Genomic DNA, 57,671 nt, shown 5'->3' with positions numbered 1-57,671 from the left:
CACCCGGCGTCGGTCGATTCACTGCCCACTTCCGCGAATCAGGAAGACCACGTATCGATGGCGACCTTCGCCGCACGCAAGCTTGCCGACATCGCGGAGAACGTCGCGAATATCCTCGCCATCGAGCTGCTTGCCGCCGCGCAGGGTGTCGATCTGCGCGCACCGCATCGCACAAGCCCCGCGCTGCAACGTGTGATGAGCGCCGTGCGCAATGAAGTCCCCCACTACGAGCTCGACCGCTACTTCGCGCCGGACATCGCCGCGATCGCGCGTCTCGTGCAGAGCGGCACGATCGCCGCGCACAGCCCGTTCGACTTCGCGTCCGAGCGCCGTTGACATGAACGCGCCCGCTTATCAGGGAATCAAGGACTTCATCCTCGCCCGCATTCATGCGGGCGAATGGGCCGAAGGCGACCAGGTGCCGTCGGAGAATGAGCTCGCGCGCGAATTCAGCGTCGCGCGGATGACGGTGAATCGCGCGCTGCGCGAACTGACCGCCGAACAGGTCCTTACTCGCGTGCAGGGCTCAGGCACCTTCGTCGCACGGCCGAAGTACGAATCGACGTTGGTCGCCATCCGCAGCATCTCGGACGAAATCGTCGCGCGCGGTCATCGCTACCACGCGAACGTGCTGTATATCGGCGACGAAAGCGCGGATGCGCCGCTCGCCGACGAGATGCAACTGAAAGCGGGTAGCGCGATCTTTCATTCGCGCGTGCTGCACTTCGAGAACGACGAGCCGGTGCAACTCGAGGAACGCTGGGTCAATCCAGCGGTCGCGCCCGACTACGCGCTGCAGGACTTCACGAATACGACGCCGAACCAGTACCTCGTACGCGTCGCACCGTTGCAGCGTGTCGAGTACCGGATCGAAGCGCTCGCGCCCGACGACGGCTCGCGCAGTCTGCTGTCGATGGACGACGTGGAGCCGTGCCTCGTATTGCATCGGCGCACGTGGTCGCAGGGTGTGGTCGCGTCGGTCGCCAACCTCTGGCATCCCGGCAGCCGCTATCGCTTTACCGGGCATTTCTGATTTCTCGCTGCTTTTCTATTGTCGTGGCCGCGGTTTCCCACCGCTGTTGTCCGCACTCAAAAGGCTCATCACCATGAACGATCCGAAACACATCGATCCGCGTCTCGACCCATCGCGCACGATTCGCGCGCCGCGCGGCAGCGAGAAGACCTGCAAGAGCTGGCTCACTGAAGCCGCCTACCGGATGATCCAGAACAACCTCGACCCGGACGTCGCCGAGCATCCGCATGCGCTCGTCGTGTACGGTGGCATCGGCCGCGCGGCACGCAACTGGGATTGCTTCGATCAGATTCTCGCGTCGCTGAAGGAGCTGAACGACGACGAGACGCTGCTGATCCAGTCCGGCAAGCCGGTCGGCGTGTTCCGCACGCATCCCGATGCGCCGCGCGTGCTGCTCGCGAACTCGAACCTGGTGCCGCACTGGGCGACGTGGGATCACTTTCACGAGCTCGACCGCAAAGGCCTGATGATGTACGGCCAGATGACCGCGGGCAGCTGGATCTATATCGGCAGCCAGGGCATTGTGCAGGGCACGTACGAAACGTTCTTCTCGGTCGCGAACCAGCATTTCGACGGCAAGCCGCAGGGCCGCTGGATTCTAACCGGCGGCCTCGGCGGAATGGGCGGTGCGCAGCCGCTCGCCGCGACCATGGCGGGCTTTTCGATGATCGCGGTCGAATGCGATGAGACGCGCATCGATTTTCGCCTGAAAACGCGCTACGTCGACAGGAAAGCGAAGACGCTCGACGAAGCGCTTGCGATGCTCGACGCAGCGAAGGCGAGCGGCAAGCCGGTGTCTGTCGGCCTGCTCGGCAATGCGGCGGACGTATTCGCGGAACTTGTCAGACGCAATATCACGCCGGATTGCGTGACCGACCAGACGAGCGCGCACGACCCGGTGCACGGCTATTTGCCGCAAGGCTGGCAGGTCGCGGACTGGCGCGAGCGTCAAAAGACCGATCCGCAAAGCATCGTGACGCCGGCGAAGCAGTCGATGGCCAACCAGGTGCGCGCGATGCTGACGCTGCAGCAGCGCGGCGCCGCGACACTCGATTACGGCAACAACATCCGGCAGATGGCGCTCGACATGGGCGTCGACAATGCGTTCGATTTCCCCGGCTTCGTGCCCGCTTACGTGCGGCCGCTCTTCTGCGAAGGCAAAGGACCGTTCCGCTGGGTTGCGCTGTCGGGCGATCCTGAGGATATCTACAAGACCGATGCAAAGGTCAAGGAACTGATTCCCAACGATGCGCATCTGCACAACTGGCTCGATATGGCGCGCGCACGGATCGCGTTTCAGGGGCTGCCTGCGCGGATCTGCTGGGTCGGCGTGAACGACCGCTATCGCCTCGGCCAGGCATTCAACGAAATGGTCAGGAACGGCGAACTGAAAGCGCCGATCGTGATCGGCCGCGACCATCTGGACACCGGTTCGGTCGCCAGCCCGAACCGCGAAACCGAAGCGATGCTCGACGGTTCCGATGCGGTGAGCGACTGGCCGCTGCTCAACGCGATGCTGAACACCGCAGGCGGCGCGACGTGGGTGTCGCTGCATCATGGCGGCGGGGTCGGCATGGGGTATAGCCAGCACGCGGGCGTCGTGATCGTCGCGGATGGCACCGATGCCGCGCATGCCCGCCTCGGTCGCGTGCTGTTCAACGACCCGGCAAGCGGCGTGATGCGCCATGCGGATGCCGGTTATGACCTCGCGCGCAAGACCGCGGTCGAAGCAGGTCTCAAGCTGCCGATGCTGGGTCGGTGACCGCGATGCAGGGTGTGAGGTCGAAAGCCATGCGAGCCATGCTGATTCGCGGCGCAGATCTGCTGGCCACACCGTGGAAGAACGGCGGCGGTGTGACGCGCGAGATTGCCGCGTATCCGCACGGAGCGGGATTCGACGCGTTTGTCTGGCGTGTGAGTCTCGCCGACGTCGAGCAAGCCGGGCCATTCTCGCGCTTCGCAGGCATTGACCGCACGCTTGTGCTGATTGCGGGCGCCGGCATGCTGCTCGATGAAGCGCAGGGGCGCACGCACGCGTTGAAGCAACCGTTCGATATCGCGCGCTTCGCCGGCGAAACGGTGATCGATGCGCGGCTCGTCGATGGCGCGACGCGCGACTTCAACCTGATGGTCCGGCGCGGCGCGGCGACCGGCCGCCTCGACGTATGGCGCGGCGGCGAGGTACATACGGTGTCGGCGGATACCGTGCTGCTATTTTGTGCCGCCGGTTCGGTCGAAGTCCTGTCCGGCGCCGGCGCCGGCGAGTCCGTTGCGCTCGCAACGAACGACACGCTGGTTGTCGACCACGCGCATGCATGGCATTGTGAGCTGCGCGGCACAGGCGTCGTGCTCGCGGTGTCGATCGAGCGTGCGGATCGTGCGGAGCCGGCCTGAGCGAATCGCATCCTCTGAAGCGAGCTTACGATGAAGCAAACCGTCTGGCACCACCTGAAGCTTTGCGCGCATGGCGACCCGCACGACACGATCGCCGATGCCGCGATCGCCGTGCAGAACGGCCGCATCGAATGGCTCGGCGCCGCACACGAGCTCCCCGCCATGTATCACGACTGGCCGCGCGAGGACCTGGGCGGCGCATGGGTCACGCCTGGGCTGGTCGAGTGCCACACGCATCTCGTCTATGGCGGCCAGCGCGCGGACGAGTTTGCGCAGCGTCTGGCGGGCGTCAGCTACGAGGAAATCGCACGCCGTGGCGGCGGCATCGTGTCGACCGTGCGCGCGACGCGCGCGGCCGATGAAAACGCGCTGTTGCGCGCGGCGGCGGCGCGGCTCGAACCGCTGATCGCCGAGGGCGTCACCGCGATCGAAATCAAATCGGGCTACGGGCTCGATCTGGCCAACGAGCGCAAGATGCTGCGCGTCGCGCGGCAGCTCGGCGAACGCTATCCGGTATCGGTGTACACGACATTTCTCGGCGCCCATGCGTTGCCGCCCGAATACGCGGGTCGTGCCGACGACTATATCGACGAAGTGTGCACCCGCATGTTGCCGGCGCTTGCCGACGAAGGACTCGTTGACGCGGTCGATGTGTTTTGCGAACGCATCGGTTTTTCGCTTGCGCAGAGCGAACGCGTATTCGAAGCCGCGGTGCGCCGCCATCTGCCAGTGAAGATGCACGCGGAACAACTGTCGAATAGCGGCGGCGCGGCGCTGGCCGCGCGCTACCGCGCCTTGTCCGCGGACCACCTCGAATTCCTCGACGAAGCCGGTGTGGCCGCGATGAAGGAAGCGGGCACCGTCGCGGTGCTGTTGCCCGGCGCGTACTACTTCATCCGTGAGACGCAACTGCCGCCGCTCGAGTGGTTGCGTCACTACGCGGTGCCGATCGCGATCTCGACTGACAGCAATCCGGGTACCTCGCCCGCGACTTCGCTGCTGCTGATGATGAACATGGCGGCCACGCTGTTCCGGATGACCGTGCCCGAGATACTGCAAGGCGTGACGCATCATGCCGCACAGGCGCTCGGCAAAGCAGACGTGCACGGCGTGCTCGCGGCGGGCCGCGCGGCGGATTTTGCCGTGTGGTCCGTTGAATCGCTTGCCGAACTGGCCTACTGGATGGGACGGCCGTTGTGCGTGCGGGTCGTGCGGGCCGGCGAGACGGTTCATGCGAGCCGGACCTGAGCGTGCCGGAGTGGTCGAAGACCGCTGGCATTGCGACGAAAACCCGGCCTATGTGCAATACCGCGCGGCCCTCGCCACACTGCCGAAGTGACGCGCTGATACGTTGGCGCGCGGTGCGCGTGGCAATTCAACCCACCACTGAACGAAGCGCGCGCCGCGATGGCCGACTGCTGCGCGTAAGCGGAATGCTTGCCACGCCGGGAAGCGTGCCGCGGCGGCTTTCGCCGATGCGCGCGGCCGAAATCGCGTCATTGCCGACGAAGCCCGGTAGCGTGCTACCGTGATGGTCGCGCGCGAAGTCCACGCGCCGCGCCGCGCGCATCAGCGTCAGCGGTTCGCTCGTCCATCGATTCGTCCTGCATCGCCGGTCGCCCGCTGCGGCAAATCACGTGCCAAGGAACACGGCACGTATCTCGCAGTCAATCCTTGCTGAGCCCGCGCAACGCGACGCGATTGTTGCCGTTGCGCTGCATCGGCGGTGACGCCGGGTTGCGCGGCGTCACGAAACGACTAATCTTTGACGGGAACCGTCGTGCGCTGCAGCGCCGCTTTGCGCGCGCCGCGCCGGGTTGCCGCCGGGAAGGGAGATCGAAGGGAACACCCCGTGATGGAATATTCCGACGAAACGCTGCTGCCGGTCTGGCGGGCCAATCTACTGGTATTGACGCAGGAAGTCGGCGCCGCGACGCGACTGGCGCGGATGATGACATTCTCCGAGTCGTACCTGAAGCTGATGCTGACCGGCCAGCGCGATTTTAGCGAGGAGTTCGTGCGCGGCGTCGAGGCGGTGACCGGTTTGCCGGCCGGCTGGATGGACGCGCTGCACGACATACACGACGTGCCGGACAATGCCCGCGCCGCGATCGACAACGAGGCTCCGCAGGCCCGCTTTCGCGGCACCGCGCACCCGGTCCGCAAGAAGGTGGTGCTGCGGCCACCCGAGCCGATCTTTGGGCAAACCGCGCCGAAGAAGTACGACGACGAGACGAAAGATGCCGAGGCGCATCGCAAACAGGCGTATTTGCGCAAGGTGCGTGATCTTGCGGCCCAGGAGGTGCGGCGCTTCGAGCGGCACCTCACGCATCCGCCGGTCGACATTGGCGCGCTGCGCACGAAGGTCGAAGACGTGATGGGCGTGGTCGATCTTGATGAAAACGTGCACGCGGACCTCGCCGGCCGCCTCGAGCAGATTGAAAAGCATCGGCATATGCTGATCCGGCATGTCGAGAAGTTGCACGAACTGCTGGCGGGTCTCGGCGAAAACGATTGAACCGCGCATGTTCCGCGCATGTTCCACTCAGCGACCGATGCATCCGCAACGATGCGCGGCGGCCGCACCGTCGTATCGGGAAACGTCGCGTTGCGAGCCGGTTCGCGCGAAACGCACCGTAACAGTCTGCACGATGCTATGTCTCGTCGTTCGGTGGGTTTTGCGGTAAAAGAACGCATGACCGACCGCGCCCGACTCATTCCGATCATCGTTGCCTGCCCCCTTTTGCTGCAAAACCTCGACACGTCGATCATGGCAACCGCGTTGCCGTCGATCGCGCGCTCGCTTGGCGTCGAGGCGCTGCATCTGAATCTCGCGATCACGTCCTATCTGCTGAGTCTTGCGGTGTTCTTGCCGGCCAGCGGCTGGCTCGCGGACCGCTTCGGGACGCGCCGCGTGTTCTGCGCGGCGATTGTGCTGTTTTCCGTGGGCTCGGCGCTGTGCGGACTCGCGATGTCGCTGCCGCAACTCGTGCTGTTTCGCGTGATACAAGGCATGGGCGGCGCGATGATGGTGCCGGTCGGCCGGCTGATCCTGCTGCGCAGTGTGCCGCCCGCGCGGATGGTCGCCGCGATGGTCTGGTTCACCGTGCCTGGCGCCGTGGGGCGGCTTGCCGGCCCGCTGCTCGGCGGTTTCGTCGTGACCGTCGCGTCGTGGCGCTGGATCTTTCTGCTGAATGTGCCGTTCGGGATCGTCGGGGTGCTGTGCGCGCTCGCGTTCATCGAAGATACGCAGCCGCCGCATGACGCGCGCTTCGATCTGCCAGGCTTCCTGCTGCTATCGACCGGGCTGGTCGGTATGGTCGGCGGCCTCGATACCGCGGGGCGCGGACTCGTCGCGCAGCCGGTGACCTTCGCGCTGCTCGGCGTCGGCGCGCTCGCGCTCGTCGCGTACTGGCTCTACACGCGGCGGCACCCGGAACCGATCATCGACCCCAACCTGTTGCGCTATCGTGCGTACCGCACCGCGGTCGTCGGCGGCATGCCGTTGCGCATTGCGCTCGGGGCGTCACCGTTTCTGCTGCCGTTGATGCTGCAACTGGGATTCGGGCTGACGCCGCTCCAGTCCGGGTCGATCAGCGTGGCGACCGCGGTTGGATCGCTGTCGGTGCGCGCGCTGATGGGCCCGGCGATCCGCCACATTGGCTTTCGCCGGCTGCTAATCGGCGCGACGCTCGTCACGGGCTGCTTTTATGCAAGCTATGGGCTGTTCAGTCCGTCCACGCCGCACGCGCTGATCTTCGTCGTGCTGATGTTGGGTGGCCTGTTCAATTCGCTGGCGATGGTGACGCTCAATACACTCGGCTATTCCGACGTACCGAAGCTGCGCATGAGCCGCGCGACCGCGCTCGCGAGCATGGCGCAGCAACTGTCGATCAGTATCGGCGTGGCGTTTGCCGCGTCGCTGCTCACGGTGACCGCGTACCTGTACGGCGGTAGCGCTGCGCAACTCGGTGCGCGCGATTTTTCGCCGGCCTTCTTCGTAGTGGGCGCGCTTACGCTGTGTTCGCTGCTGTTCTTCGTCAAGCTGTCGCATGAAGAGGGCAACGAATTGCGGCAGCGCTGAGATTCATTCGATCAATCCCGCACGCTCAACCGCGCACACGTTCCGCGACGAACTCCGCTTCGAGCGTCCAGGTGACACCGTCCGGCGCGAGCGCGACACCGGTCCAGCGAAACGAGTCGCGGCCGATATCGGTGAAGTTCCAGCGAATCGGCGTGCCGTTCGCGTGCGTGCCGATCTGCACGATCGCGTCGCCGATGCGCCGGCCGATCAGTTCGTCGCGCTGTCCGGTGGCCGGATTCAGATAGGTGACGCGCCACGCGCGCAACGCGGGGTCCCACACGCGCAACGTCGTGCCGTACATGTCGAGTGCCGCGCTGCGCGTGCCCGTGCGGTGCTCGCGCGGCGGCATGATCCAGACGTCCTGCACCGCGCGGCCTTCGAGGACCCAGCCGAACTGAATCTCGCCTTGTAGCGGCGCGGCGCGCAGGTCGTCGCGGTAATGCAGCACCTGCATGCGCCAGCTACCGACGAGCCAGCCATAGACATCGTCCGCCTCGTCGATATCGGTGGCGCGGCCAGGTGCGCTCAACGCGCAGAGCAGCGAATCCGCCACGAGGAGAGGTGCGTGCGTGCCGTTTTCGTCCATTTGCCCATGCTCCGTCGGGTTGAAAAAGACTCGATGCGAGGGGTGGGGCGGCCGGCACTCACGCGCCGCGCCGATGTGTTACAACAACGATACGGCGTTTGAGGGGTGACATCTTGGGGAAAATTGCCGCGCAACTGGATGATGCACTGCGTGAGCGCCATGCCGCTGGCGCACACGGCGCGCTCGCGGCGCGACCGCTGGCGGCGGGCGACGGCTGGTCGGTGATGGACATGCTGTGCACGTTCGGCCCGCACGATCCTGCGTTTGGCGAACGGCACGACGATGTCTGTATCGCCGCCGTGGTGGCCGGTTCTTTCGCGTATCGCGGCGCGGCCGGGAGCACGCTGCTCACGCCCGGTGCGTTGCTGCTAGGCAACGACGGCGCCTGTTTCGAATGCGGACATCGTCATGGCGCCGGCGACCGGTGCGTGTCGTTTCACTACCAGCCTGAATATTTCGAATCGCTTGCGGCCGATGCCGGTGTAACACGCGGCACGCCGCGTTTCGCGCGCGCGAGCATTGCCCCTTTGCGCGCGTTGTCGCCGCTCATTGCCGATGCGTGCGCGGGGCTCGCGGCGGGCGTGTCGCTGGCGTGGGATGAACTGGCTGTCGAACTGGCCGTCGCGGCGCTGCGAGCGGCGGGTGAAAACCCGCGCGCGCATCAACGTGAAGGCACGCCCGGCACCGCGGCCTGGTCACGTGTGGCGCAAGCGGTGCGCCTCATCGAGCGCGCGCCGGAGGCGCCGCACACATTGCATACGCTCGCGCAAGCGTGCGGCCTCAGCGATTTCCATTTCCTGCGTACCTTCGAGCGCGTAGCCGGTGTCACGCCCTATCAATACGTGCTGCGCGCGCGTCTGCGGCACGCGGCACTGCAACTGGCCGATTACGACGGCACACGCGAGACTATCGTCAATATTGCATTCGGTTGCGGCTTCAACGATCTGTCGAATTTCAATCACGCGTTTCGCGCGGAATTCGCTATGAGCCCGCGCATCTGGCGCGCGCGGCATGCACGGACGCCGGCCGGCGCGCAGCGCGGATGAGCCGCGGCGCACCACACGCGCGCGCGCCCGGCGGACCCGCGCCGGGTTGGCGTGTGTTGAGCCGGCGCGTGCCCGGCAGGCTTGCGATCGCCGTGCTGCCACTGCTAGTCGGCGTGTGCGGTGCGCCAAGCGCATCGGCCGACGATGCGGCAATGCCCGGCGACGTGCCGCCTTCGACGGTCGAACGCGACGTGCATCTGTTTATCGTGCAGCAGGATGGTTCGGTCGAGGAGCGCGACGACACGGTGTTGCGCGCCAACACGACGAGCGGCGTCGACGATATCGCGCAACGCTACGTATGGTTCAACAAGGACATCGAGCAGGTGCAACTGCTCGTCGCGGAGACGATCGATCGTGACGGCGTCGCGCATCCGGTTGGCCCTGACGGTATTCGCGACGTACAGGAACCCCGCTCCGCCGGGGCGCCGACCTTCCAGGACGGCGTGTTGCGGACAGTGATTTTCCCGGGCGTCGAACCGGGCTCGCGCGTGCATCTGGCGTTTCGCAAGATCCGCACGATACCGTTGCAGGCGGGCACGTTCGCGTATTTCGTCGAACCCACGCGCGGTCCGATCGAGATGCAGAAGCTGATCTTCGACCTGCCCGCGGACCTGCCGCTTTATACAGATGCACGCGGCTACGTCGCCGAGCCGCCGGTGACCGAAAACGGCCGCACGCGCTACACGTTCGACTATCAGCACGGCTCGTATGCACCGGTCGAGTCCGGTGCGGTCGGCTATGCGACATGGGGCGACCGGCTGATGGTGACCACCACGCCGGACTACGCCGCGTTCGCCGCGCGTTACCGCGACGCGGCCGCCGACCCGACGACCGATGACGCGACGATCGTACGGCTTGCGCAGCAATTGACCGCGCAGACCAACGACCCACGCGAAAAGGCGCGGATTCTGTATGACTGGATGCGCTTCAATATCCGCTATGTCGCGCTCTTCCTCGGCGAGACCGCCGCGGTGCCGCACAAGGCGGTGGATGTGCTGCGCAACCGTTACGGCGATTGCAAGGACCACGTCGCGCTATTCGGCGCGCTGCTCGCGGCGGTCGGCATCGACAGCGAGCCGGTCCTGCTGAACCTCGGCCCGGTCTATACGCTACCCGATGTGCCGGGCTATGGCGCTAGCGCGATCAACCATGCGATTACATGGATTCCGTCGCTGTCGCTATTCGCGGATACGACCGCCGGCGGGACCGGCTTTGGCTATTTGCCGGCAGGCGTAATGAACCGGTCGGTGCTGCTGGTCGACGAAGGTGTGCTGTCGCGCACACCCGCTACGCAGCAACGCGCGCGCAATGCGCGGCTGCAGATCGACGTGGACGATAGCGGGATGGGCCGTTTCAGCTATCGCGTCGAAGATATCGGTGCGCCGGCCGAACTCGAGCGGAATGTTTTTCGCCGCGCGACGCGGCAGCGCTGGCAACAGATTGCCGCCGAGCGGCTACGGCAGACGGGCCTCTCCGGAATGGCGCAGATGCAGCCGGGCGAACTGACCACCACCACCGGCCCGTTCGCGACGACGATGCATGGCACGCTCGAACACGTCACATGGCCCGACGGCACGACCGCGTTGCCCGCGTTGACGAGCTTCTCGGGCGGCATCGCGACCCAGGTGCAGGCATGGCTTGCGGAGCCGCGGCGCACGCAGCCGTGGGCGTGCCTCGACGGGGACTTCGACGAAACTTCGCAAATCACGCTGCCCGATACGGTGCGCGTGACCGACCTGCCGCAGGATGCGCAGGTGCATGAACGGTTCGTCGATTTCACCTCGCGCTATGTGTTCGACCGCGATACGCGAATTGTGCAGATCACGCGGCGGCTCACCACACGCTTCGGTCATCAGATGTGCAGCCCGGAGGAATTCGCCGCGGCGCGCGCATCGCTTGTCAGGATTGAACGCGATGCGCTGTCGCAAATCGTGGTGCGCGCCGGTGCGCAAACGCAGCCGGCACGCGGCGCAATGCAGTCAGACTCGTTGTAAGGCTTGCAGTAAGACGAGGCAGCGCGGCTTCAGCCTGCGAGGGCCGTCGCCGCGCGCCCGTCCAAACGACCTATGTCCCGGTCTTCGTGACCACCGGATACCATTCGCCGTTCTTCACCTGATAGAGCGTCGATGCGCCGCTCTTCAATGCACCGGTGCTGTCGAATGAAATCGTGCCGGTCACGCCTTCGAAGTTAATGCTTTTGAGCTTCGCCCTATACGCGGACGGGTTCGCGGACCCAGCCGCCTGCATCGCCTTGATCGCGGCCCACGTCGCGTCGTAGCCGAACGGCGCGTACGACAGGATGTCCTCGCCGAACTTCGCCTTGAACTTCTGCGCGAACTCCTTGCCCTCCGGCAACTGCGCGAGCGGCCGGCCATACTCCCACGCCATCGCGCCTTCCGCCGTTTCGCCGGCGAGCTTGATGAACTCGGGGTCCTCAACGCCACCGCCGCCGAGCAACTGTGCGTTCATACCGAGCTGCTTCATCTTCTTCGCGATTGCTGCGGCCTGGGTGTCGAGGCCGCCGAAGAAAACCAGATCCGCGTTGGTCGCCTTGATCTTGGTGAGTTGTGTACTGAAGTCGACTGCGTGATTGTCCGTGTACTCGCGCGTAACGATATTGCCGCCCGCGGCCTTCACCGCCTTTTCAAACTCGTCGGCTTCGCCTTGGCCGAATGCAGTGCGATCGTCGATGATCGCGATGCGCTTCGCTTTCGTCACCTGCACCGCGTAAGTGCCCGCGTTGCCCGCATTCTGCGCATCGGTCGAGATCACCATAAAGGTGTTCGCGAAGCCACGGTTGGTGATGATCGGGTTGGTTGCCGCCGGGTCGATCATCGGAATGCCTGCCGATTCGTACACCTGAGATGCGGGGATCGTCGTGCCCGAGTTGAAATGGCCAACCACCACCGCGACGTTTGCGTCGGCCAGCTTTTGCGCGGCCTGCACGCCGACCCGCGGGTCCGCCTGATCGTCTTCGGAGACGAGCACGAAATGCGCAACCTGGTTGCCGATCTTGATCTTTTGCGCGTTCGCCTCGTCAATCGCAAGCCGCACGCCGTTTTGCAGATCTTTGCCGTAGCCCGCGTTGGCGCCGGTGAGCGGTGCGGCAAAACCGATTTTTACCGTCAGATCGTCAGCAAACGCAGCGGGTGGAGCGATCGCGAACACGGCTCCCAGCAACAGCGCAAAGGGTTTGAGTGTTTTGCACAAGCTCATGGTCTTTCCTTATGTCGGCACAGGGATGAACGGGAAGGCTGGCGCGCGCGGTATCACGCGAACGCGCTGCGGCGCGGCTGGCCGGATTGCGCGATGCAACGGGGCGCCTCGTGGCGCGGTAGTGGCTAGCTGAAGGGACCTCCTCGCACGGTGGAGATGCACGAGATTACGGATGACGCGAAACGGCCCGCAATGCAGGAAAACACGAACCGTATGTGCGGCCGGTCGCGAGCGTCCGTGCTCTACCTGGCGCGAATATAGAAAGCCAATTTGCGGCCGTCTTGGCAGATCGCTGCATGCGCGGTGCGGATTTCGGCACAGCCGCCGGGCTTTGAAGCGGGCAGCGAGTAACCGGAGAAAACGAAGGAAAGCGGGCGATGGCTGGCCGCGTAACCGGACAAACGCGTCGATCGGCTCGCGGGTCGACCTGTCCATGACGAGGTCACGCGCGACGACCACGGGCCGGGCCGCCCAACCGGCCGCGCAATGGGATTCCCGGCTCCGGAAATGCGTTTGAAAGGGTTGCATGTTCGCTCGTCGAAGCAAAACGTAGGGATGCTCAATGCTGCTCAACAGGCGGTTGAGCCAGCGAGTCTGACCCGCCCCGGAAGCGGCACGCGGAGGTATTCCGGAAGCAACACGCAGTTTGATTGGAACACGCGTTTGTTGTGGGATCGCGCGCTACCGCGCTGTCTGGCGCGTAAGGCCAGGGTGCGGTGGAATAAGCGTCCACGGAGCCTGTTCTCTGGTAATGGCGGCGAGTACGCACGGCTTTCAGGCCGTATTTTTATCGACAACATTATTACGACATGCTGAACGATCCTATTCGCCTCGTGCTGACCGACGAATCGGACAGCAAGGACATCTGGCGCCACGGAAGCGCGAGCGCGTTCCGGTTGAACTGTGAGTTCAGTCCGGGCGCGCCGGCGGGCGGCAGCGTGGATGCGTGGAATCTCGGCCGGCTCGACATACTGGACGGGCGTTTTGCGCACCTGTCGTTGGCCCCGCTTGCCGATCGCGGTGACACCTGGCTCTATCTGAAGCTTGTCACGCAGGGGGCGATGCATATCGAACAGGGCAGACAGGCGCGCCGCATTGGGCCCGGCGAGATCGTGCTGGTGGAATCCAGCCGACCCTACCGCCAGTCTTTCGATGAACCGACCGGTCTGATCGCGTTGCGGTTTCCGGCAAGCGCGCTAAAAGAGCGGGGCTTACGGCACGATCTGCGCAATTTCATCACGCCGGATATGTCGACCGCCGATGCGCGCGCGATTGGCGACCTCGTGGCATCGATCGCCGCGCAGCGCGGCGCGACCAGCGCGAACATGCGGTGCCGCCAGGGCGATCAATTGCTCGATCTGATCGACCTGTTGATCGACGATCCGGCCGCACTGATGCGCGCGCGCAGCGGCGATGCGACGTTGTTCCGCGCGAAGCGCTTTATCGCGCAAAATCTGCGCAGTCCGGATCTGACGGTTTCGCTGATCGCGTCGGCGGTTTGCGTGTCGGACACGCATCTGAGCCGGCTATTCAGGGCCGAAGGGGAATCGGTGATGCGCTACGTGTGGGAGAGCCGTCTCGTGCTCGCCGCGGATATCCTCAAGCGTAACGACAAGGGCCGCGTGCAGATCAGCGATATCGCGTATCGCTGTGGATTTTCGACGGCTTCGCACTTCAGTCGCGCGTTCAGGGAACGCTACGGCGTCTCGCCACGTGAGGCGCTGGCCGCTGACGGCTGTGAAGCCGCCACCTGGTTCGGCGCGGCCGGCACGCACATCTAGGCGCGTTGACGCGCTCAAGCGGCGCCGCAAGCGTGACGCCGGCCTGCGTGGGGTCGAAGGTTGCCGCTGCAACGAAGTGCACGTGCGGACGTGCGCCCGCGCGGGCGATGGCGGACCGGCGTGACATCTTCGTCGCCGGTCCGTGCAGCCGGGCGGCAGCACGGGTACGCGATGCAACGCGCCGCGCTTCGCCCGGTCGCCGATTGCCGTCAGCCTTCGGACATCAGGAGGTCAGACGGTCCAGATCAATGCAACGCTCAGAACGGCAGCCGCGGCAGCGGCAACGCGTGCACGCCGAAGCCGACCGCATCGAACCGCTCGGCGCCGCCGCTCGGCGTATCGACAATAAACGGCTTGCCGATCTGGTCAGCGCGCACCATCTCGGTCGAGCCGCCGCCGTCGAGGTTGATCGCGTCGGTCGCGCCGATCGCCTTCATCAGCTGTGCGGACTGCTCATTGGTCGTGCCGGTCGAGTAGCCCGGCAGACGGCCATCGATCACGACCATGTAGAGGAAGCGTCCGCCCTCCGACAAGCCGACCACCGTGCGCGGGTTCGGGTTCAGCGGGTCGCCTTCGTTCGGGCTTTGCGCGCTCACGTCCTGGCCGTTTTTCAGCAGGATCGCTGAGCCGGCCACCGCGGTTTGAATCAGCCTCAGTTCCGGCTGCGAAATGTCCGGCGCCTCGGCGATAAACGCGCGATTCTGTCGTGTCACTGCCAGCACGGCTTCGCTTTGCGTCGGATCGTTCGTCAGCGGGCTGACCACGTTGCCGTTCGACACCAGCAGGCCGATCACCGTTTTGGGTTCTGGTTGCGGGTTGCAGCAAGGCGCGAAGAAGTTGCCGTTGATCGCGGCGCGTACGCCGGTGCGCGCGGCAAACTGCGAGATCGTTTCGGCCGTCGTGTTCAGCGGGCCGCTGTGTTGCGTCGTCTCCAGCGAGATGCCGGGGGCGAACAGGTCGATCCTCATCACGTACGCGCGGCTGATGGTCGGCGCGCCGCCGGCGGTCGCCGGATTTGACGGCACGGTGGCCGTTTCGGTATCGACGCCCAGATAAACCGGCGAGTAGCCGCTTTGCGTGATCTCGGTGGTCGGGTTGGGAATCTGCGATGCGGCTACCGCTGTCTGCGCTTGCGCGCCGAGCGATGCGAGGCCGAACAGCGCGGCCGCGACGAGGGTCTTGAGACGGAAAGATGCAGGGGGGTGGAAACGTGCCATGTCGATTGGCTCCCAGGACTGGGTTAAGGAACGGTTACGGGCTTCTGTCCGGGAGTTGACGATAGGTACGTTGAATGAATGCGGCGTGATATTTGGCCGACGTTTAAATTACTTCGATTTTTCGGTGAATCCGCTCGCCAAACCGCGTGCGGCGCTCAACTACAGCGATGCGGATGAAAATAAGTCAGAAAAAAAGCAAGCCCGCGATTACACGGGAATAATGAAAGGGGTAATGAAAGGAACGATGAAAGGAATTTGAAGTCAATAAGATGCGTCATCCAAACGGTCTGACGCGCCTGTATGGCACGCGTGCGTTAAAGCTCTTCCTGCAGCCTCAGCAGTTCCTCTCGCAGTCGCAGCAGCGGTTCTTTGACTTCGTCGTCGGCCCACGTGTCGAGGTCGTCGAGCGCGTGCTGACAGCCGTCGAGCACGACGTCGAGATCGACCGGCACGCCGTTGGCGAGAGCGAACTGCAGCGTTTCCGCGAATTGCCGGCACTCGTCGTCGCCGTACGAGATATCGAGGCTATCGGCAATCACGAACGCGATATTGCTGCGCGACCTGTCATCGGGCGTGACCATGTCGATGATGCCGCGCGCGACCGCCGGCGAGTAGTACAGCGCGATATCGAGCCAATGCGCGGCGTCGAAGTCTTCCTCACCGAACTGCGCCTCGAAGAATTCGATCGCTTCCTGCTCATGCGCTTCGTCCGCGTCCACGTTGATACACAACGCCTCGAATTGCTCTTCGCGTTCACTGCGAATCTCGCCGTCCATCGATGCCTCTTTGCTCTTTAACGGAGTGAAAAAACCGCGCGAATCACGGCCATCGCGCGTCACGCGGCACGCATTATAGGACGCCGCGCTTAAGTGGAAGTCTTTTGGAAGGAATAAATCGTCGCTATCGTTTGTTATGTGTTGCGCGCTGCAAGACCTTTTTGAACTTATGTGCTCGAGGAGACAGCATCCATGTCAGGAAAATCGAATTCGCGCTGGCTGCGTGCGCAGCGCCTCTTTCTGTTTGCGTGCGCGGCGTTCGCCGTGCAGCATGCGCAGGGCGAAGCGCGCTGGCAAACCTTGCCGCCCACGCCGGCGCCTGTTGCGGGAGAGCAGGCGGGCAGCGCCGACGTCAACGGCATTCACCTTCACTACGCGACGATCGGCCGCGGCTCGCCGGTCATCCTGCTGCACGGCGGTCTGGCGAATTCGGACTACTTCGGCAACCAGGTCCGTGCGCTGATGAAACACCACAAGGTGGTGCTGGTCGATAGTCGCGGCCACGGACGCAGTTCGCGCGACGATCGCCCGTTCGGCTACGACCTGATGGCCGATGACGTGGTGGCGCTGATGGACAGGCTGCATCTGCAGAAGGCCGATGTGGTCGGCTGGAGCGACGGCGCGATCATCGGACTCGATCTGGCGATCCGGCATCCGGACCGCGTCGGCAAGGTAGTCGCGTTCGCCGCGAATACGAAGACCGACGGCGTGATCGATGGCGTCGAAAAGAATCCGACATTCGCCGCGTACATCAAGCGCGCCGGCGACGAATACCGGCGGCTGTCGCCGACGCCGAACCAGTACGATGCGTTCGTCGATCAGATCAGTCATATGTGGGCGTCGCAGCCGAACTGGACCGACGCCCAGTTGAACGGAATCCGCGCGCCGGTGCTCGTGATGGACGGCGACCACGACGAAGCGATCAAGCGTAGCCATACCGAGTACATCGCCGCGACGATCCCCGGCGCGGGGTTGCTGATCCTGCCGGATACGAGCCACTTCGCATTTCTGCAGGACCCGGACGCGTTCAACTTCGCGATCCTGCATTTCCTCGGCGACGAGTAGCGCAGGGTCAGGCCGATTCGACGACCCACGCGTCGAACCACTCGCGTGGGTGCGCAATATCGTTTTGCGCGGCGATCAGTTCGAGCTCGTAGCGGCCCGCATCCCACGTGGCGCGCATCACGCCGTTGACCGCTGCGAGCGTATGCTCGAATGCCACGCGCAACGGGTCGCCAAGCAGCGTGCGCGCGACGAACACCGCGCTGGTCAGGTCGCCGACACCGACCGGCTGGCGCGCGAACGGATACAGCGGACGCTGCCCGACCCAGCTTTCGCGCTCAGTGACGACCAGCATATTGAAGCGGTCCGCCGGGCTGTTCCGATCGAGCAGATGCTTGACGAGCACCAGCCTGGGTCCGCGCTGTATCAGCTCGCGGCATGCGGCGACTGCTTCCTCGACGGTCTCGATCATGCGCCCGACGAGCCGTTGCAGTTCGCTGTGATTGGGAATCATCGCATCGCTGACTTCCGGCATCGACTTGACGAGAAACTCCTGAATGCCGGGTTCGACGCGGCAGCCGGTCGCGGTGCCCATCACCGGGTCGCAGAAGTAGCGCGCATGCGGGTTCGCCGCCTTTACCGCGCGGACGATTTCGATCACCGCCTGGGCCTGCTCGGGCGTGCCGAGATAGCCTGAGAGCACCGCGTCGCAGCGCGGCAGCATGCCGATCGCGCCGATGCCTTCGACGAGTTCCTGCATCTGCTTCGCGTCGATCGCGCTGCCGGCCCAATGACCGTACTGGGTGTGATTCGAGAATTGCACCGTATTGAGCGGCCAGACGTTGACGCCCAGGCGCCGCATCGGGAACTCCGCGGCGCTATTGCCCGCGTGCCCGAAGACGACGTGCGACTGGATGCTCAGAACGTTTTTCATGACGAACGGCGCAGGGACCTGCGCATTGTTTTATCGCGAATGGCTCGCTGGTTGCCTCAATCGATCGGGCCGGCCGCCCGATGCCTATGCACATTGACTTGCCGCACGCGGCTCGCGTGTGCGCCATGTATCTGAACGAACAATACATGAGTTTTTGTGCCGTGCAACGATCCGGGCCCCCATTGGGGCGGGGGCGCTGTTGCGCCGAACCATCAGGTTGCGGATCGGCAGACGGCGGTGCGCTTCAGGTCAGTTCGCGATACAACGCGAGATAGCGCTCCGCCGACGCGCCCCAGCCGAAATCTTCGCGCATCGCGCGCTGCTGGGCAGCCTTCCACTCGCTGCGCCGCGCGTACAGCGCGAAGGCGCGGCGAATGGCGCTGGCCAGCGACTCCGGGTCGAAACGGTCGAACGCGAAGCCCGTGGCGGTTTCGTCGGCGAGATTTTCGAGCGATGCGTCGACGACCGTGTCCGCCAACCCCCCGACCCGATGCACGAGCGGCAGCGAACCATACGCGAGCGCGTAGAGCTGCGTGAGCCCGCACGGCTCGAAGCGCGACGGCACCGCGACCACGTCGCTGCCGGCGATAATCGCGTGCGCGAGCGTTTCGTCGAAACCGAGCTCGACCGCAACCGATTCCGGATGCGTCTGCGCGACCCGCTGCAGGCCGGTCTCGAGCGCCGGGTCGCCGGTGCCGAACACGACCAGCTGGCCGCCGTGCCGGACGATCTCGGGCAGCGTCGCCAGCAGCAGATCGAGGCCCTTCTGCTCGGTCAAACGGCTGACGACGCCGAACAGCAGCACGTCGCTTTTCTGCGGCAAGCCGAAGCGCGCCTGCAGCGATGTCTTGCAGACCCGCTTGCCGGCCAGACGCGTGTCGGTATAGCGGGCGGGCAGCAGCGTGTCGGTCGACGGCTTCCATACCGCGTAGTCGACACCATTGAGTATCCCTGACAGGTCGTGCGTGCGCTGCCGCAACAGCCCGTCCAGGCCGCCGCCTTGCGCAAGCGTCTGGATTTCGCGCGCATAGGTCGGGCTGACGGTGGTCAGGCGGTCCGCGAAGTAGAGGCCAGCCTTCAGGAACGACATCTGCCCGTAGAACTCGACGCCGTGCATGCCGTAAAAGTCCGGCGGCAGGCCGAGCATGCCGAACTGCTGCGCCGGAAAGATGCCCTGGTACGCGAGATTGTGCACGGTGAACACACTGCGCGCGAGCCGTCGGTGCTGGTCGCGTTCGGCCGCCTTCAGATAGGCGGGCGCGAGGCCCGCGTGCCAGTCGTGCGCATGCACGATCTGCGGCGCCCACGCCGGGTCGATGTGCTGCGCGAGCTGCGCGGCGCTCCAGCCGAGCAGCGCGAAACGCTGTGCGTTGTCGCCATACGGCACGTGCTGTGCATCGAGATACGGGTTACCGGGGCGTTCGTAGAACGCGTCCGCGCGAACCACGTAGACGACCACACCGTTCGCGAGCGTGCCCTGTTCGAGCGCCGCTTGCCGCGCGCCGAAGCTGCGCGCGAGCGGCGCGACGGACTTCAGGTCCGCGAGCCCGGCGAGCACCGACGGAAAGCCCGGCAGCAACACGCGCACGTCGGCGCCGAGTTCGATCAGCGCCGGCGGCAGCGCACCGGTGACGTCAGCGAGGCCGCCTGTCTTCAGAAGAGGGTACAGCTCGCTTGCAACGTGCAGCGCGCGAATCGTCATAGGCGTGGTCCTCGCGGTCCGGGTTCGATGAGCGGTCGCTCACAGGCGACGCGCGGTCAGCCAGCGTCTGCAAAAGCTTGGGTGAAGCGGTCGTGCAGGCGACGCCGCAATGTGGCGGCGGGCGGCGGCCGCCTTGCGCGCAGCCGCCCGCGCAGCGTAGCAGCTAGCGCGAAGTCTGGCGCTTCAAGGCCTCCGACGTCACCAGCACGACGCCGCTTTCGGTTCGATAGAACCGTTCGGCGTCGCGCGCCGGGTCTTCGCCGATCACCGTGCCGTCCGGTATCTGGCAGCCGCGGTCGATCACCACCTTGCGCAGCCGGCAGCTCGCGCCGATCGTGACCTGCGGCAATAAGACTGCCTCATTGATGTTACAGAATGAGTTCACAAGGACGTTGGTCGATAGCACCGATCGGGAGATCTGCGAGCCCGAGATCACGCAGCCCGCGCAGACGATCAGGTTGGTCGCCGACCCTTGCAGGCCGTTCAGATCGCGCACGAACTTGGCGGGCGGCAACTGCTCGAGATGCGTCCAGATCGGCCAGTTGCGGTCGTACAGATCGAGCGTCGGGATCGTCGAGGCGAGATCGAGATTCGCGGCCCAGTACGCGTCGATCGTGCCGACGTCGCGCCAGTACGGCTCGACGTTCGGGTCCGACGATACGCACGACATGCTGAACGGATGAGCGACCGCATGGCCCGAGGTCACGACGCGCGGAATGATGTCCTTGCCGAAGTCGTGATCGGTCGCGCCGCTCGTAATGTTTTCGTCGAGCAACTGGTACAGATATTCCGCGCTGAACACGTAGATGCCCATGCTCGCGAGCGCGATGTCGGGACGTCCGGGCATCGCCGGTGGATCGGCCGGCTTTTCGACGAAGCCCGTCACATGGCGGTCTTCGTTGACCGCCATGACGCCGAATGCGACCGCCTCCATGCGCGGCACCTCGATGCAGCCGACCGTGCAGTCGGCGCGGCTTTCCACGTGGTCCATCACCATCCGCGTGTAGTCCATCTTGTAGATATGGTCGCCCGCCAGCACGATGATGTACTTCGGACCGATCGAGCGGATGATGTCGAGGTTCTGGAACACCGCGTCGGCGGTGCCGCGATACCAGTGCGCGCCTTCGACGCGCTGCTGCGCGGGCCACAGGTCGATGAATTCATTGAACTCGCCGCGCAGGAATCCCCAGCCGCGCTGCACGTGGCGCAGCAGCGAATGCGCCTTGTATTGCGTGACGACGGCGATGCGGCGGATGCCTGAATTCAGGCAGTTGGACAGCGCGAAATCGATGATCCGGTACTTGCCGCCGAAGTGGACGGCCGGTTTGACGCGCTTGTTGGTGAGCGGCCCAAGCCGGGTGCCGCGGCCGCCCGCGAGCACGATGGCGAGCGTGGTGTGTTGCAGATCGTTCAGGCTTGCCGGCGTATCCATCTGCGTCTCCTTTGCGACTGGCGTTGGCGCTTTGGCGCTGACGCGGGTCTCATGGTGCATTGGTCCAGGTTAGCGCTTTAGCGCCTGGCTGGAGCCATGCAGCGATTGGTGGGCCCCGGATGGACAAGCTAGCGTGATGCGGATCGTGTTGTTCTTGTCTATTGTTATCGTGTGCGGCGCAGCGTCCCGATCAGGCCGGTGTTGCGCGCAATGCACGGCACATGCTGGACGTCGCAAGGCGCGTGCCGCGTCATTCGACGTTGCGTACCCGCCAGCACGTTCCATCTGCGCCAGCTAGAATCATCCGCTCCGATTTACGTCCGTTCAAGCCCGGGTAATTGCTGCCCCGCACATCGCGATGCGCGGCATGACCGTGCACTTCACCAAGAACCAGTCCATGTATCCGCGCTCCTTCGCTTCGTTTGGGTCCTTGCTTTCGTTTGCCCGTGTTGCGTCTGTGCTGCTGGCTGGCGCGTCAGCGCTGGCGGTGGCGGTGGCAGTCGCGCCCGCCGCCCGTGCGGCCGAAGGCACCGATGCGTCGTCGAGGAGCGCGTCCACCGCCACAGCCGGTGCCGGCGCGGTCGACAGCGGCGCTGCCGCGGGCAACGTGGGTCCTGCTTACGGACCGGAACTCGAAGGCTTCGATTACCCGTATCCGGTGCGGCAGTTCATGTTCACGTCGCAAGGCGAACCTCTGCATATGGCGTATATGGACATCGCGCCCGCCCATCCGAATGGCCGCACCGCGGTGCTGCTGCATGGCAAGAACTTTTGCGGCGCGACATGGGTCGAGACGATTCATCGGCTCAGCGATGCCGGCTATCGCGTGATCGCGCCCGACCAGATCGGTTTTTGCAAGTCGAGCAAGCCGGAACGTTACCAGTTCACGTTCCAGCAGCTTGCGCGCAACACGCATGCGCTGCTCGAGTCGCTCGGCGTCGAGCGTGCGACGCTGATCGGCCACTCGACCGGCGGCATGCTCGCGATCCGCTATGCGCTGATGTACCCGGACGCGACGCAGCAGCTGGTGCTGGTCGACCCGATCGGCCTCGAGGACTGGAAGGCGAAGGGCGTGCCGTCGCTGTCGGTCGACCAATGGTATGCGCGCGAGCTGAAGACCACGGCCGACAGCATCCGCCGCTACGAGCAGGCCACGTATTACGCGGGCCAATGGAACGACGCTTATGAGCCGTGGGTGCAGATGCTGGCGGGCATGTATCGCGGGCCGGGCAAGCAGTTGGTTGCGTGGAATTCCGCGCTGCTGTACGACATGATTTACACGCAGCCGGTCTATTACGAACTGAGTCTATTGAAGGTGCCGACGCTGCTGATGATCGGCGACAAGGACAATACCGCGATCGGCAAGGATGCCGCGCCGCCTGACGTGCGCGCGAAGCTCGGCCACTATCCGGAACTGGGCAAGGCGGCGGCGCGCGCGATTCCGCACGCGACGCTCATCGAATTCCCGACGCTCGGCCACGCGCCGCAATTGCAGGACCCGCAGGCGTTTCACAAGGCGCTGCTCGACGGGATGGCCGCGCTCCCGGGCGCGCGGTAGCGCGGCACCCGAGAGCGGCTCACGGCTTGCCCGCGCCGAGCTCGTCGCGCACCTGCGCGGCAATTTCAAACGAACGCAGCCGTGCCGCGTGATCGTAGACCTGCGCGGTCAGCATCAACTCGTCCGCGCCGGTCTGCTCGATGATCGACGCGAGCTTCTCGCGCACCGTGTCGCGATCGCCGATGACCGAATACGCGAGCGAGTGCGCGACGCTCGCCAGTTCGAACTCCGATGCTTCGACGCGCTCGACCGGCGGCTGCAACTGCCCGGGCGTGCCGCGCCGCAGGTTGATGAACTGCTGCTGCAACGATGTGAAGAGGCGCCGCGCGACGTCGTTCGTGTCGGCGGCGAACAGATTGACGCCGACCATCGCATAGGGCCGCCCGAGCGCCGCCGACGGTCGGAACTGCGCGCGGTACAACTGCAGCGCGGTCATCATGTGATCGGGCGCGAAGTGCGACGCGAACGCGAACGGCAGGCCGAGCGCCGCGGCCAGCTGCGCGCTGAAGAGGCTCGAACCGAGCAGCCATAGCGGCACGTTCAGGCCCGCACCGGGCACGGCGCGAACCCGCTGGCCGGCGACCGGCTCCGCGAAATAGCGCTGCAATTCGACGACATCATCCGGAAACGAGTCCGCGCTGCCTTGCAGATCGCGGCGCAACGCGCGTGCGGTGGTCTGGTCGGTGCCCGGCGCGCGGCCCAGGCCCAGATCGATGCGGCCCGGGTATAGCGAGGCGAGCGTGCCGAACTGTTCGGCGATCACGAGCGGTGCGTGATTGGGCAGCATCACGCCGCCGGAGCCGACCCGGATGGTTTGCGTGCCGCCTGCGACATAGCCGATCACGACCGAGGTCGCCGCGCTCGCGATGCCGGTCATATTGTGATGTTCGGCCAGCCAATAGCGCTGATAGCCCCAGCGCTCCGCGTGCTGCGCAAGATCAAGCGTGTTGTGGAACGCCTGTGCGGCCGTCGAGCCGGCAGTGACCGGAGACAGATCGAGAACGGAAAACGGAATCATGGCAGTGGAGGGCGGCGGCCGGGCGAGCGGCCGCGACAAATGCGGGAATGAAACTACGTGAGCACATGCAAGCGCGGATCGGGATGCAAACCGCCGACCCCAGCGCAATCCAGTCGCAATCCGATCGCAACCCGATCGCAACCCGATCGCAACCCGATCGCACGGTGAGACGCGCGTGGCAGCATGCGCAGGCCAAAGCGGATTGTGCCAAAGCGCCTTCATTTCCGCTGACGGCTGTCACAAGTCCACAATCGCCGCAGGGTGTTGCAAGCCGATGCCGCCAGCGGATGGGGGATGCGCCGCGCGCGATAGCGTGTGAATTCGCACAGAAATGCGCGTGCGCCGGGATTAGTCTGACACTGGCGCAGTCAACATGACCGCGGCCTTCCACGGACTTCGACGCCGGTCGGCCCAGGCGCGTCACGCGTAGGTCGGCTACGCAGTGCACCCCCGGACGCAGCGGGCTGACCGGCTCAGTCGGATGTTTGCCGGATGCGTCGAGCGAGGCGAGCGCTGCTTGACGGCAGGAACGAGCGCAGAAATTTGTCAGCCAATTCGGTGTAAACGCGCTCTCGCGCGTTTGTCTGCGCAACGTTAGATTGGCAACATCTCGCAATTAGCATAGTCGAGGGGCCAAAACGGCCGCGCACGCGCGGCCGATCAAAGCGGTGGGTACACAACGGCCGTGGACGAAGCGTTCACGGCCGTTGTGCTGCCGTAATGTCGCCGTAGTGTTGCTGTTGTGTTGCCGCGTGACTTGCGCTGCCGCCATCGTCAGACATCGCGATCTTTCTCTGTCTTACTGCGCGCTTTCCTGCTGTTTCTGTTTTTACTGACCTGTCACACGCGGTGCACCGCGCACGTGCGGTATGCTGTCACGTCGTTGACTTCGTAACGTGTCACCGACCCTTATCCGATGGCCTTTCGCTATTCATCGCTGATCGCGGCCACGCTCGGCGCGTCGATTGCGCTCGCCGGCTGCGACGACCAACAGACTGAGCATGCCGTGCAGAAGCTGAAGGAATTCTTCAATGCGATCAAGCCCGACGTGCTGCTGCTCAAAGGGCTCACGCCCGGCGTGACGACTGAAGCCCAGATCCGCGACCAGATGGGCAAGCCCGAAACCGAACGTCACTTCACGGACGGATCGAAGCGCCTCGAGTATCCGCGCGGCCCGCAAGGGCTCAACACCTATATGGTCGACATCGGTCCGGATGGCCGCTTGCAGGCGCTCACGCAGGTGCTCACCGCGGCGAACTTCGCGAAGATCCGCCCGGGCATGACCGAGGACGAAGTGCGGCGGCTGCTCGGCAAGCCCGGCGACATTGCCGTCTATCCGCTCAAGCCTGAGACGGTCTGGAGCTGGAAATGGCGCGAAGGCGGCGTCACCGAGGAAGCGTTCTTTAATGTGCACTTCGACGCAAATCATGTCGTCTACACGACGTCGCGCTCGGATGTGATGCGGGGCCATTGAACAGCGGATGGTGAGTGCTACGCGCAAGTCAGAACACAGAAGAGGGCTGCAGGTGGGGCATCGGCGTCATTACAAGCGGATCGGTCTCGTGCTCGGCGGCGGCGCCGCACGCGGATGGGCGCATATCGGCGCGATTCGCGCGCTGCACGACGCGGGCATCCAACCCGACGTCGTCTGCGGCACGTCGGCGCGGTCTACGCGAACGGCGACCTCGACTGGCTCGAGGAGTGGGCGTCGCGTCTGACGTGGCAGTCGGTCGTCAGGCTGCTTGACGTGCGCTTCTCGGGCGGCCTGTTCGGCGGCAAGAAAGTGATCCAGGTGTTTGCCGAGCGCTTCAACGGCTGCAAGATTGGCGAGCTGAAGATACCGTTTGCGGCGGTCGCGACCGAACTCGATACGGGCCGCGAGACGTGTTTGCAGGAAGGCAGTGTGGTCGACGCGGTGCGTGCGTCGATTGCGATTCCAGGTATTTTCACGCCGGTGTGGCATGAGGGCGTGTGGCTGGTCGACGGCGGGCTCGCGAATCCGGTGCCGGTATCGGTTGCGCGCGGGATGCGGGCGGATTGCGTGATCGCGGTCGACCTGAACAACGACATTCTGAACGGCCGCGATTTCGGCGGCGCGGTCCTGCAGGTGCCGGGCGTGGACGGCCTGCGGCCCGACTTGCAGGAAGCAGGCGCGGCGCATGGGCGCGAGCCGCAAGCGCAGCCGCTCGACCCTCAGGCCAGCCTGCTCACGAGCCAAATGGCGCTCGCCGATCAGCTTGCGCCCGCGGCGCTCCCCGCGCTGCGCAAGAACGGCAAGCCCTGGCCGCGCTGGCTGCAGCCGGCACCGGGTTTCGAGGATGGCCTGCGCGCGGGCGACGTGCGCACGCCGCCCGCGCCGAGTGCGCGCGTGCCGTCGATGCTGAGCGCGATTGCGCAGAGCATCGACATCATGCAGGTGCGGATCACGCGCAGCCGGCTCGCCGGCGAACCGGCCGACGTGCTGATCCAGCCGCGCCTCGGGGGTCTCGGCATCTTCGACTTTCATCGCGCGGAACCGGCTATTGCCGAAGGGCGTGCGGCCGTTGAAGCGATGCTGCCCGCCATTCGCGCGCTGCTCGGCGCGTAAGCGCGGGGGCTGCGGCACGCGCTGCGAAGACCGCCGCGCGCGCTGCGTCCGCAGCGTGTCCTTCTATCGAAAAAGCGACCCTAAACTTGCGAATTCGCCGCGCACCGCGGCGTCACGACGCAGGCCGGCGCGCATCGCGCGCGCCCGCGCTACCGGGCGTTGCGCGCCGTGAGCGATCCGCTGCGGCAGATGCTGCACCGCAATACCGCATGCGCTATCCGATTGAGCGATTTTTTTTCGCCTGCGAGACTCCGCGCCATTCCCGATCAGTCGACAGGAGGCGTACGTGTTTCTAGACGGTTATGGTCCAATGCTCGCGGCCGGCACGCTACGCACGATCGAGCTGTCGGTGCTATCGCTGACGGCCGCGGTCGTGCTGGGCCTGTTCGGCGCGGCGGCGAAGCTGTCGGCGAAGGGCGCGTGGCGCGGGCTGGCGACGGCCTACACGACGCTGATCCGCGGCGTGCCCGACCTCGTTCTGATGCTGCTGCTCTTCTACAGCATTCAGATCGCGGTCAACAACCTGACCGACGCATTCGGTTGGGAGCAGTTCGACATCGACCCGTTCGTCGCCGGCGTGCTGACGCTCGGCTTCATCTATGGCGCGTACTTCACCGAGACGTTTCGCGGCGCCTTTCTCGCGGTGCCGCGCGGCCAGCTCGAAGCGGGCAGCGCGTACGGCATGAACGGCTGGTCCGTGTTCACGCGGATCATGTTTCCGCAGATGATGCGCTTCGCGTTGCCGGGCATCGGCAACAACTGGCAGGTGATGGTCAAGGCGACCGCGCTGGTGTCGATCATCGGCCTCGCGGATGTTGTAAAAGCCGCGCAGGACGCGGGCAAAAGCACGTTCAACATGTTCTTCTTTATTCTCGTCGCCGCGCTGATTTATCTGGCGATCACGACAGTGTCCAATCTCGTGCTGATGCTGCTCGAACGCCGCTATTCGATCGGTGTGCGGCGCGCGGAACTGTAACGGTGAGGCGTGCATGATCGACATCCTGAATCAATTCGGGCGCGCGTTTCTCTACTGGGACGGCCAGCGCCTGTCCGGCCTCGCGGTTACGTTGTGGCTGCTGGTCGCATCGATCGGCATCGGCTTTGTCGTATCGGTGCCGCTGGCCGTCGCGCGTGTGTCGAAGCGCCGGTGGCTGTCGACGCCGGTGCGCGTCTACACCTATGTGTTTCGCGGTACGCCGCTATACGTGCAACTGCTGCTGATCTACACCGGCTTGTACAGCCTCGAGTTCGTCCGCTCGCACGCGATGCTCGACGCGTTCTTCCGCAGCGGCTTTCATTGTGCGATTCTCGCGTTTGCGCTGAATACCTGCGCGTATACCACCGAGATCTTTGCGGGCGCGATTCGCGCAACCTCGCACGGTGAAGTCGAAGCGGCGCGCGCGTACGGCATGACCGGCTTCACGCTGTATCGCCGGGTTGTGCTACCTTCCGCGCTGCGCCGCGCCTTGCCTTTGTACAGTAACGAGGTGATCCTGATGCTGCATGCGACCACCGTCGCGTTTACGGCGACCGTGCCGGACATATTGAAGGTCGCGCGGGACGCGAATTCGGCTACCTATCGTTCGTTTGAGTCGTTCGGCGTCGCGGCGCTGATCTATCTTGCGGTATCGTTCGCGCTGGTTGCCGCGTTCCGGCGCGCGGAGCGGCATTGGCTTGCGCACCTCGCGGTACGGCGTCACTGAACCGGTTGCGGCTCGCCGCGCCGCACTGCGCCAGGGCAACGCTAAAGCACCCACTCCAATCGACAGCTCTGCATGGGATTGGAGTAGGTGCTAAAGCACCAACTCCAATCGACAGCTTTGCATGGGATTGGAGTAGGTGCTAAAGCACCCACTCCAATCGACAAAGGGAGAACACCTTGCTGCATGAATCTTCAGCCGAAGCCTGCAAGCTCGCCGTGCAGGACATCCACAAGCGCTATGGCGATAACGAAGTGCTGAAGGGCGTGTCGATGAACGCGAGGAAGGGCGACGTGATCAGCATTATCGGCGCGAGCGGCTCGGGCAAGAGCACGTTCCTGCGCTGCATCAACTTTCTCGAGCGGCCGAACGCTGGTCAGATCATCGTTGACGGCGAAACCGTGCGCACCAAAGCCGACCGGCACGGAAACTTCGAAGTCGCTGACCACAAGCAGTTGCAGCGCATTCGCACGAAGCTCGCGATGGTGTTCCAGCACTTCAATCTGTGGGCGCATATGACGGTGCTCGAGAACGTGGTCGAAGCGCCGATTCACGTGCTTGGCCTGTCGCGCCGCGAAGCGGAAGAGCGCGCACGCGCGTATCTCGAGAAGGTGGGACTCGCGCCGCGGCTTGAAAAGCAGTATCCGTCGCACCTGTCCGGCGGCCAGCAGCAGCGCGTCGCGATTGCGCGCGCGCTCGCGATGAACCCGGACGTGATGCTGTTCGACGAGCCAACCTCCGCGCTTGACCCCGAACTCGTCGGTGAAGTGCTCAAGGTGATGCAGAAGCTTGCCGAGGAAGGCCGCACGATGATCGTCGTCACGCACGAGATGGGTTTTGCGCGCAACGTATCGAATCACGTGATGTTCCTGCATCAGGGCCGCACCGAGGAAGAAGGGCCGCCCGCCGAGGTGCTCGGCATGCCGCGCAGCGAACGGCTCAAACAGTTTTTGTCGGGTAGTCTCAAGTAACGGTCGCGCTTAAGGGCATCATCCGCCGCATTTGTCCAACGCTATGTCAAAAGAGGCGCGTTCGCCGTCCGGTCCCGCTCGCACCACGCAGGTCGCGATCGTCGCATTGCCGCCCGTGTCGATGTCGGGTGTCGGACCGATCGTCGATACGCTGAATCTCGCCAATGAAATCGACGGCCGCGCGCTGTACCGCTGGCAGGTCTGCTCGTGGGACGGGCGGCCGGTGCCGCTATCCGGCGGTGCGCAATGGCCCGCCGACGCCGCGTTCGGCGATGGCATCGCGTGCGACTGGCTGATCGTGATCAGCGAGCGTTTCCAGCAGTTCGCCGACTATCGGCTCTTTCTCGCGAGCCTCGCGCGGGTCGGCCAGCGCACGCCGCTCGTTTGCGGCATTCATCACGGCGTCTGGTGGCTGGCGATGGCGGGGCAGTTGTCCGGTTATCGCGTCAGCGTCAACTGGGAGACCTATCAGCAGTTTATTGAGCAGTTCGAGCGCTCGATTGTCACGCAGCAGATCTTCGAGATCGATCGCGATCGCGCGACTTGCGCGGGCGGTCAGGCGAGCGTCGATTTCATGCTCGCGATGATCGGCCGCGAGCACGGCCAGGAGCTGGCCGAACGGATTGCCGACACGCTCGGCGTCGGCACGCTGCGCGCCGGCGGCGAGCGGCAGCGCATCCCGTTCGTGACCGCGCCGGGCGAACGCCATCCGCGCCTGAACGATGCGTTGCTGCTGATGGAAGCGAATATCGAAGATCCGCTGACCACCGACGAGATCGCGAGCTTCGTCGGCGTGTCACGACGCCAGCTCGAGCGGCTGTTTCGCCAGTATCTGGGCGCAATGCCGTCCAAATACTATCTGGGGCTGCGGCTCGCGAAGGCGCGCACGCAATTGCAGCGCACCAGCAAGTCGGTGGTGCAGATCAGCCTTGCGTGCGGGTTTTCATCCGCTGCGCATTTCTCGAACGCGTATCGCGAGCGTTTCGATGTGACGCCGCGCGAAGAGCGCCGCAACTGGCTCGACAAGCAGCAGCGCGCGGGCGGTTCCGCGAGCGCGGTGCCGGTTGAGCCGCGACCGGCCGCGTTGATCGAGCGCCCCGAGCGCGACGAACGGTAGCTGCGCGATGCGGCCGGCGCCGCGCGCGTGAGCGTATCCGCCAGGTGCGCTCGGGGCGCCCGATCAACGCGGCCGGTCCAGGCTGAACCTTGCTGGCCGCCGCCCGCTCGCGACTGCGACAGAACACGTCGCGTATGCGCAAGACGGCGCGCGCGCGGTTTTCTACACTACTGAGATTACCCGCAACGAGGATTCGCCATGAACGAGCAGAATGTGACCCGCCAGACCTTCGATGAAGTGATGGTGCCGTTGTTCGCGCCCGCATCCTTCGTGCCGGAGCGCGGTCAGGGATCGCGCGTATGGGACACGCAGGGGCGCGATTACGTCGACTTTGCCGGTGGCATCGCCGTCACCGCGCTCGGCCATGCGCATCCGGAATTGCTGAAAGTGCTGAACGAGCAGGGCGCGAAGCTCTGGCATATCGGCAATGGCTATACGAATGAGCCGGTGCTGCGCCTCGCGAAGCGTCTCGAGGCACTGACGTTCGCCGACCGCGCGTTCTTCGCGAACTCGGGCGCCGAAGCGAACGAAGCGGCGTTCAAGCTTGCCCGTCGGGTCGCATTCGAACGCTACGGCGCGGACAAGTACGAGATCGTGTCGTTTGCGCAGTCGTTTCATGGCCGCACGTTCTTCACGGTCAGCGTCGGCGGCCAGCCGAAATATTCGGAGGGCTTCGGCCCGGTGCCGGCCGGCATCGTCCATCTGCCTTACAACGATATCGACGCGGCGCGCCAGGCGATCGGTCCGAAGACGTGTGCGGTCGTGGTCGAGCCGATCCAGGGCGAAGGCGGCGTGATTCCGGCCGATCCGGCGTTCCTGCGTGCGCTGCGCGAAGCCTGCGATCAACACGGCGCGCTGCTGATTTTCGATGAAGTGCAGACCGGCGTCGGCCGCACCGGCCATTTCTACGCGTATCAGGACACCGGCGTGACGCCGGACATCCTGACCAGCGCGAAATCGCTGGGCAACGGCTTTCCGATTGGCGCGATGCTGACCACGAATGAACTGGCCGCGCACTTCAAGGTCGGTGTGCACGGCACCACCTATGGCGGCAATCCGCTTGCGTCGGCGATCGCGCTGAAGGTGGTCGAGCTGATCAGCGATCCGCAACTGCTCGCCGGCGTGCGCTCGCGCAGCGCGCTGCTACAGGAAGAACTGGCGAGGCTGCATCAGCGCTTCGGCATCTTCCGGGAAGTGCGCGGCAAGGGCTTGCTGATCGGTGTGGAACTGACCGACGCGTTCAAGGGGCGTGCGAAGGATTTCGTCACCGCGGCCGGCAAGCACGGTCTGATCATGCTGATGGCGGGCCCCGACGTGCTGCGCTTCGCGCCGTCGCTGATCATTCCGCTCGACGATCTGCGTGAGGGGCTCGCCAGGCTCGCGAAGGCGATTGACGAAGTGGTCGGCGCGACGGCCGAGTCGCCGGCGCGCTAGCCCGCCATCGCGGTTTGCCAGGACCCGACGTCAGCACACGACGCACCTGCCTCCCATCCGGACCCTACTGGAACGACGATGCTCTTCGTACGCCCCGGTCGCCTCGCCGACCTCGATGCACTGGAACATATGGCGCGCACCGCGCAGCCGGTGCTGCATTCGCTGCCGCACGACCGGCGCGCGCTTGAGGCGCGCGTCGCGCTGTCGGAAGATTCGTTTCGCACGGACGCCGATTTCCCGGGCGAGGAGTTCTATCTGTTCGTGCTCGAAGACGGTGTGACCGGCAAGTTGCACGGCACCGCGAGCATTGTCGCGGCGGCCGGCTATTCGGAGCCGTTCTACGTGTTTCGCAACGATGCGCTGATTCACGCGTCGCGCGAACTGCATGTGAACCGCAAGATTCACGCGTTGACGATGTCGCATGAGCTGACCGGCAAGAGCCGCCTCGCGGGCTTCTATATCGAGCCCGAATTGCGCGGTGCGGCGGTCGCGCACCTGCTGTCGCGCGCGCGGATGATGTACGTCGCCGCGAACCGCAAGCGCTTTACGCCGGAGGTGTTTTCGCTGCTGCTCGGCGTGACCGACGACGCGGGCGTGTCGCCGTTCTGGGAAGCGGTGGGCCGCAAGTTCTTCGGCCGCAACTTTGCCGATATCGAGGTGCAATCGGGTGGACGCAGCAGCACGTTTATCGCCGAAGTGATGCCGAGCTATCCGATCTATGTACCGCTATTGCCAGAATCCGCACAGCGCGTGCTCGGCGAACCGGATGAGCAGGCGTTGCTCGCTTACGAGATTCATCTCGAAGAAGGCTTCGAGACCGATCGCTATGTCGATATCTTCGACGCGGGTCCGGTGCTGACCGCGCAAGTCGATCGCAGCGTCTGCGTGAGACGCAGCGAGACGCGCACCGTGCGTGCAGCAAGCGACGCGGCGCACGTCGGCGCCGCGCGCGGCGCGGCCTATATGGTGGCGAGCAACCGGCCGGGCGAATTCCGCTGTGTGCTTGCCGATTTACCGCGCGAGCGCGGCGCAGGTGTGCCGCTATCGGCCGCGGCGCGCACCGCGCTCAATGTGCGTGACGGCGACGCGGTGCGCTGCGTGATGCTGCATCGCGAGCCGGACCTTGACGACAGCCACGCATCTTCGGAGGACGCACAATGATTGTCGTGCGCGTTGTGCAGACGGGGGACCTGGACGCGCTCGTCGGGCTCGCCCAGGAAACCGGCCCCGGCCTGACGTCGTTCAAGCCCGACCGCAATGCGCTCGCGGCGCGCATCGCGCGCTCGCTGCGTACGCTGGACGATCAGTCGGCACCGCACGAGCAAGGCTATCTGTTCGTGATGGAAGACAGCGCGAGCGGCGACGTGGCCGGCGTGTGCGGCATCGAAACGGCGGTCGGGCTCGATCAGCCGTTCTACAACTACCGCGTGAGCACGGTGGTGCACGCGAGCCAGGACCTCGGCATCTGGACATTGATGCGCGCGCTGAACATTTCGCACGACCTGACCGGCTATGCCGAGGTGTGCTCGCTGTTCCTGAGCCCGCGTTACCGGGCGGGCGGCGTCGGCGGGCTGTTGTCGCGCTCACGCTTCATGTTCATCGCGCAGTTTCGCGAGCGCTTCCCGCAGCGCGTCTGCGCGGAGATGCGCGGCCACTTTGATGCCGAGGGCACGTCGCCGTTCTGGCGCGCGGTCGGCTCGCATTTCTACCAGATCGATTTCAACGCGGCGGATTATCTGAGCTCGCACGGCCGCAAGTCGTTCCTGGCGGAACTGATGCCGCGTTTTCCGGTGTACGTCGAACTGCTGCCGCAGCAGGCGCAGGACTGCGTCGGCCTGACCCATAGCGACACGCTGCCCGCGCGCAAGATGCTCGAAGCGGAAGGGCTGCGGTACGAAAACCATGTCGATATCTTCGATGCGGGCCCGGTGCTCGAGTGCCATATCGAGGATCTGCGCACGGTGCGCGAGAGCGTCGTCGTGCCGGTCGAGATCGGTGTCCCGCATACGGCTTCGAACGTGCATGCGAAGGCGCCGGCCGGTGCGCCGCGCGCGCTCGTGTCGAACACGTCGCTGCACGATTTCCGCGTCGGCGTCGCGACTGGTCTCGTCGAGCAGGGGGCATTCCGGTTGTCGCCTGAGGAAGCGACGGCGCTGCGCGTGAAAGCGGGCGATCGGGTGCGCGTGATGCCCACGGCGCATGCGCCGAAACACAAACAGGGATGATCATGACCGAGCTTTTTATCGATGGCGCCTGGACGGATGGCACAGGCCCGGTATTCGCATCACGCAACCCCGGCACGAACGCGGTGGTGTGGCAAGGCAACAGCGCATCGGCGGACGATGTCGAGCGCGCGGTGAATAGCGCGCGCCGCGCGTTCGCGTGCTGGTCGGCGCTGTCATTCGAAGCGCGCTGCGCGATCGCGCGCCGCTTCGCCGCGCTACTGACCGAGCGCAAGGAGGCGCTTGCGGCGGCGATCGGCCGCGAAACCGGCAAGCCGCTGTGGGAAGCGCGTACGGAAGTCGCGTCAATGGCGGCGAAAGTCGATATCTCGATCCAGGCGTATCACGAACGCACCGGTGAAAAGCGCGCGGCGATCGCGGATGGCACCGCGGTGCTGCGGCATCGTCCGCATGGTGTGGTCGCGGTGTTCGGTCCGTATAACTTTCCGGGCCATTTGCCGAACGGGCATATCGTGCCTGCGCTGATCGCAGGTAATGCGGTTGTGTTCAAGCCGTCCGAGCTCGCCCCGGCCGTTGCGCGCGCAACGGTCGAGGTCTGGCAGGAGGCGGGCCTGCCGGCGGGCGTGCTGAATCTCGTGCAGGGCGAAAAGGACACTGGCGTTGCGCTGGCGAATCACCGGCAGATCGACGGCCTTTTCTTCACCGGCAGTTCCGATACGGGCACGCTGCTGCACAAGCAGTTCGGCGGCCGTCCGGAGATCGTGCTCGCGCTCGAAATGGGCGGCAACAATCCGCTGGTGGTGGCCGAAGTCGCCGATCTCGATGCGGCCGTTCATCACACGATCCAGTCGGCGTTCCTGTCGGCAGGGCAACGCTGCACGTGTGCACGGCGCATCCTCGTGCCGGACGATGGGTTCGGCGAGCGCTTTATTGCGCGCTTCGTCGAGGTCACGTCGCGCATCGGGGTCGGTGCGTTCGATGCCGACCCGCAACCGTATATGGGGGCCGTCATCACCGCGCGCGCGGCGGCGCGACTCGTCGATGCGCAGGCGCGCCTTGTCGATGCCGGCGCGCGCCCGCTGCTTGAAATGGAACAGCGCGATCCCGACCTGGGTTTTGTCAGTCCGGCGATTCTCGACGTGACCGGCGTGCGCAATCTGCCGGACGAGGAGCATTTCGGACCGCTCGCCCAGATCCTCCGTTACAACACCTTCGATGCCGCGATCGAGCGCGCCAACGATACGGCCTACGGGCTCTGCGCGGGCCTGCTCGCCGACGACGAAGCGCAGTGGACGCACTTCCAGCGCATGATTCGCGCCGGCATCGTCAACCGGAACCGGCCGACCAATGGCGCATCGTCGGCCGCGCCGTTCGGCGGCACGGGCCGCTCCGGCAACCACCGGCCGAGCGCGTACTATGCGGCCGACTACTGCTCGTACCCGATGGCGTCGGTCGAAAGCGAGCACCTGCAGATGCCCGCGACCGTATCGCCGGGTCTTCATTTTTAAGGATCGGACGATGCAAGCCACCGAAGCGAATTTCGACGGGCTGGTCGGCCCGACTCACAACTATGCCGGACTGTCGTTCGGCAATGTCGCCTCGCTGTCGAACGAGAAGTCCGTCGCGAATCCGAAGGCGGCCGCGAAGCAGGGGCTGCGCAAGATGAAGCAGCTCGCCGACCTCGGTTTTTGTCAGGGCGTGCTGCCGCCGCAGGAACGGCCGTCGCTGCGTCTGTTACGCGAACTGGGCTTTTCGGGCGCCGATGCGAATGTGATCGCGAAAGTCGCGAAGGAGGCGCCCGAACTACTTGCCGCGGCGAGCTCCGCGTCGGCGATGTGGACCGCGAACGCGGCGACTGTCAGCCCGTCGGCGGACACCATGGACGCGCGCGTGCATTTCACGCCGGCGAACCTGTGCAGCAAGCTGCATCGCGCGATCGAGCACGAATCGACGCGCCGCACGCTGCGTACGATCTTCGCTGACGAAAACCGTTTCGCGGTGCACGAAGCGCTGCCCGGCACACCGGCGCTCGGCGACGAAGGCGCGGCGAACCATACGCGTTTTTGCGCACAGTACGGCGCGCGTGGCGTCGAGTTCTTCGTCTACGGTCGCAGCGAATACCGGCGCGGCCCGGAGCCGAAGCGCTATCCGGCGCGGCAGACCTTCGAAGCGAGCCGCGCGGTCGCGCAACGGCACGGGCTCGCTGAAGAGACGACGGTCTACGCGCAGCAGAACCCGGACGTGATCGATGCGGGCGTGTTTCACAATGATGTGATCGCGGTCGGCAACGCGCACACGCTTTTTTGCCATCAGCTTGCGTTTGTCGAGCAACGCGCGGTGTATGACGAACTGCGCGCGAAACTCGCCGCGCGTCACGTCGCGCTCGATGTGATCGAGGTGCCGGATGCGCGGGTGAGCGTCGCCGATGCGGTCACGTCCTATCTGTTCAACAGCCAGTTGCTGATGCGCGCGGACGGCACGCAGGTTCTTGTTGTGCCGCAGGAGTGCCGCGAAAACGAACGCGTCGCGCGCTATCTCGACGATCTGGTGTCGGCATCCGGACCGATCGACGAGGTGAAGGTGTTCGACCTGCGCGAAAGCATGAAGAACGGCGGCGGCCCCGCGTGTCTGCGGCTGCGCGTCGTGCTGACCGACGCGGAGCGCGCAGCCGTTGCGCCGGGTGTCTGGATCGATGAACCGTTGTTCGATCGGCTCAATGCGTGGATCGACACGCACTATCGAGACCAGCTCGCGCCTGGCGATCTGGCGGACCCGCATCTGCTGAACGAGTCGCGCACCGCGCTCGACGAATTGACGCAGATTCTGCGTGTCGGATCGCTGTACGACTTTCAGCGCTGAACACATTGCGGGAGGTAATGATGCTCGACGACTTTCTCGCTTATACGCTGGCCGGCAACCGGCCCGATTCCGCTCAGCAGCAAGGGGTTTGCGCAAATGGCGTAGGTTGGCGCTGGCTCGATGACGGCGTGCTGCAATTCGAGCCGCCGGCGGGTGCGGGCATGAGCGTCGGTGTGACGGCGCACGCAGGGGCGGCGGCGGACCCGGACGCACCCGTGCATAGCGTGCTCGCGTCCGCCGGCGTTCATGGCGACGAAACCGCGCCGATCGAACTGCTGTCGCTGCTGGTGCGCGATATCGGCGCGGGCCGCGCGCCGCTCGCGTGCCGGCTGCTGGTCGTGCTCGGCAACGTCGCGGCGATGCGCGCCGCGAGCCGCTATATCGACGATGACCTGAACCGCCTGTTCAGCGGCCGCCATGCACAACTGCCGCGCAGCGCGGAAGCGCCGCGCGCCGCGGCGCTCGAGCGCGCGGCCGCGCAGTTCTTCGCGAACGCGCCGCAACGGCGCAGCGCGCGCTGGCACATCGACATGCATACCGCCATCCGCGCGTCGGTATTTGAGCGCTTCGCGCTGCTGCCGCACACGGGCGAACCGATGTCGCGTGCGATGTTCGAATGGCTCCGCGATGCGCAGATCGCGGCGGTGCTCGTGCATACGACAAAGGGCACAACCTGGTCGCACTTCACCGCCGAAGCCTGCGGCGCCGATGCGTGCACGCTGGAACTCGGCAAGGTGCGTCCGTTCGGGCAGAACGATCTGACGCGTTTCACGGGCGCCGATGCCGCATTGCGCCGCCTGCTTGCGGGTGAAACCCGCCGCGTGTCGATGCCGGCGACCGACGCGTCGGTTCCGCGCGTCTTTACGGTGATCGACCAGATCACGAAGCACAGCGACGCATTCGAACTGCTGGTCGACGCGAATGTGCCGAATTTCACCGCCTACGCGCAAAACACGGTACTCGCGCGCGACGGCGGTTATCGCTATACGGTCAGCCATGCGGAAGAGCGCATCGTGTTTCCGAATCCATCGGTCAAACCGGGCCTGCGCGCCGGGCTCATGGTCATCGAAACGACACAGGATGTGCTCGCGTCACTGCATTAAACGAAGTTTCGTTGTGCACGCACGATTTCGCTGTCCGCGGCACGCATGCGTGCGCTAAAATCCCCGGGCAAAGAAACCCGGCTGCCGACGCACACGTTTGCGAATGCGGCGCGAATGGCCGGGTCCACCGAATCAGCCACCAATAAGATGAGAGGTCGAAGCGCCGCACGCGCTTTGCAAAAGGGGAGCCGCATGACCACCACCGCAGTCCAGCAGGAGGGCCGGGCAAACGGCCTTTCAGGTTCCACTGAGGCTGCCTTGGGCGGCGCCACCGAAAAGGCGTTGCGCGATGTGAATTTCGCCCGCCAGCCGCTTCTGAACCGGGACGGCATGCTGTGCGGCTTCGAACTGAAAATCCAGCAGGTGGTCACGCCCCAGGCGAACCCGGACGCCGACGCATCAGGCGCGGACGCAGCGGGCACGGACGGCGGAGCGCCCGCCCACATGTCCGTTCAGGCGCGCAATAGCGCGCTGATCCGGGCGCTGATGACACCCGAAGTGCGTCTCGCGCTAACCGGTCATCCCGCTTACATCGACGTTACGCGTGAACTGCTGCTCGACGAAGTGGTGAAGACACTGCCGGCCGAGCGGTTCGTTTTCGAATTGCCGCCCGAGATCGAGGTCGACGACGAACTGATCGCGCGCATCGTCACGCTGCATGGGCGGCGTTTTCGCTTCGTGATCGATCACGTGACACAGGTCGATGAGCGTTTCGCACGTTTGCTGCCGTATGCGGAGACGGTGAAAATCGATCTGCACCGCACGCAGCCCGCGCTATTGCCGAAGCTGGCGAGCGTGCTGAAATCGGCGGGCAAGTTGCTGATTGCGGTCGGCGCCGATACGCATGAAGATTTTGAAATCGCGTTCAATCTAGGCTTCGATCGTTTCCAGGGCTACTTCTTCGCGCGCCCGCACACGGGCGAGACCGCGCGCCGGGTGAGTGCGCCGCGCCATGCGTTGCTGAATCTGCTGCAATTGCTGGCCGGCGAACCGACGGTCGCGCAACTCGAAGCCGAACTGAAGCTGAATCCGGTTTTGGTGATGCACCTGATGCGGCTTGCCAACGCAAGCGGCCTCGCGTTGGGCTTGCGCGTGACGACGCTGCGCGATGCGATCAACGCCACCGGCACCGACAAGATCGCGCGCTGGACGCAACTGCTGCTGTACGCGGATGGACGCAAGGTCGCACTCGAAGACGATCCGCTGTTGCAGCTGGCGGCGACGCGCGCACGCTTTATGGAACTTGCGGTCGCGCGCCTGCGCGACGCGGGGCGCGACGAAACCGACGCGGCGTTTCTGACCGGTGTTTTCTCGTTCGTCGACGCGGTGTTCGGCGGTTCGCTCGAAACCACACTGAATGTGCTGATGCTGTCGCGGCCAATTCGTGACGCGATCGCCCACCACGAAGGCACGCTCGGCACGCTGCTTACGCTGATCGAAGCACTGGAGCGCGGCGCGTGGGACGTGGCCGACCACGCATGCCAATCGCTCGCGCCATTGACGAGGGCCGAAGCCGCTGAACTGGCGCTGACCGCGGCCGCGTGGGCCGGCATCGCCGAACGCAGTGCGGAAGCGGAAGGGCTCGAGCGGATCGAGGACTGAGGCCGCATGCCCGGTCGCGGTCGCGGTGCCTGCCTGGCAGCCGCGACTGACGTTGTTCGGTAACTTCGGTGAGTCAGGCCGTGATGAACCATCGGGCCGCGACGTCGCGCGACCCAACTAGCTTACTGATCGCTCCGATCCGTATCGTATTGCTCCCTTTATAAACGGCATTATGATGTCGCCCGTTCGCTCGAACATAGGAATTATCGTTCGGGACAATACTGCTTTTAATCTCCAAAGCTGCGCGACTTCATGCATATGTTTGGAATTATCATTGTTCCAGTGTCTGCTGATCTGGTACTTTCGTTCGATGGGCATTTTAAGACTGGACATTCGTTGGGTTTCGCCAATAATCAAAAATACGAACCTCGGAGTGAGGCGCGTATCATGTTTCAATACTTCCAGAGGTTCGAAAACTGACTGAAGGTTAGTTTGCGTAAACCACGCATCAATAATACGTTAAGGAGATCGTTATGAGTCTCAATGCAGCGGAAGTTACCATTCCAGATGCAAATCTCGATAAGGTTCTGCATGATGCGCTGGGTATACCATCCGGAACTCCTTTGACAGATGAGAATCTCTCATCGATAACTGAACTCTCCGCGAGCGATTGTGGAATCTCTGATTTGACTGGTATTAATTATTGCGTCAATATGGGGAATGCGAATCTCTCTAATAATTTTCTGCAAATCCTGACGCCACTTCAATCTCTATCTTTACTGCAAACTCTGCGGGTGGATGGAAATAACCTCACTTCGCTCGATTCACTTTCAGATTCTGAAGTGATCGATTTGACAGTACATAATAATCCTCTCAATGACGAGGGAATGCGGAATCTGAATTTTCCGAATCTGACGTCGCTGGATGCGACATCTTGTTCACTACTGACAAACACCGATTTCGTCCAAGGAATGCCAAAGCTTACCGAGCTGGATTTATCGTATGACACGAGCCTCAAAGACATAAGTGCTCTTGCGACACTTCCGGGCTTGTTGTCCTTGACCATGCGTGAACTCACTGACACACCATGCGATTTCACACCGTTGTCCCAGCTAGTCCATCTAACGCATCTGGACATGTCGGATTCCTGGATCTCAAATTCGTCCGATCTAGCTGGTCTTTCCGCGCTGCAAATTCTGTATGTACCCGGTTGCGGTGTCTCTGATCTGAATTTTGTGGCTGGCATGACCAACCTGACCACTCTGATCGCGGAAAGAAACAATATAGCCGAATTGAGTCCGCTGTCCGGTTTGTCAAAGCTTACGGCGCTCACTGTGAATCAGAACGCAATTACGTCATTGGACGGCCTGCAAAATCTTCCATTAAAAACGCTGAACGTAGCGAATAATTATCTTGCCGACATCGAGGAACTCAAGAAAATTATTAATGCATGCTCATATGTGGATTATAGCGATAACTTCTACTACGGATATCCGAAACAAAACGCGTTCAAGTCCGTTGATCCAATATCTATGATGGTGAGTGAGAATATTGTCCAGCAATTTCAGGTGTTGTATTCGGAGGATGGCGCGAACTACAAGGAACAATCTGATACTCACTCCATCGCGTATGGCGGCCCGGTACTCGAATGCAGCAACAAGTCCGTGGCCAGCGCAGTCTTGAATTCTTCGGACGACGATAACTGGTCGATGGACTATGAAATCTACGGAGTCGCTGTCGGCACTACGACGCTCTCGCCCCACTATCGACCGTACGCGTGGATCGATGCATTGCTACCGTTTACGAACGGCACCACAACTTGCCAGGTAAAGGTCACTGCCAATTGAACAAAACTGGTCGATACCGAGGTGTTGCCGCCCGCGCCGGGCCGGCGCCGAGATCATCGTCAGGTTAGCGACTGGTGACACACAGGGTGCGCTCCGCACCGACGCGCATGAGACATCGTCGCGCTGTGGTTTCAGTGATTCAACAGATAAAAAATATCGGTTTTTATCGGCATATCGATGATCCAATGCCGGCTTCTTGATGCATCCGTGGAACGCAACCGATTATCCATGTTTGATATCCTGAAACCGCATGTGTATCTTTTATGATGATCTCGATCATCCTGTCAACGCCCGAAATGCATAGGCTGACTTCTCTGAATATTTTGTGCCGCAACGACGGCCTGATGTTTCTTTCGTTTTTCTTGCGGTATCTGTTTCAAATTTTTTTCAAGTACGCAATTTAACATATTTCGTTGCGAAGATTTTAAACGTGGATATTTGATGGTATCTCAGCTATAGATTGAAACATTGAGATTCTCAAAGCGGCGCGTCCTGGAATGTTTCGATACGTCGGAGAACCCGATCCCTGATCGAGGGGTGTGCCGAACACGAAGGAGGTTGTATGAGCGACACTACCACTGTAGTTGACATTCCCGATGCCAATTTGAACATCGCCTTACATGGTGCGCTTGACATACCTTTGCGCACACCATTGACAGATGACGACCTTTCAAAATTGACCGTATTGAACGCGGCAGAGCGCGGAATTAGCGATCTCACGGGAATAAATTATTGCGTCAATCTGGTCAAGGCAGATCTTTCGCTCAATCCGATCAAGACGCTCGAGCCGCTAACACCGCTCGCGAAGCTTGCGTGGCTTTCAATACAAGGGTGTAATGCGGCGTCGGGTGCACTTGATATGACTCCGCTCCAATCACTCGCGGCGCTGCGTTACCTTAACGTTGCGGAAGACTACTTAAGTACGATTGATCCGATTCCACAACTTGTGAACCTGGAATCTTTGATCCTCGATGGCAATGCGCTTGTGCCGGATGAAATGAAGAAGCTCGTTTTCCCGAATCTGATTCATCTTGACGTCGCGGATGGCCAGTTCACGGACCTGTCGTTCGTTAGCGGCATGCCAAAGCTGCGGCACCTTGGTGTTCCATATTGCTATCGTGTCTCGGACATTAGCGCCCTTACTACACTTCCGGATTTGCGCGAACTGAATATGGGATACATGACGTTGGTGTCTGATTTTTCGCCGCTGGCCAAAATGACATCCCTGCGTTCATTGAACGTTCAGAATTGTCGTATTGCCGATAAATCGTTGCTCGGCGGATTGACTAATCTTGAAATTCTGAATATTAATGAAATCAGAGCCTTTAACCTTGAATTTGTTTCAGGGCTGGTTAATTTACGTGAATTGTATTTGCAACAGAACCACGTCCGTGATTTAAGCCCGCTTGCGAATCTCGCAAAATTGGCCATACTCGGCGTGGTCAAGAATGAGGTGTCGGATCTGACGCCGTTAGCTGGCCTGCAGACGCTGATCGATATCGACGCCGAGGCAAATGCGATCACGACATTGGCAGGCATGGAAAATTGCCCACTGCAAAGCCTGAATGTTTCCAATAACTATCTCACTGACATGGCTGAGATAACACAATTGACGGCGAAGGGGGTGTCGCTAGCGTACTTTGGGAATTTCCTGTTGGGAGTGCCGTCACAACATGCGTTGGCCGGTGTGAAGCCAGTTTCCATGGAAGTGGGTGGAACCACTCAGAGAATGATCGAGGTACTGTCGACATCGGACGGAAAGACGTATGGCAGGCCGTCTGATCAACAGAACCCGAGCGCCTTTGGCTATACGCAAACAGAATGCGAGGACAAATCGGTCGCGCGTGCAGTGTTGAGGAAAGTTGATGTTTCGACCTGGACGATGCTGTACGACATCAATGGACTGTCCGCCGGGGATACGGTGATCTCGGTGCATTATCGACCTTCAGAGTCGATCGACGTATTGCTGCCGTTCACAGATGGCACAACGAGTTGCGCGGTGCACGTTGGCTAACGCGCGTCGATGCTCGGGCAGGCCTTCGCGGTTTGTCGGAGCAATGTGAACCGAAGCGCGGCCCCGGGAAGCTGCGCTTCGAGACGCCGTTTGATCAGCCGGATACCTGTCAAAGCATCTCCAGCTCACCCACCGGCGCGTGCGCAAAAAAACGCCGCAATTCCCTCGATAGCTCGTTCAACGCCGCCATTTCCTGTTGCGTAATGCGGCGCAACTCTTCGGTGTGCGTCCAGTCGCCATACAGCAGCGCGACGGTCGATTGATTGTCGAGCATCACCGGCAGCAGCACAAACGACCGCGCATCGCCAAACGAACGCTTATACCAGTCGGGCAGGCGCGCGACCATCTTCGGGTCGCGTGCGTTCTCGATGAAAATCCCGACCGAGTTCGCGATGGCCAGATGGAACACATCGGGCTGAAATGCGCTCGCGAACGAAAGCTGCGGCATCACTGCGTCGACCTTCGGCCCGAAGCCCATGCGCGCCTTGAACGTCCCGCTGTTTTGGCGCACGAACACAACCGTGCGGTCAAAGCCCAAGCCGGCGAGCACGGTTTCCGATGCGAGCGTCAGCGCCGGCGCAAGCGCATTGTCCGACGGTAGCGCGCGTAGATCTTCGACGCCCGCGCGAATCCGTTCCTCGGGCACGAGCGATTCGCGCGCGATCGCATCGGCGCTCGCCCGCAGCTCGTTGATCTCGCGCATCACGCCGTCGCCGGCTTCCTCGCGGGCGAGCGAAATGCTCATCTCGATCAGCACGTCCGGGTCGGTGTTCAGCGGCCGGCTGTAGCGTTGTGCAAGCTCCGCGATGCGCGCGTCGCGTACCGCGACCGGCAGGTCGGCCGCGGTCAGCAGGTTTGCGACGTCGGTCGAGAAGTTGGTTACCGCGCGCATCCATTGCGCCTGGCGCGACTCGTCGTCGCGGGCCGGCTCGTACGCGGTCATGCCGGTGCGAATGATTTCCGGCAGCCGCCAGCGCACCGCGGCTTCGATGCCGATCTCTTCATAGGAGACGCCGAGCACGCTCACGCACGCATCCTTCTCGGCAATGCCCGCGTCGAGCTGGCGGCGAATCTGGTCCCATTCGGTGTCCAGATAGAACACCACGAGCAGCTTGCCGACCTGGCGCATCAGCGTGCAGACCACCGCCTCTTCGCCGGCGCGCAAATCGCCGCGTTCGGTCAGCTTGCGCGCGACGCAGCCCGACAGCATCGTGCGGTTCAGCTCGAGCTTCGCATCGATGCGGCGCGGCACGCTGTGATGGAAGTGATCGACGATCTGCAGGCCGACCACCAGATGGCCGACCGCGTCCATGCCAAGCACCATCAGCGCGCGCGAGACCGTCGTGATGTTGCCGCCGAACGCCATGTACATCGCCGAGTTCGCAAGGCGCAGCACCTTGTGCGTCAACGCGAAGTCGGAGAGCACGACCTGCACGAGCGACGTGAAGTCGAGCTCGTCGTTTTTGACGGCGGCCATCGTCGTGCGCAGCGATTGCGACAGCATCGGAAAATCGCCGCGTTCGCTCATCTTGCCCCAGAGCCTGTCGAGCAGCGCCGCCTTTAACATGTGAATCCCGCAAAAACCATACGTGTTCCAGTGAATAGCCGGCCGCGCACATCGTGCCGGCCGCCGGTGCCCAAGTGCGCCGTGCGCGTCACGCCTCGTCGTGCAGGTAAAGCGCGCGCGACTCGAAACGCTGCGCAAGTTCTTCGGACGGCAACGCCTTGCAGACGAGCCAACCTTGAATGTGATCGCATCCCATCTGGGTCAGCAATGCACGCTGCGCTTCCGTTTCGACGCCTTCCGCAACCAGTTCGAGATCGAGTGTCTGCGCGAGTCCGACCACCGCGCTGACAATTGCCTGATCGTTGCGGGAGGTTAGCAGATTCTCGACAAAGCTCCTGTCGATTTTCAGCTTCGCGAGCGGGAAACGTTGCAGATACGCGAGACTCGAGTAGCCGGTGCCGAAGTCGTCTACCGCAAAACGAATTCCGATGGCAGTTAATTCCGCAAGCAGCGCCGTTGCATGCGCGGGATCGTGCATCAGCAAGGTTTCAGTGATTTCGAACACGAGGCGGCGCGGATCGATGCCGGTCAGAGCGATCGCTTCGCGTACGTTGTCGGTGAAGCGCGGGTCGCGAAACTGCTGCGGCGACACGTTGACGGCCACGTATTGCAGCTTGATGCCTTGCTCGTCCCACTGGATCAACTGCATGCACGCCGCTTTCAGCACCCAGTTGCCGAGGTAATTGATCAGGCCGACCGACTCCGCGAGCGGGATGAACATCGACGGCGGCACGAGGCCATGCAGCGGATGATGCCAGCGGATCAGCGCTTCGACGCCGACCACCCCGCGCGACTGGCTGCTCGTGATCGGCTGGAAATGCAGCGAGAACTCGCCGTTGCGCACACCGTCGTACAGGTCCGATTCGAGTTTCAGGCGCTCGGCGTCAGCCGGACTGTCGTCGGGCACGTAGAACGCGAGCGTGTTGCCGCCCGCGGCCTTCGCGCGCAACAGCGCGTGGTCGGCCCAGCGCAACAGCTGGCTGTCGCGCGAGGTCGCGTCGTTCGAGTGCTGCACGTCCGGATAGAGCGCGATGCCGATGCTGGCCGACAGATGCACCGGCTGGCGATTGTACGAGTACGGCTGCTGGATTGCCGTCAACAGGCGCCGCGCCAGCGCTTCAGCGGCGATCGCGGCGTCGGTGCGCGACGCGGCGGGCGGCAGCAGGATCGCGAACTCGTCGCTCGCGACACGCGCCACCACTTCGCCTTGCGTCGTCATGTTCGACAGGCGCTTCGCGGTGTCGCGCAGCATTTCGTCACCGGCGTCGTAGCCGAGCGCCCGATTGACGCGCTGATAGTCGTCGAGGTCGAGCAGCAGCAGCGCGGCGGGCGTGCCGTTCGCGTCGGCTTGCAGTTGCGCTTCGCGCAGCGCATCGACGAGTGCCGGCACGTTGGCGATGCCGGTCAGGTGGTCGGTGTGCAGCGCGCGCTTGAGGCTGGCTTCATTCGCGCGCCACGCGGACACGTCGAAGCCGGCGATCGCATAGCCCTCGATGCCGTCGTGGTTGTTGCGCACGACGCGCAATTCGACGGCGATCGGGTAGGTCAGCGACTTGACGAGATCGAGCGATACCTTCTCGACCGTGCCGCTCGCTTCCGCGCGGGTCAGCACTGCTTCGAGGCGGGCCGCGTCGGCGGGCGCGACGAGGTCGTGCAGCGTGACGGTTTCCAGGTACTCGCGGTGGTAGCCGATAAAGCGCAGGCTCGCGTCGGTCACGTACAGGAAGCGCAAATCCCTGTCGACATGCGCGAGGAAGTCGACGGCGCCCACGGTCTGCTCGAGACCGAGGGCCGCCACGCCGGCGCCGGCCGCTTGCGCCTGCGCGCCGCGTGGGGCGCGGCCCGCGCGCAGACGCTCGAGCGCCGTGCGCAGCCAGCCCCGTCGAGGTGCGGTAATCCTGTTCGCTTCCATGTGAGTTGCTGAAAATCCTGTTTCGTCGCACGCGGGCGAGTCCGCGTGTCGGTTACCGCATCCAGCCGGGAGATGGGAAGACGTCCATCAGAGCACCATAACGGCTGACGCGGCAAAATCTTTAGCGTAGGCTCAAAAAAATCATCCCGGCGGCATGATTTGCCGCACCTGTGCGTGCACCTGTACCTGCCGCGGTATCGCGCCTGTGCCCGCGCTTGTGCCCGCGCTTGTGCCGCGCCCGTGCCGCTTTTCCTCCACGATTGCCGCCCTGGCCATCTCGCGCGTTTGCCTATTTTGCGAGGCTCGCTGCACTGCACCGAGGGTTTCACTAAAGTCCCGCGCCCGATGTTCCGTTAAACCGGATGTTCGTGAGGCGGTTCGGTTTTGGTACGATGCGCGGCGGTCGGTGGGACCGTTTCCATCACTGGCCTGCACGATCGCTGCTTTTTGAACCCACGCCGCCACGAATCATGTCAGAACCGTTCGACGATAGAGATCACCGAGGGACCGATAGAGGCGCCCATACCGGCCCCGACAGGGCGACCGCCCGGCTCGGGCCGACGCCCGCGCCGTCGCCGTATGCCGGCGTTGCGTCGGACGGGATGACCCATGGCGGGCCGGCCGGCTCGCGAGGCGCTCAGCAGTTTGTCTACCTCGGCCGCCAGCCGATTCTCGACCGCAGCGGCGCGCTCAATGCGTACGAGTTGCTGTTTCGCGACAGTGCGCATAACCATGCGCGCGTGTCGGACGATGCGCAGGCGACCGCGCAGGTCGTGGCGCGCACGATCGGCGCGATTGGCGTGCCGGCGGTGCTGGGCCAGCATCGCGGCTATATCAACATCGGCCGGCGGCTGCTGTTCGACGACATCGTGCATCTGATGTCGCCGCAGCGCTTCGTGCTGGAGATTCTCGAGACGGTCACCGTCGATGCGCGGCTGCTCGCGCGGCTGGCCGAATTGCGGCGAGCCGGTTTCCGGATCGCGCTCGATGACGTGTGGGAGCTGTCCGAAAGCCTGTATGCAATGCTGCCGTACGCCGACATCGTCAAGGTCGATTTTCTGCTGGCCGAGCGCAGTTCGCTCAAGACGCTCACCGCGACGCTGCGCGGCCATGGCAAAACGCTGATCGCCGAAAAGGTCGAAACGCGAGAGGACTTTCTGCAGGCACGCGATCTCGGCTTCGATCTGTTCCAGGGCTACTTCTTCGCGCGGCCGCAGGTGCTGGCGGCGCACCGCAGCCGCTCATCGAGCGCCGCGCTGTTGCGGTTGCTCGCGCTGCTGTCGCGCGATGCGGGGCTCTTCGAGCTCGAGGCGGAGTTAAAGCGCCATCCGAATGTGGTTGTGCAGCTGCTGCGCCTTGTCAATTCGAGCGCATTCGGCCTTGGCCGCCACATCGCCTCGCTGCGCGAGGCGATTATCGCGACCGGCACGCGGCAGATCGCGCGCTGGGCGCAACTGCTGCTGTATGCGGGCGGCGGCGAACTGCCGTGGAGTTCCGATCCGCTCGTGCAGCTGGCGGGCACGCGTTCGCGCTTTATGGAACTGGCCGCGCGCCTGTTGCGCCCCGGCGACGAGGAATTCGCCGATGCGGCGTTCATGACCGGTATCTTTTCGCTCGTGCATGTGGTGGTCGATTCGACGCCTGCGAAGGCGCTCGACAAGCTCGGGCTATCGCCGCTGATCCGCAACGCGATTGTCGAGCGCGACGGCGAGATGGGCGCGCTGCTGCGCGTGGCCGAAGCGGCCGGGCAGGGCGCCGAAACCGAGGCGATCCTGCGGACGGAGACATTCGAGCATTTCTCGGTGTTGACGCCCGCGGTGCTCGCGGAACTGAATCTGTCATCCGCCGCGTGGTTCGGTGCGCATGCGGGTGGCAACTGAGTGTCAGTCGGCTGGTCGCCGCGGTGGGATGCCCGGCTGCGGGACGTACGGATACCGCGCAAACTGTGCTCCAATAGCGAGTGGACGTGCATCGCGGCGAAGGGCGGTTGCCTCACGGTTAGTTCGTGCTTGCCTGGCGGATAACGCGTCGGGTTCGAGCGGCGCGTGAACGTCGCCGGGTCGAGCCTGGCACCCGACCCGGCACCCAACCCGGAGCCCGAAGCTGCGCCCAAAGCGGGCGCCAGCGTCGACGGCCGCCCGCCGAACGAACCTGGAGGAACGCAGATGAAACGAACCCTGAAGCAAGCCTTCGCGGCCGCTGGCGTGTGCGCCGGGCTGTCGCTTTATGCGCTGACGGCCGGTGCGACGCTCAAGCCCGGCGACCCCGCGCCCGACTTCACCGCGCAAGCGTCGCTCGGCGGCAAGACCTACACCTACACGCTTTCCGACGCACTGAAGAAGGGGCCGGTGGTGCTGTATTTCTATCCGGCCGCCTTCACGAAAGGCTGCACGATCGAGGCACACGAGTTTGCCGACGCCGTCGACGAATACAAGAAGTACGGCGCGACGGTGATCGGCGTGTCGCATGACAACATCGAGACGTTGACCCAATTCTCGGTCAGCGAGTGCCGCAGCAAATTCCCGGTCGCGGCCGACGCCGATGCAAAAGTGATCGGCGAATACGACGCGGGTCTGCCGATGCATAACTCGATGGCGAACCGCGTGTCGTATGTGATCGCGCCGGATGGCAAGATCATCTATGAATACACAAGCATGTCGCCGGACAAGCATGTCGAGAACACGATGCAGGCGGTGAAGGAGTGGGCGGCGACGCATAAGTCGCCATGACGTGTGCCGGCGCGGCCGCATGCGGCCGCGCATCCCTTGTGTCGACCTTCATCCTGACGGAGTTGCGATGCCGATCTTTGTCGCCCTGTTCATCCTGATTGCGTTGATCTACGGCTCGGTGCGCGCGTACGACGCACTTGCCGCGCAGTTCGGCACTGGCATTGCGATGGGCGCCGCGGTGCTGGCCGCGGTGGTCGTGCTGGCCGCACTCGCGTACTGGTGGCGGCGGCGCCGCGAGATCGCGCCGAATATTCATGACGGCGACTGGACCCATGAACTGAAGCGTCCGTGGGGCTCGGTGCGCCTGTCCGCGGGCAAATGCCTGTGCAGCGTTCAACTCGACGGCGCGAAGGGCGACTATATTTTTGGCGACCTGCGCCGTGCACAGGCCGAAAGCGACGGCCATGGCTGGCGCGTCGGGCTCGAGGTCAAGGATGCGGCACAGCCGCTCTGGCAGTTGCCGATGGACAGCGAACGGCAGGCGCACCAGTGGCAGCGCATTTTGACGCTCGCGATTGCGCAGAAGCTTTAGGCGGGCGGCGCGGCGTCAGGCCGGGCGTGTAGTCGACTGACGCGCTTCGTTTTCAAACGCACCCGCGGCGTGCCGTGCGCGTTACTCGGTCGCGCCCGCCGGCCGGCTCGCGCCGCCGCGCCGATTCTCCGCCCAGACGCGCAGGCGGTCCATGTAGAGATAAACGACCGGCGTCGTATAGAGCGTCAGCATCTGGCTGACGATCAGCCCGCCGACGATCGCAAGGCCAAGCGGCGCGCGCAATTCCGCACCGTCGCCGCGGCCGAATGCGAGCGGCAGCGCGCCGAGCATCGCCGCGAAGGTGGTCATCATGATCGGCCGGAAGCGCAGCAGGCACGCCTGTTCGATCGCGTCGCGCGACGACAGCCCGCGCGTGCGCGACGCGTCGATCGCGAAGTCGACCATCATGATTGCGTTCTTCTTCACGATGCCGATCAGCAGAATCACCGCGATCAGCGCGATGATGCTGAATTCGGTGTTGAACAGCAGCAGCGCGAGCAGCGCGCCGACGCCTGCGGACGGCAGCGTCGACAGAATAGTCAGCGGGTGGATATAGCTCTCGTACAGGATGCCGAGCACGATATAGACGGCCGCGAGCGCGGCGAGAATCAGGATCGGCTGATCGTCGAGCGACTGCTGGAACGCCTGCGCGGTGCCCTGGAAGCTGCCGTGAATCGTCCCGGGTACGCCAAGCTGCGCCATTGTCTCGTCGATCGCGGCGGTCGCATCCGACAGCGACCGGCCAGGCGGCAGGTTGAACGAAATCGTCGACGCGACGAATTGCCCCTGGTGGTTCACCGCGAGCGGCGTATTGCCCGGCCCGAACGCGGCGATGGACGACAGCGGAATCATCGTTTCCTTCGAGGTCGACACGGCGGCGCCGGTCGATGCGCTCGACTTGCCGCTCGCCGCGATCGAGTTGTTCGCCAGATTGCGCGCGGCATCGGCGGCGATCGCGGCGGCGGTCGAGGTGCCTGATGTGGTAACTGAGGTGGCACCTGAGGTGGCACCTGAGGTGGCACCCGGGGTGCTGCCTGCCGCGTTGCCCGATGAATTGGTCATCGTCACGGTGCCGGCGGTCGCATTGGTCGATTGCGAGCCGCTCGCGGTGCCGCCGGTCGTGCTGACCCATACCTCATTGAGCATCTCCGGGCTCTGCCAGTATTTCGGCGCGACTTCCATCACGACGTGATACTGGTTCAGCGGGTTGTAGATCGTCGACACCTGGCGCTGGCCGAATGCGTCGTACAGCGTGTTGTCGATTTGTGAAGGCGTGATATTGAGGCGCGCGGCCGTCGCGCGATCGATCATCACGAACGCCTCGAGGCCGCTTTCCTGCTGGTCCGAATTCACGTCCGCGAGTTCCGGGCGCGCCTGCAGCGCCGCGGTGATGCGCGGCGTCCATTTATACAGATCGGGCGTCGAATCGGCGAGCAGCGTGTACTGATACTGCGCGTTCGATTGGCGGCCGCCGACACGGATGTCCTGTACCGCCTGCAGGAACGTGCGCGCGCCGGCGACGTGCGACAGCGGCCCGCGCAGCTGCTGGATCACCTGGTCGGCGGACAGCCTGCGGCCGGGCTTCGGCTTGAGCGATACGTACATGAAGCCCGCATTGGTCTGCCGGCCGCCGGTGAAGCCGACCACGGTGTCGACCTCCGGATTCGATTGCACGATATGCATCATCTCGGAGAATTTGACCTTCATCGCCTGAAACGACGTGCTCTGGTCCGCCTGGATGCCGCCGACCAGCCGGCCGGTGTCCTGCTGAGGGAAAAAACCCTTCGGCACGATGATGTACATCCAGATGTTCAGGCCGACGGTCGCGAACAGGATCAGCAGGATCAGCCGCGGATGGCGCAGCGACCAGCCGAGCGTGTGCCGGTAGCCGTCCTGCATCCGCTTGAAGCCGCCCTCGAGCCAACGCGAGAAGCGGCCGTCTTTCTTCTTGTGATGCGCGTCGAGCAGGAGGCGCGAGCACATCATCGGCGTCAACGTGAGCGACACGACGAGCGATACCGCGATCGCCAGCGACAACGTGAGCGCGAACTCGCGGAACAGCCGGCCGACGATGCCGCCCATCAGCAGGATCGGTAGAAACACCGCCACCAGCGAAATGCTGATCGACATCACGGTGAAGCCGACCTCGCGCGCACCCAGGATGGCCGCTTGCATCCGCGGCACGCCATTCTCGATATGCCGCTCGATGTTTTCGAGCACGACGATCGCGTCGTCGACGACGAAGCCGGTCGCGATCGTGAGCGCCATCAGCGACAGATTGTCGATCGAGAAACCCATCAGGTACATCGCCGCGAACGTGCCGATGATCGAGATCGGCACGGCGACGCTCGGAATCAGCGTGGCGCGCCAGTTGCGCAGGAACAGGAACACGACCATCACGACCAGCGCGACCGCGATCATCAGCGTGTGCTCGGTGTCGAGCAGCGACGCGCGGATCGTCGTCGAGCGGTCGGCGGCGGGCACCACCTGCACGTCGCGCGGCAGCGACGCGACGAGTTGCGGCAGGGTTTCCTTGATGCGGTCGACCGTATCGATGATATTCGCGCCCGGCTGCCGGTAGATGATCACGAGCACCGCGCGCGTGCCGTTCGACAAGCCGAGGTTGCGCAGGTCTTCGACCGAATCGACGATTTCGCCGACGTCGGACAGATGCACCGCGGCGCCATTGCGGTAGGCAATCACCAGATCCTTATATTGCGACGCCTTGCTCGCCTGGTCGTTGGTGTACAACTGCACGTGGTTGTCGCCGAACTCGATCGAGCCCTTCGGACTGTTCGCGTTCGCAGAGGCGAGCGCCGCGCGCACGTCCTCGAGGCCGATGCCGTAGTGGAACAGCGCGTGCGGTTCCAGTTCGACGCGCACCGCGGGGTTTGCCGAGCCGCTCACGTCGACTTCGCCGACGCCGTCGATCTGCGACAGCGACTGCTGCAGCACGGTCGCAGCGGAGTCGTATAGCTGGCCGGGCTGCAGCGTTTTCGACGACACGGACAGAATCAGGATCGGCGCGTCGGACGGATTGACCTTGTGATACGTCGGGTTTTGCCGCAGGCTCGCCGGCAGGTCCGCGCGCGCCGCGTTGATTGCCGCCTGCACGTCGCGCGCCGCGCCGTCGATATCGCGGTTGAGCGCGAACTGCATCGTGATGCGCGTCATCCCGACCGAACTCGACGACGTCATTTCGGTCACGTCCGAAATCGCGCCCAGGTGCCGCTCGAGCGGACTCGCGACGCTGGTCGCGACGGTTTCCGGACTCGCGCCCGGCAAGGTGGCCTGCACCGAGATGGTCGGATAGTCGACCTGCGGCAGTGGCGCGACCGGCAACTTCGTGAACGCGAACAGACCCGCGAGCGCGATGCCGATCGACAGCAGCGTGGTGGCGACCGGGCGCGCGATAAACGGACGCGACAGATTCATCGGTCAGCTCCCGGCGTCGGCGGCGGGCGGCGCCGGTTGGCGCGCAAAGCGCGTGCGCAGACGGCGCGCGAGCGAATCGAAGCCGAGATAGATGACCGGGGTTGTGAACAGCGTGAGCAGCTGGCTGACGACGAGGCCGCCCGCAATCGCGATACCGAGCGGGCGGCGCAATTCAGAGCCCGCGCCGCTGCCGAGCATCAGCGGCAGTGCGCCGAGCAGCGCCGCCATCGTCGTCATCAGGATGGGTCTGAAGCGCAGCAGGCACGCCTGGTAGATCGCCTCGCGCGGCGACTTGCCGTGCTCGCGTTCCGCTTCGAGAGCGAAGTCGATCATCATGATCGCGTTCTTCTTCACGATACCGATCAGCAGCACGATACCGATGATGCCGATGATGTCGAGATCGTGCCCGGTGACCAGCAGCGCGAGCAGCGCGCCGACGCCGGCCGATGGCAGCGTCGACAGGATGGTCACCGGATGCACGAAGCTTTCGTACAGCACGCCTAGCACGATGTACATCGTGACGATCGCCGCGAGAATCAGGAACAGCTCGTTGGACAGCGATGCCTGGAATGCGAGCGCCGCGCCCTGAAAGCGCGTCTGGAACGACGCGGGCAGCCCGATGTCTTTCTCCGCCCGCTGGATCGCGTTGACCGCGGCGCCGAGCGACGCGCCCGGCGCCAGATTGAACGACACGGTGGTGGCGGGGAACTGGCTCAGGTGCGTGACGAGCAGCGGCGCCGGGAGCTCGTGGAATTTCGCGATCGCCGACAGCGGCACCTGGCCGCCGGCCGCGGTCGACGAGGGCAGATAGATCGAATTGAGCGCGTCCGTGTAGCGCTGCAGCGCCGGCTTCGCTTCGAGAATCACGCGGTACTGGTTCGACTGCGTGAAGATCGTCGATATGATGCGCTGGCCGAACGCGTCGTAGAGCGCGTTGTCGACGGTCGCGGGCGTAATGCCGTAGCGCGCCGCGGTCGGCCGGTCGATCTCGACGAACACCGACTGGCCATTGCTCTGCAGATCGGTTGCGACGTCGACGATATCCGGCACCTGCTGCAGGCGCTCGACGAGCTTCGGCACCCAGGTCTGGAATTCGTTGATATTCGGGTCGGTGAGCATGAACTGGTACTGCGTCGGACTCACCGTCGAATCGATCGTCAGGTCCTGCACCGGCTGCATGTAGAGCGTGGCGCCGGGGATGTGCGCGGTCGCGCGCTGCAACTGGCGGATCACGTCGCTCGCGGTATCGTCGCGGTCGTCGCGCGGCTTCAGATTGATCAGCATCCGGCCGCTGTTCAGCGTGATGTTGGTGCCGTCGACGCCGATAAACGACGTCAGGCTTTCGACATTCGGGTTTTTCAGCACCTCGGCGGCCAATGCCTGCTGGCGCTCGGCCATCGACTGATACGACACCGACTGCGGCGCCTGGGTGATGGCCTGGATCACGCCGGTGTCCTGCACCGGGAAGAAGCCTTTCGGCACGTAGATATACAGCAGCACGGTCAGCACCAGCGTGAGCACCGCGACGACGAGCGTGGACGCCTGACGGTCGAGCACCCAGCGCAACGCGACCGCGTAGCGGTCGATCACGTAGTCGATGAACGCATGCGCGCGGGCTTCGAAGCGGTGGCTTTCCTTCGGCGGCGTGTGACGCAACAGCTTCGCGCACATCATCGGCACCAGCGTGAGCGATACCACCGCCGAGATCACGATGGTCACCGCGAGCGTGATCGCGAACTCGTGAAAGAGGCGCCCGACCACGTCGCCCATGAACAGCAGCGGAATCAGCACCGCGATCAGCGACACCGTCAGCGAGATGATCGTGAAGCCGATCTGTTTCGAACCCTTGAGCGCCGCTTCGAGCGCGGAATCGCCTTCTTCGACGTAGCGCGCGATATTCTCGATCATCACGATCGCATCGTCGACGACAAAACCGGTTGCGATGGTAAGCGCCATCAGCGATAAGTTGTCGAGCGAAAAACCGCACAGGTACATCACCGCGAGCGTGCCGATCAGCGACAGCGGCACCGACAGGCTCGGGATGATCGTCGCGTACACATTCGCGAGGAACAGGTACATCACCAGCACCACCAGCACGACCGACATCAGCAGCTCGAACTGCACGTCGCGGACCGACGCGCGGATGGTCGTCGTGCGGTCCGTGACCATCCGCACGTCGAGCGCGGCGGGCAGCGATTGCTGCAGTGTCGGCAGCAGCTTCTTGATGTTGTCGACCACCTGGATCACGTTCGCGCCGGGCTGGCGCTGCACGTTCAGGATGATCGCGGGCGTGCCGTCGACCCATGCGCCGAGCTTGGTGTTTTCCGCGCCGGGAATGATTTTCGCGACGTCGGTCAGCATCACCGGCCGGCCGTTCTTGTAGGCGACGACCGCATCCTGGTATGCGGCGGCGTCGGTCAGCTGGTCGTTCGAGTTGATCGTGTACGCGCGCGACGGACCATCGAAGCTGCCCTTCGGCGTATTGACGTTCAGGTTCGAAATGGTCGTGCGCAGGTCATCCAGATTCAGGCCGTACGACGCGAGCGCGAGCGGGTTCGCCTGAATGCGCACCGCCGGCCGCTGGCCGCCCGACAGGCTGACGAGACCGACGCCGCCGACCTGCGAGATCTTCTGCGCGAGACGCGTGTCGGCGATGTCCTGGACTTCTGTCAGCGGCAGGGTCTTCGATGTGATCGCGAGCGTCAGGATCGGTGCGTCGGCCGGGTTGACCTTCGCGTAGATCGGCGGCGCGGGCAGGTCGGACGGCAGCAGGTTGCCGGCCGCGTTGATCGCCGCCTGCACTTCCTGCTCCGCGATATCGAGTGACAGGTCGAGGTTGAACTGCAGCGTGATGACCGATGAGCCCGCCGAGCTTTGCGACGACATCTGGTTCAACGATGGCATCTGCCCGAACTGCCGCTCGAGCGGCGCGGTGACCGACGAGGTCATCACGTCGGGGCTCGCGCCCGGGTAGAAGGTCTGCACCTGGATGGTCGGGTAATCGACTTCGGGCAGCGCGGACAACGGCAGGAAGCGCAGCGCGACAAGGCCGACCAGCATGATCGCGGCCATCAGCAACGCGGTGCCGACGGGACGCAGGATAAAGGCGCGGGATGGATTCATGCGAGAGGGCGGGTCCTTGCAGCGGGCCTATTGTTGCGACGACGCTTCCGACGCGTGGCGATGACGGTGGGTGTGCGCGCCGGACGCGCCGGAGGCCCCAGCGGCCCACGTCGCGCCGCGTGCGCCTGACGCGGCGGATGCGCCCGATGCGCCGGCCGGACGCTCGGCCGGGATCGTGATCTGCGCGCCGTCTTTCAGGCGGTCCGACCCATCGATGACGACCCGCTCGCCGACCTGCAGCCCCGACTGGATGCTGGTGCGTTCGCCGTCGACCGGCCCTGCCTTGACCGTGCGCACGGTGACTGTGTTGTCCGGCTGCACGACGTAAACGAACTGGCCGATCGATCCGTTCAGCACCGCGGAGGTCGGCACGATCGTCGCGTTGTGGATCACGTCGACGAGCAGCCGAGCGTTCACGAACTGATTCGGGAACAACATGTTGTCGGCGTTCGGGAAGCTCGCGCGCAGCTTGACGGTGCCGGTGGTCGTATCGATCTGGTTGTCGAGCGTGTCGAGGTAGCCGGATTCGAGCGACGTCGAATTCGTGCGGTCGTACGCGGTGACCGACATCCTGCTGTTGTTGCGATACTGCTTCAGGATGGCGGGCAGATTGTCTTCGGAGGTCGTGAAGATCACGCTGATCGGTTGCAACTGCGTGATGACGACAATGCCGTTCGCGTCGCCCGGCGTGACATAGTTGCCGGCGTCGACCTGGCGCAGGCCGACGCGGCCCGCGACCGGCGCGGTGATGCGCGCGTAGGTCAGATCGAGCTTGAACGTGTCGATATTCGCCTGATCGGACTTGACCTGCCCTTCGTATTGCTGGACGAGCGATGCCTGCGTGTCGACCTGCTGGCTGGCGATCGAGTCCTGCGCGAGCAGCGTCTGGTAGCGCTTCAGGTCGAGGCGGGCGGTTTGCAGCAGCGCCATGTCTTTCGCGAGCGTGCCTTGCGCGTTGGCGAGCGAGATCTGATACGGGCGCGGATCGATCTGCGCGAGCACCTCGTCTTTTTTCACCATCTGGCCTTCCTGGAACGCGACGGTCTGCAATGTGCCGGCGAGCTGCGTGCGCACCGTGACGTTCGCCAGCGGCGTGACCGTGCCGAGCGCGCTGATCACGATTGGCATGTCGCCTTGCGTGACGGACGCGACCTTGACGGGCTGCGGCTGGTTCGCGAACGCGCCGCGCCGGCCGCTGCCCATGCGGCTCGCGCGAGCGCCGCTCGCGCCCGCCGCG

44 protein-coding genes and 1 pseudogene (1 of these 45 running past the window's edge) are annotated in these 57,671 nt (G+C 64.0%); 31 read left to right on the top strand and 14 right to left on the bottom strand.

What is annotated here, in order from left to right; genetic code table 11:
- The 5 genes from hutH to hutI all read left to right on the top strand — a co-directional run.
- On the top strand, positions 1-336 hold the 3' portion of the coding sequence (hutH, locus tag HV796_RS28055) for a histidine ammonia-lyase (RefSeq protein ID WP_175229859.1). Its footprint begins 1,188 nt before the window's first position; 336 of the gene's 1,524 nt are visible here — the last part of the coding sequence; its start codon lies beyond the left edge, outside the window; its stop codon occupies positions 334-336.
- 1 nt (position 337) lies between these two features.
- Positions 338-1,033, top strand: a complete 696-nt coding sequence (hutC, locus tag HV796_RS28050) for a histidine utilization transcriptional repressor HutC (protein ID WP_175229857.1) — start codon at positions 338-340, stop codon at positions 1,031-1,033.
- 73 nt (positions 1,034-1,106) lie between these two features.
- Positions 1,107-2,795 (top strand): urocanate hydratase, encoded by a 1,689-nt coding sequence (gene hutU, locus HV796_RS28045; RefSeq protein WP_175229855.1) that lies wholly within the window; start codon positions 1,107-1,109, stop codon positions 2,793-2,795.
- A 29-nt stretch (positions 2,796-2,824) separates the two neighbouring features.
- Positions 2,825-3,427 carry a HutD/Ves family protein gene (locus HV796_RS28040; protein WP_246356079.1) on the top strand — a complete coding sequence of 201 codons (603 nt, stop codon included), beginning with the start codon at positions 2,825-2,827 and terminating at the stop codon, positions 3,425-3,427.
- A 30-nt stretch (positions 3,428-3,457) separates the two neighbouring features.
- Positions 3,458-4,675, top strand: coding sequence for an imidazolonepropionase (hutI, locus tag HV796_RS28035; protein ID WP_175229851.1), 1,218 nt, complete (start codon positions 3,458-3,460; stop codon positions 4,673-4,675).
- Between the two features lie 127 nt (positions 4,676-4,802).
- Here hutI and HV796_RS28030 read toward each other — a convergent pair whose 3' ends face one another.
- Positions 4,803-4,979, bottom strand: a complete 177-nt coding sequence (locus HV796_RS28030; protein ID WP_175229849.1) for a hypothetical protein — start codon at positions 4,977-4,979, stop codon at positions 4,803-4,805.
- A gap of 303 nt (positions 4,980-5,282) precedes the next feature.
- Between HV796_RS28030 and HV796_RS28025 the strand changes: the two genes are divergently transcribed.
- Positions 5,283-5,945, top strand: a complete 663-nt coding sequence (locus tag HV796_RS28025) for a hypothetical protein (RefSeq protein ID WP_175229847.1) — start codon at positions 5,283-5,285, stop codon at positions 5,943-5,945.
- Positions 5,946-6,122: 177 nt separating this feature from the next.
- Positions 6,123-7,511 (top strand): DHA2 family efflux MFS transporter permease subunit, encoded by a 1,389-nt coding sequence (locus HV796_RS28020; RefSeq protein WP_175229845.1) that lies wholly within the window; start codon positions 6,123-6,125, stop codon positions 7,509-7,511.
- 25 nt (positions 7,512-7,536) lie between these two features.
- Here HV796_RS28020 and HV796_RS28015 read toward each other — a convergent pair whose 3' ends face one another.
- Complete coding sequence (locus HV796_RS28015) at positions 7,537-8,097, bottom strand: hypothetical protein (RefSeq protein ID WP_175229842.1); 561 nt, start codon at positions 8,095-8,097, stop codon at positions 7,537-7,539.
- 113 nt (positions 8,098-8,210) lie between these two features.
- On the opposite strand from HV796_RS28015, the gene HV796_RS28010 reads away from it, so the two are divergent.
- Both HV796_RS28010 and HV796_RS28005 read left to right on the top strand, forming a co-directional pair.
- On the top strand, positions 8,211-9,143 hold the full coding sequence (locus tag HV796_RS28010; protein ID WP_175229840.1) for a helix-turn-helix transcriptional regulator: 933 nt from the start codon (positions 8,211-8,213) through the stop codon (positions 9,141-9,143).
- Complete coding sequence (locus tag HV796_RS28005) at positions 9,140-11,137, top strand: DUF3857 domain-containing transglutaminase family protein (RefSeq protein WP_175229838.1); 1,998 nt, start codon at positions 9,140-9,142, stop codon at positions 11,135-11,137. The genes HV796_RS28010 and HV796_RS28005 overlap by 4 nt, the downstream gene beginning before the upstream one ends.
- Before the next feature lie 70 nt (positions 11,138-11,207).
- On the opposite strand, the gene HV796_RS28000 is transcribed toward HV796_RS28005, so the two are convergent.
- Positions 11,208-12,359 carry a branched-chain amino acid ABC transporter substrate-binding protein gene (locus HV796_RS28000; protein ID WP_175229836.1) on the bottom strand — a complete coding sequence of 384 codons (1,152 nt, stop codon included), beginning with the start codon at positions 12,357-12,359 and terminating at the stop codon, positions 11,208-11,210.
- Between the two features lie 809 nt (positions 12,360-13,168).
- Here HV796_RS28000 and HV796_RS27995 point away from each other — a divergent pair.
- Positions 13,169-14,140, top strand: coding sequence for a helix-turn-helix domain-containing protein (locus tag HV796_RS27995; RefSeq protein ID WP_175229834.1), 972 nt, complete (start codon positions 13,169-13,171; stop codon positions 14,138-14,140).
- 257 nt (positions 14,141-14,397) lie between these two features.
- Here the strand turns inward: HV796_RS27995 and HV796_RS27990 are convergent, their stop codons facing one another.
- Positions 14,398-15,357 (bottom strand): phosphodiester glycosidase family protein, encoded by a 960-nt coding sequence (locus HV796_RS27990; RefSeq protein ID WP_175229832.1) that lies wholly within the window; start codon positions 15,355-15,357, stop codon positions 14,398-14,400.
- Between HV796_RS27990 and HV796_RS27985 the strand changes: the two genes are divergently transcribed.
- Entirely contained in the window at positions 15,356-15,616 is a 261-nt protein-coding gene (locus HV796_RS27985) for a hypothetical protein (RefSeq protein ID WP_175229830.1), read from the top strand. The two genes, HV796_RS27990 and HV796_RS27985, sit on opposite strands and share 2 nt — an antisense overlap.
- 55 nt (positions 15,617-15,671) lie before the next feature.
- On the opposite strand, the gene HV796_RS27980 is transcribed toward HV796_RS27985, so the two are convergent.
- Positions 15,672-16,133, bottom strand: a complete 462-nt coding sequence (locus HV796_RS27980) for a hypothetical protein (protein ID WP_175229828.1) — start codon at positions 16,131-16,133, stop codon at positions 15,672-15,674.
- A gap of 192 nt (positions 16,134-16,325) precedes the next feature.
- Here HV796_RS27980 and HV796_RS27975 point away from each other — a divergent pair, with 192 nt between their 5' ends.
- A complete protein-coding gene (locus tag HV796_RS27975; RefSeq protein WP_175229826.1) occupies positions 16,326-17,198 on the top strand; it encodes an alpha/beta fold hydrolase in 873 nt (290 codons plus the stop codon).
- Between the two features lie 7 nt (positions 17,199-17,205).
- Here HV796_RS27975 and pdxY read toward each other — a convergent pair whose 3' ends face one another.
- The 3 genes from pdxY to glgC all read right to left on the bottom strand — a co-directional run bounded on the left by pdxY (position 17,206) and on the right by glgC (position 21,203).
- Positions 17,206-18,069: a pyridoxal kinase PdxY gene (gene pdxY, locus HV796_RS27970; protein ID WP_175229824.1), complete on the bottom strand. Its 864-nt coding sequence runs from the start codon at positions 18,067-18,069 to the stop codon at positions 17,206-17,208.
- A gap of 244 nt (positions 18,070-18,313) precedes the next feature.
- Entirely contained in the window at positions 18,314-19,771 is a 1,458-nt protein-coding gene (glgA, locus tag HV796_RS27965) for a glycogen synthase GlgA (protein ID WP_175229822.1), read from the bottom strand.
- 163 nt (positions 19,772-19,934) lie between these two features.
- Positions 19,935-21,203 (bottom strand): glucose-1-phosphate adenylyltransferase, encoded by a 1,269-nt coding sequence (gene glgC / locus HV796_RS27960; RefSeq protein ID WP_175229820.1) that lies wholly within the window; start codon positions 21,201-21,203, stop codon positions 19,935-19,937.
- 397 nt (positions 21,204-21,600) lie between these two features.
- Here glgC and HV796_RS27955 point away from each other — a divergent pair, with 397 nt between their 5' ends.
- Positions 21,601-22,761, top strand: coding sequence for an alpha/beta fold hydrolase (locus HV796_RS27955; protein WP_246356078.1), 1,161 nt, complete (start codon positions 21,601-21,603; stop codon positions 22,759-22,761).
- Between the two features lie 19 nt (positions 22,762-22,780).
- Here HV796_RS27955 and HV796_RS27950 read toward each other — a convergent pair whose 3' ends face one another.
- A complete protein-coding gene (locus tag HV796_RS27950) occupies positions 22,781-23,779 on the bottom strand; it encodes an LLM class flavin-dependent oxidoreductase (protein ID WP_175229817.1) in 999 nt (332 codons plus the stop codon).
- A 916-nt stretch (positions 23,780-24,695) separates the two neighbouring features.
- On the opposite strand from HV796_RS27950, the gene bamE reads away from it, so the two are divergent.
- The 15 genes and pseudogenes from bamE to HV796_RS27875 all read left to right on the top strand — a co-directional run bounded on the left by bamE (position 24,696) and on the right by HV796_RS27875 (position 43,136).
- Positions 24,696-25,253 carry an outer membrane protein assembly factor BamE domain-containing protein gene (gene bamE / locus HV796_RS27945; RefSeq protein WP_175229815.1) on the top strand — a complete coding sequence of 186 codons (558 nt, stop codon included), beginning with the start codon at positions 24,696-24,698 and terminating at the stop codon, positions 25,251-25,253.
- Positions 25,254-25,305: 52 nt separating this feature from the next.
- Positions 25,306-26,366: pseudogene (locus HV796_RS27940) on the top strand (patatin-like phospholipase family protein).
- A 286-nt stretch (positions 26,367-26,652) separates the two neighbouring features.
- The gene (locus HV796_RS27935) at positions 26,653-27,342 is read left to right on the top strand and encodes an ABC transporter permease (RefSeq protein ID WP_175229813.1); all 690 of its coding nucleotides are present in this window, start codon (positions 26,653-26,655) and stop codon (positions 27,340-27,342) included.
- 13 nt (positions 27,343-27,355) lie between these two features.
- Positions 27,356-28,069, top strand: coding sequence for an ABC transporter permease (locus HV796_RS27930; RefSeq protein WP_175229811.1), 714 nt, complete (start codon positions 27,356-27,358; stop codon positions 28,067-28,069).
- Positions 28,070-28,245: 176 nt separating this feature from the next.
- Positions 28,246-29,037, top strand: coding sequence for an ABC transporter ATP-binding protein (locus HV796_RS27925; protein ID WP_175229809.1), 792 nt, complete (start codon positions 28,246-28,248; stop codon positions 29,035-29,037).
- A 43-nt stretch (positions 29,038-29,080) separates the two neighbouring features.
- On the top strand, positions 29,081-30,154 hold the full coding sequence (locus HV796_RS27920) for a GlxA family transcriptional regulator (protein ID WP_175229807.1): 1,074 nt from the start codon (positions 29,081-29,083) through the stop codon (positions 30,152-30,154).
- A gap of 198 nt (positions 30,155-30,352) precedes the next feature.
- Positions 30,353-31,588 carry an aspartate aminotransferase family protein gene (locus tag HV796_RS27915; RefSeq protein ID WP_175229805.1) on the top strand — a complete coding sequence of 412 codons (1,236 nt, stop codon included), beginning with the start codon at positions 30,353-30,355 and terminating at the stop codon, positions 31,586-31,588.
- A 78-nt stretch (positions 31,589-31,666) separates the two neighbouring features.
- Positions 31,667-32,749, top strand: a complete 1,083-nt coding sequence (gene aruF, locus HV796_RS27910) for an arginine/ornithine succinyltransferase subunit alpha (protein WP_175229803.1) — start codon at positions 31,667-31,669, stop codon at positions 32,747-32,749.
- The gene (gene astA / locus HV796_RS27905; RefSeq protein ID WP_175229801.1) at positions 32,746-33,813 is read left to right on the top strand and encodes an arginine N-succinyltransferase; all 1,068 of its coding nucleotides are present in this window, start codon (positions 32,746-32,748) and stop codon (positions 33,811-33,813) included. The genes aruF and astA overlap by 4 nt, the downstream gene beginning before the upstream one ends.
- 2 nt (positions 33,814-33,815) lie before the next feature.
- Positions 33,816-35,279: a succinylglutamate-semialdehyde dehydrogenase gene (gene astD, locus HV796_RS27900; RefSeq protein WP_175229799.1), complete on the top strand. Its 1,464-nt coding sequence runs from the start codon at positions 33,816-33,818 to the stop codon at positions 35,277-35,279.
- A gap of 10 nt (positions 35,280-35,289) precedes the next feature.
- Positions 35,290-36,630: an N-succinylarginine dihydrolase gene (gene astB / locus HV796_RS27895; RefSeq protein ID WP_175229797.1), complete on the top strand. Its 1,341-nt coding sequence runs from the start codon at positions 35,290-35,292 to the stop codon at positions 36,628-36,630.
- A gap of 20 nt (positions 36,631-36,650) precedes the next feature.
- Positions 36,651-37,733, top strand: a complete 1,083-nt coding sequence (gene astE, locus HV796_RS27890) for a succinylglutamate desuccinylase (protein ID WP_175229795.1) — start codon at positions 36,651-36,653, stop codon at positions 37,731-37,733.
- A 192-nt stretch (positions 37,734-37,925) separates the two neighbouring features.
- Positions 37,926-39,335 (top strand): EAL and HDOD domain-containing protein, encoded by a 1,410-nt coding sequence (locus tag HV796_RS27885; RefSeq protein WP_175229793.1) that lies wholly within the window; start codon positions 37,926-37,928, stop codon positions 39,333-39,335.
- Positions 39,336-39,808: 473 nt separating this feature from the next.
- Complete coding sequence (locus HV796_RS27880) at positions 39,809-41,122, top strand: leucine-rich repeat domain-containing protein (protein WP_175229791.1); 1,314 nt, start codon at positions 39,809-39,811, stop codon at positions 41,120-41,122.
- Between the two features lie 562 nt (positions 41,123-41,684).
- The gene (locus HV796_RS27875) at positions 41,685-43,136 is read left to right on the top strand and encodes a leucine-rich repeat domain-containing protein (protein ID WP_175229789.1); all 1,452 of its coding nucleotides are present in this window, start codon (positions 41,685-41,687) and stop codon (positions 43,134-43,136) included.
- Between the two features lie 109 nt (positions 43,137-43,245).
- Here the strand turns inward: HV796_RS27875 and HV796_RS27870 are convergent, their stop codons facing one another.
- Positions 43,246-44,703 (bottom strand): HDOD domain-containing protein, encoded by a 1,458-nt coding sequence (locus tag HV796_RS27870; protein WP_175229787.1) that lies wholly within the window; start codon positions 44,701-44,703, stop codon positions 43,246-43,248.
- 88 nt (positions 44,704-44,791) lie between these two features.
- Positions 44,792-46,615 carry a putative bifunctional diguanylate cyclase/phosphodiesterase gene (locus tag HV796_RS27865; RefSeq protein WP_175229785.1) on the bottom strand — a complete coding sequence of 608 codons (1,824 nt, stop codon included), beginning with the start codon at positions 46,613-46,615 and terminating at the stop codon, positions 44,792-44,794.
- 602 nt (positions 46,616-47,217) lie between these two features.
- Here HV796_RS27865 and HV796_RS27860 point away from each other — a divergent pair.
- From HV796_RS27860 to HV796_RS27850, 3 genes are all read left to right on the top strand, one after another.
- A complete protein-coding gene (locus HV796_RS27860) occupies positions 47,218-48,495 on the top strand; it encodes an EAL and HDOD domain-containing protein (protein ID WP_246356082.1) in 1,278 nt (425 codons plus the stop codon).
- A 285-nt stretch (positions 48,496-48,780) separates the two neighbouring features.
- Complete coding sequence (locus HV796_RS27855; protein ID WP_175229781.1) at positions 48,781-49,344, top strand: peroxiredoxin; 564 nt, start codon at positions 48,781-48,783, stop codon at positions 49,342-49,344.
- Between the two features lie 67 nt (positions 49,345-49,411).
- Positions 49,412-49,876: a hypothetical protein gene (locus tag HV796_RS27850; protein WP_175229779.1), complete on the top strand. Its 465-nt coding sequence runs from the start codon at positions 49,412-49,414 to the stop codon at positions 49,874-49,876.
- A gap of 81 nt (positions 49,877-49,957) precedes the next feature.
- Here the strand turns inward: HV796_RS27850 and HV796_RS27845 are convergent, their stop codons facing one another.
- The 3 genes from HV796_RS27845 to HV796_RS27835 all read right to left on the bottom strand — a co-directional run.
- Positions 49,958-53,311, bottom strand: coding sequence for an efflux RND transporter permease subunit (locus tag HV796_RS27845; RefSeq protein WP_175229777.1), 3,354 nt, complete (start codon positions 53,309-53,311; stop codon positions 49,958-49,960).
- Between the two features lie 3 nt (positions 53,312-53,314).
- A complete protein-coding gene (locus HV796_RS27840; protein WP_175229775.1) occupies positions 53,315-56,434 on the bottom strand; it encodes an MdtB/MuxB family multidrug efflux RND transporter permease subunit in 3,120 nt (1,039 codons plus the stop codon).
- Positions 56,435-56,461: 27 nt separating this feature from the next.
- The coding region (locus tag HV796_RS27835) for an MdtA/MuxA family multidrug efflux RND transporter periplasmic adaptor subunit (RefSeq protein ID WP_175229773.1) at positions 56,462-57,671 on the bottom strand (1,210 nt) is incomplete at its 5' end.

It is taken from the genome of Paraburkholderia humisilvae (assembly GCF_902859855.1).
GTDB lineage: Bacteria > Pseudomonadota > Gammaproteobacteria > Burkholderiales > Burkholderiaceae > Paraburkholderia > Paraburkholderia humisilvae.
Note: the sequence above shows the minus strand (reverse complement) of the source record. Positions and strands in the feature narration are given on the sequence as shown.

Excerpts from the sequence above, each read along its gene's own strand:
- HV796_RS27860 (WP_246356082.1), top strand. The coding sequence starts at position 47,218 with ATGACCCATGGCGGGCCGGCCGGCTCGCGAGGCGCTCAGCAGTTTGTC.
- hutU (WP_175229855.1), top strand. The coding sequence starts at position 1,107 with ATGAACGATCCGAAACACATCGATCCGCGTCTCGACCCATCGCGCACG.
- HV796_RS27985 (WP_175229830.1), top strand. The coding sequence starts at position 15,356 with ATGTCGATTGGCTCCCAGGACTGGGTTAAGGAACGGTTACGGGCTTCT.
- glgA (WP_175229822.1), bottom strand. The coding sequence starts at position 19,771 with ATGACGATTCGCGCGCTGCACGTTGCAAGCGAGCTGTACCCTCTTCTG.
- HV796_RS28040 (WP_246356079.1), top strand. The coding sequence starts at position 2,825 with ATGCGAGCCATGCTGATTCGCGGCGCAGATCTGCTGGCCACACCGTGG.
- HV796_RS27920 (WP_175229807.1), top strand. The coding sequence starts at position 29,081 with ATGTCAAAAGAGGCGCGTTCGCCGTCCGGTCCCGCTCGCACCACGCAG.
- HV796_RS28000 (WP_175229836.1), bottom strand. The coding sequence starts at position 12,359 with ATGAGCTTGTGCAAAACACTCAAACCCTTTGCGCTGTTGCTGGGAGCC.
- HV796_RS28020 (WP_175229845.1), top strand. The coding sequence starts at position 6,123 with ATGACCGACCGCGCCCGACTCATTCCGATCATCGTTGCCTGCCCCCTT.
- HV796_RS27950 (WP_175229817.1), bottom strand. The coding sequence starts at position 23,779 with ATGATTCCGTTTTCCGTTCTCGATCTGTCTCCGGTCACTGCCGGCTCG.
- astD (WP_175229799.1), top strand. The coding sequence starts at position 33,816 with ATGACCGAGCTTTTTATCGATGGCGCCTGGACGGATGGCACAGGCCCG.
- HV796_RS28005 (WP_175229838.1), top strand. The coding sequence starts at position 9,140 with ATGAGCCGCGGCGCACCACACGCGCGCGCGCCCGGCGGACCCGCGCCG.
- HV796_RS28015 (WP_175229842.1), bottom strand. The coding sequence starts at position 8,097 with ATGGACGAAAACGGCACGCACGCACCTCTCCTCGTGGCGGATTCGCTG.
- hutC (WP_175229857.1), top strand. The coding sequence starts at position 338 with ATGAACGCGCCCGCTTATCAGGGAATCAAGGACTTCATCCTCGCCCGC.
- HV796_RS28025 (WP_175229847.1), top strand. The coding sequence starts at position 5,283 with ATGGAATATTCCGACGAAACGCTGCTGCCGGTCTGGCGGGCCAATCTA.
- astE (WP_175229795.1), top strand. The coding sequence starts at position 36,651 with ATGCTCGACGACTTTCTCGCTTATACGCTGGCCGGCAACCGGCCCGAT.
- HV796_RS27955 (WP_246356078.1), top strand. The coding sequence starts at position 21,601 with ATGTATCCGCGCTCCTTCGCTTCGTTTGGGTCCTTGCTTTCGTTTGCC.
- HV796_RS27975 (WP_175229826.1), top strand. The coding sequence starts at position 16,326 with ATGTCAGGAAAATCGAATTCGCGCTGGCTGCGTGCGCAGCGCCTCTTT.
- HV796_RS27980 (WP_175229828.1), bottom strand. The coding sequence starts at position 16,133 with ATGGACGGCGAGATTCGCAGTGAACGCGAAGAGCAATTCGAGGCGTTG.
- HV796_RS27990 (WP_175229832.1), bottom strand. The coding sequence starts at position 15,357 with ATGGCACGTTTCCACCCCCCTGCATCTTTCCGTCTCAAGACCCTCGTC.
- HV796_RS27840 (WP_175229775.1), bottom strand. The coding sequence starts at position 56,434 with ATGAATCCATCCCGCGCCTTTATCCTGCGTCCCGTCGGCACCGCGTTG.
- bamE (WP_175229815.1), top strand. The coding sequence starts at position 24,696 with ATGGCCTTTCGCTATTCATCGCTGATCGCGGCCACGCTCGGCGCGTCG.
- hutI (WP_175229851.1), top strand. The coding sequence starts at position 3,458 with ATGAAGCAAACCGTCTGGCACCACCTGAAGCTTTGCGCGCATGGCGAC.
- HV796_RS27995 (WP_175229834.1), top strand. The coding sequence starts at position 13,169 with ATGCTGAACGATCCTATTCGCCTCGTGCTGACCGACGAATCGGACAGC.
- glgC (WP_175229820.1), bottom strand. The coding sequence starts at position 21,203 with ATGGATACGCCGGCAAGCCTGAACGATCTGCAACACACCACGCTCGCC.
- HV796_RS27855 (WP_175229781.1), top strand. The coding sequence starts at position 48,781 with ATGAAACGAACCCTGAAGCAAGCCTTCGCGGCCGCTGGCGTGTGCGCC.
- HV796_RS27875 (WP_175229789.1), top strand. The coding sequence starts at position 41,685 with ATGAGCGACACTACCACTGTAGTTGACATTCCCGATGCCAATTTGAAC.
- HV796_RS27865 (WP_175229785.1), bottom strand. The coding sequence starts at position 46,615 with ATGGAAGCGAACAGGATTACCGCACCTCGACGGGGCTGGCTGCGCACG.
- HV796_RS27845 (WP_175229777.1), bottom strand. The coding sequence starts at position 53,311 with ATGAATCTGTCGCGTCCGTTTATCGCGCGCCCGGTCGCCACCACGCTG.
- HV796_RS27870 (WP_175229787.1), bottom strand. The coding sequence starts at position 44,703 with ATGTTAAAGGCGGCGCTGCTCGACAGGCTCTGGGGCAAGATGAGCGAA.
- astB (WP_175229797.1), top strand. The coding sequence starts at position 35,290 with ATGCAAGCCACCGAAGCGAATTTCGACGGGCTGGTCGGCCCGACTCAC.
- HV796_RS27930 (WP_175229811.1), top strand. The coding sequence starts at position 27,356 with ATGATCGACATCCTGAATCAATTCGGGCGCGCGTTTCTCTACTGGGAC.
- astA (WP_175229801.1), top strand. The coding sequence starts at position 32,746 with ATGATTGTCGTGCGCGTTGTGCAGACGGGGGACCTGGACGCGCTCGTC.
- pdxY (WP_175229824.1), bottom strand. The coding sequence starts at position 18,069 with ATGAAAAACGTTCTGAGCATCCAGTCGCACGTCGTCTTCGGGCACGCG.
- HV796_RS27885 (WP_175229793.1), top strand. The coding sequence starts at position 37,926 with ATGACCACCACCGCAGTCCAGCAGGAGGGCCGGGCAAACGGCCTTTCA.
- aruF (WP_175229803.1), top strand. The coding sequence starts at position 31,667 with ATGCTCTTCGTACGCCCCGGTCGCCTCGCCGACCTCGATGCACTGGAA.
- HV796_RS27850 (WP_175229779.1), top strand. The coding sequence starts at position 49,412 with ATGCCGATCTTTGTCGCCCTGTTCATCCTGATTGCGTTGATCTACGGC.
- HV796_RS27915 (WP_175229805.1), top strand. The coding sequence starts at position 30,353 with ATGAACGAGCAGAATGTGACCCGCCAGACCTTCGATGAAGTGATGGTG.
- HV796_RS27880 (WP_175229791.1), top strand. The coding sequence starts at position 39,809 with ATGAGTCTCAATGCAGCGGAAGTTACCATTCCAGATGCAAATCTCGAT.